The sequence below is a fragment of the Loigolactobacillus bifermentans DSM 20003 genome, assembly GCF_001434575.1.
GTDB lineage: Bacteria > Bacillota > Bacilli > Lactobacillales > Lactobacillaceae > Loigolactobacillus > Loigolactobacillus bifermentans.
Genome location: NZ_AZDA01000026.1, coordinates 1 through 46251, shown reverse-complemented (window position 1 = coordinate 46251; position 46251 = coordinate 1). Strand labels below are relative to the sequence as shown.

Below are 46251 nucleotides of genomic sequence, written 5' to 3'. Positions count from 1 at the left end.
CAGCCCGCAACGGAACAGCCCGCAACGGAACAGCCCGCAACGGAACAGCCCGCAACAGTGGCCAAAACCACGGCTTTGCCACAGGTGGATGAAAGTGGCTATCAAATGCCCCCACTTAGCCTGTTACCCGACCCATTAACCACCAATAGTAGTGAAATGGCGGCCTGGGTCCAACACCAACGCACCGTGTTAAATGAAACGTTAAACGCTTTTAACGTGAAGGCAGTGGTCAGTCGTTGGAGCATTGGCCCGGCCGTCACGCAATTTGAATTAACCTTATCGCGTGGTGTGAAGGTCAATAAGATCACCAATCTCAGTGATGATTTGAAATTGGCATTAGCGGCCAAGGATATTCGAATTGAAGCCCCAATTCCTGGTAAGTCAACGGTGGGGATTGAGATTCCTAATTTAAAATCTCGTCCTGTGATGTTATCGGAAGTGGTGCGTTCAGAAAAATTTGCGCAAAGTCAATCGCCACTGACGATTGCACTAGGGGTGGATTTATTTGGGCAGCCTATGGTCACCAATATTGCGAAAATGCCACATGGTTTAATTGCTGGCGCTACCGGTTCGGGTAAGAGTGTCTTCATCAACAGTTTGTTATTATCGATTTTATTTAAGGCCAAACCATCTGAAGTAAAATTATTGTTGATCGATCCAAAGGCGGTGGAATTAGCGCCGTATAATGAATTACCACATTTATTGTCACCGGTGATCTCTGATCCTAAAGCGGCTTCGGCGGCTTTAAAGTGGGCTGTTGAAGAAATGGAAGAACGGTATCAGAAGTTAGCAGCAGCGGGTGTGCGTAATTTAGAACAGTTTAACCGTAAGGCAGCAGACCATGGTGATTATGGGTTGAAATTACCGTACATCGTGATCATTATTGATGAATTAGCAGACTTAATGATGGTGGCGTCAACAGAAGTTCAAGATTACATTGTGCGGATCACACAAAAGGCACGGGCAGCGGGGATTCATTTGATTGTCGCCACCCAACGGCCAAGTGTGGATATTATTACCGGGACCATTAAAAATAATATTCCAACGCGAATTGCCTTTATGGTATCCAGTCAAATTGATTCGCGCACGATTATTGATCAAGGCGGTGCCGAACGGCTATTAGGTCGAGGGGATATGTTGTACCTGGGTAACGGTCAAAGTCAGCCAGTGCGGATCCAAGGCACTTACGCGGAACAAGAAATCGATGAGATCGTGGCATTTGTGAAGCAGCAATTGCCACCGCATTATTTGTTTGAACCAGATGGCCTTTTGCAACAGGCAACGGAGCAGGCGAACCAAGACGAATTATTCCCAGATGTGTTGCGTTATTTAGCAGCAGAAAAGCAAATTTCCACATCGAAATTGCAACGTGAATTTAAAATCGGCTACAATCGTGCAGCTAGCCTGATCGACGACCTTGAAACACGGAAGTTTATTTCGCCTGCCAGTGGTTCAAAACCGCGGGACGTTTACTTTACGCCGGACGATTTGATAGCTTTAGAAAACCGTTAAAATTTAAGCCTCGTAAAATAGGCGATTTATGCTACACTAACTTTTATAGGCGCCATTTGAAGTGCTTAATTCAGGAGAAGCAAGAAGGAGCAAATAACAGTGGATACAGAAACGACGTATTTTTTTGTTGGGATCAAAGGCTCAGGCATGAGCTCTTTAGCAATGATTTTACACGATGAAGGTTACAAAGTTGAAGGTTCTGACATTACGCAGTATACCTTTACACAACGTGACTTAGAAAAAGTTGGGATCAAGATTTATCCTTTTGCAGCTGAAAATATTCATGCTGGCTTAACCATTGTGGCTGGCAATGCATTTACAGCGGATCATCCCGAATTAAAAGCAGCCCGGGAACAAGGCTTGAAGGTGATTCATTATCCTGAATTATTGGGAGAAGTGATCAAACAACACACCAGCATTGGTGTAGCAGGGGCCCACGGCAAAACCAGTACCACAGGTTTACTGTCACATGTTTTAAGTGGCATTGCCTCAACCAGTTATTTGATCGGTGATGGCTCAGGGAAAGGCATCAAAAACTCACAATTCTTTGTTTTTGAAGCGGATGAATATCGGCGTCATTTCTTAGGCCAATCACCAGATTATATGATCATGACCAACATTGATTTTGATCATCCAGATTACTACACCGGCATTGATGATGTTTTTGATGCGTTCCAAACGGAAGCCAACCAAGTTCATAAAGGCATCTTTGCTTGGGGAGACGATCCTGAATTACGGAAACTGCAAGTCAACGTGCCAATTTATTATTATGGCACTGGCGATAAAGATGATTTCCAAGCAAAAAATATTTTACGGACGGTCAAGGGCTCTGAATTTGACGTTTATTATCAAACTGAAAAATTAGGGCATTTCCAAATCCCAATGTTTGGCGAACACAATATTTTAAACAGCTTAGCAGTGATTGCAGTCAGCTACATGGAAAAAATTCCAATGGCTGAAGTGGCCCAAGAATTATTGACTTTCCAAGGGGTCAAACGCCGTTTTGCAGAACGGAAAATGGCCGATATGACCATTATTGATGATTATGCGCATCATCCCTCTGAAATCAAGGCGACATTGGACGCTGCCCGGCAAAAATACCCGGATAAAAAGATCGTTGCCGTTTTCCAACCACATACGTTCTCACGAACCATTGCTTATTTAGATGATTTTGCCAAAAGTTTAAGCTTAGCCGATGTGGTTTATTTAACGGATATTTTCAGCTCCGCACGGGAAACATCTGGTAAGATCTCAAGTGCTGATTTAGGCGCTAAGATCAGTAAAGGCGGTACGGTTTTACAACAAGATAATATGTCACCTTTGTTAGACTACCATGATGCCGTTGTTGTTTTCATGGGTGCTGGGGATGTTCAAAAGTATGAACAAGCTTACGAACAATTATTAAGTGCGAGTACGCCTAAGAATAACTAGCAACCCAGTTGCTTTTTAGAACTGGATTCGCTAAAATAAAAGCCAATCTGAATGCGAAAGACTTTAATGGAGGTTTTTAAATGCAAGAACAACCAAAGCGAATTATTGTTAATGATGAACGTGGCCTCAGTCAATTTTTGACCCGTGTTTACGGCTTCATGACATTAGGCGTTGCGGTTTCCGCAATTGTTGCCTATCTTGTCCTGACGGTTTACCGGGCCAGCTTCTTTAACTTTGTGGCGACGCATAGCTGGATCACCTGGCTCCTCATGATCGTTGAATTAGGTTTGGTGATGGGGACGAGCTTTAAGGCCAGTCGTGGTGGCATAGTCTCGTTTTTACTATTTATGGCGTATGCGGTGATTAACGGGTTATTTTTCGCCTTGATTGCCGCGGTTTACACCGGTGCAAAAATCACCACAGCCTTTGTGGCAGCTGCGGCTACCTTTGCCGGAATGGCCCTTTACGGGACGTTTACGCGGCGTAATTTAAGCGGGATCGGTCAAATGGCTTTTGCCGCTTTGATCGGGTTGTTAGTCGCAACAATTGTGAATTTGTTTTTACAGAACCCAATGGTTGATTATGTTTTCTCATTTATTGGTGTTTTGATTTTTACCGGCTTAACGGCTTGGGATAGTCAACGCATTAAGCAAATGTATTTACAACATGGTCAACAAACAAGCACGTCTGGTTTAGCCGTGATGGGCGCGCTTCAACTTTATATGGATTTCATTAACTTGTTCTTATACTTCTTACGGATCTTTGGCGTAGGCGGTTCGGACAATAATTAAGGAAGTAGCAAGAGGTTGTGGAAACACGGCCTCTTTTCTTTATGAAATCGCCGTTGAAACGCCCCATTGTGCCGTTGTTTTTGCTACAATAAGGGACGGGCTTACTGGCGCAATGGTGCCAGTGCAACTGGATTCGAATATAAGCAAATTAAGGAGTCATTATGAATAAACATTTATTATTAGTTGATGGGAATAGTGTGGCCTTTCGGGCGTTTTTTGCCTTGCACAGCCAGTTAAATCGCTTTGTGAATCACGATGGGCTCCATACCAACGCCATTTATGCGTTTAATACTATGCTGGATGTGGTACTAGACCAATTTAAACCGACGCATGCGTTGGTTGCGTTTGATGCTGGTAAAACCACGTTCCGTACCGAAAAATTTGCAGATTACAAAGGCCAGCGTGATAAAACACCCACTGAATTGTCAGAACAATTGCCACACTTACGGGAATTATTAGTCGGTTATGGCATCAAATCATATGAACTCAAAAACTATGAAGCAGACGATATTATTGGGACCATGGCGCGCCAAGCGGAAGCAGCCGGTTTTAAAGTTGATATTGTCACCGGTGATCGTGATTTGACCCAATTGGCCACAGACCAAGTTACTGTGAATGTGACGGTGAAAGGGGTCAATACGCTAGAAGCTTACACCCCCGCTCACGTGTTTGAAAAGTATGAGTTGGAACCCAAGCAGATCATTGATATGAAAGGTTTGGCAGGGGATACTTCGGATAATTATCCTGGGGTGACCAAAGTCGGTGAAAAAACGGCGATCAAGTTGTTAAAGCAATTTGGAAGTGTTGAAGGGATTTATGATAACCTGGACAGCTTAAAAGCCAGCAAAATGAAGGAACATCTTCAAGCTGATCGGGAACAAGCCTTTTTAAGTAAATCGTTGGCCACCATTAATACCAATGCGCCAGTGGCGTTAACGTTGGATGCGTTAGTGTGCCAAGGCAAAGATGAAACCAAATTGTTGGATTTTTATGATGCCATGGATTTCCAATCGTTTAAAAGCAAGCTGAGCATTGTGAATTCAGCTGTTCAAGCACAACAGGCGGCATTGAAGTATGACGTTTTAACAGCCGACAATGTGGCTGCAATTGCAGCACAATTAACCAGTCCGGTGACCTTTTATTTAGAAATGTTAGCGGATAATTATCACACCGCTGAGAGCAATGGTTTTGTCATTGGCCATCAGGGGACTTGGTATGTGGCCACGGATACGGCACTGTTACAAACCCCTGCGTTGAAGCAGTTGTTAGCGGATAGTGCAATTGAAAAATACGTTTTTGATGTTAAACGGACTTACGTCGGGCTACAACGATTAGGGGTTTCGTTAGCAGGCACCACATTTGATCTGTTATTGGCGTCTTATTTAGTGGATACCAATGATAATAGTAACGACCTTGGTAAATTAGCCTTGCTGCACGGCTATCAAAATGTGGCCACAGACGAAGCGGTTTATGGCAAAGGTGCCAGCAAAGGCTTACCGGAAGATATAACGGTTTTTGAAAAGCATTTAGCAGCTAAGGCCCAAGCCATTTCTGATTTGCAACCGGTTTTAATGAAAAAACTACAGGATAATGATCAATTGGCGTTGTTTACAGAGATGGAATTACCGTTGGCCTTGGTGTTAGCGGATATGGAAATCGCAGGGGTCAAAATTGACATTGATAAATTAAATGAGTTGAAAGGTCAATTTCAACAGCGATTAGACACGATCATCCAAAAAATTTACGCTGAGGCAGGGAAAGAGTTTAACATTAACTCATCCCAACAACTCGGCAAAATTTTATTTGAAGATATGAAATTGCCGGTGATCAAGCGGACCAAAACAGGTTACTCCACCGCGGTTGGTGTGTTGGAAGCTTTAAAAGGTATTGCGCCAATTGCCAGTGATATTTTGGATTACCGTGGCCTGTCTAAGTTACAATCAACCTATATTACCGGACTGCTTAAGGTAGTTCATCCTGAGGATCAAAAAATCCATACCACTTATTTACAAACCTTGACGCAAACCGGGCGTTTATCTTCCATTGAGCCGAACTTGCAAAATATTCCTGTGCGGGATCAAGATGGTCGACAAATTCGGCAGGCCTTTATTCCACGGTCGGAAGATTGGGCCATTTTTGCAGCCGATTATTCACAAATTGAATTACGGGTGTTGGCGCATATTTCAGGGGATCAAAATTTGCAGGCTGCTTTTAAAGAAGGGCTGGATATTCATGCCAGCACGGCCATGCGGATCTTTGGCTTGGCGCAACCCGAAGATGTGACGCCAAACATGCGCCGTGAGGCCAAAGCGGTTAACTTTGGCATCGTTTATGGTATCAGTGATTACGGATTATCCCAAAATTTAGGCATTAGTCGGGCCCAGGCCAAAACGTATATTGAAAACTATTTCCGTGAATATCCGCAAGTTAAGGCTTATACGGAAGCCATTGTGAAAACCGCGCGTGAACAAGGTTACGTTGAAACACTTTTCCATCGGCGCCGTTATTTACCAGATATTCACGCGAAAAACTTTAATTTGCGCTCGTTTGCGGAGCGGACGGCAATGAACACCCCTATTCAAGGGAGTGCAGCGGATATTATTAAAGTGGCCATGTTACACATGCAACACGCATTAGCCGCTGAGAAATTGCAGGCCACAATGTTATTACAAGTACATGATGAATTGATTTTTGAGGCACCAAAAACTGAAATTCCGATTTTAGCGCAGTTGGTGCCAGAAGTGATGGACGCTGCGGTATCCTTGGCTGTGCCGATGAAAGTTGGCACAGGAAGTGGTGCCACATGGTATAACGTAAAAGATTAGGTGATCAAATGCCAGAATTACCAGAAGTTGAAACTGTACGTCAAGGCTTACGCGCTTTGATTTTAAATAAAACAATCGCAAATATTGATATTTTATGGCCTAAAATTATTGTTAATGACCAATTATTTTTTAAGCAAACCTTAACGGGCCAGACGTTTGAAGAAATTGATCGTCGTGGTAAATATTTGCTTTTCCGGCTTAGCAACCAACTGACCTTGGTCTCACATTTACGGATGGAAGGTAAGTATCGTATGGTGCCACAGGAACAGCCGTTAACCAAGCATACCCACGTGATTTTTAACTTTACAGATGGCACCGCGTTGCGGTATTTAGATGTGCGTAAATTTGGGCGCATGCAGCTGATTCCAACTGGGGCTGAAAATACTGTTTCAGGTCTTAAACAGCTGGGACCGGAACCCACAGCAGCTGATTTTAAGGTAGCCGCTTTTGCAGCCGCTTTGCAACGTCACCGTAAGGCTATTAAACCGGTATTATTGGAACAACATGTGGTGGCGGGTTTGGGGAATATTTATGTCGATGAAGTGTTGTGGCAAAGTCAGATTCATCCCTTACAGCCAGCTAATCAGCTGACCGACACGCAGATCAAAGCCCTCCATCAAGCGATTATTGCAGAAATGAAACGGGCCATTGCAGCAAAAGGAACGACGATTCGTAGCTATACGGATGCGTATGGTGCTAGCGGTGGCTTTCAGTTGGCACTTGCCGTTTATGGGCGTGAAGGCGAACCGTGCCAGCGTTGTGGGACGACGATTCTTAAAACCAAAGTCGGCCAGCGAGGCACGCATTTTTGCCCCCATTGCCAGTTGTTAACGACCAAGGGGGTTGCAAAATGACAACGGTATTAGGCTTAACCGGTGGGATTGCAACAGGTAAGTCCACCGTCAGTGCTTGGTTAAAGGCTTGGGGTTATCTGATCGTAGACGCCGATGTGATTGCGCGGCAAGTTGTTGCCAGCGGTACACCTGGATTAGCGCAAATTACCGCCGCTTTTTCCAAACAGGTCCTACAAGCGGATGGCAGTTTGGATCGCGGGGCGTTAGGACAACTTGTATTTCATGATGAGACCCAACGCCAGCGCTTGATGCAGATCACGGCGCCGTTAATTCACAAGGAAATTTTAGCCCAACGCCAAGCGGGCATTGATCGACAGGTACCACTGGTGGTGTTAGACATTCCACTGTTATTTGAAACGGATTATCAACAATATACCGATGTCACTTGGGTGGTGTCGGTTGATCGCGTGACGCAACAACAGCGTTTGATGCAACGGAATGGCTTAACGGCTGCTGCTGCAAATGCACGGATCGACAGCCAATGGTCGCTTGCACGTAAACGTCAGCTTGCTGATGTGGTGATCGACAATAATGGGTCGTTAGCTGAAACACAGGCTCAAGTACGGTCTGCGTTAGCACAGCTAGGCTTCGTACCAGAACAGGCTAAAAAGTGATTCAATGTTATAATAGAAATGAATTGAGGTGTTAAAAATGCATTGTCCACGTTGTCATCATAATGGCTCGCGGGTGGTAGATTCGCGGCCAACAGACGAAGGGCGCGTGATTCGTCGCCGTCGAGAATGTGAAAGCTGTGGGTTTCGTTTTACCACGTTTGAACGGGTTGAGCAAACACCATTATTAGTGATTAAGAAAAATGGAACGCGCGAAGAATTTAATCGTGAAAAAATTCTGAGAGGGCTGATCCGGTCTGCTGAAAAGCGACCTGTGACCATGGAACAAATGACCCAGATCGTCGATGAAGTCGAAAATAAAATTCGAGCGTTAGGTGAAAATGAAGTGGCTTCGCAAGTGATTGGGGAGTACGTCATGGAACGTTTAGCGGATGTTGATGAAATTGCTTATATTCGGTTTGCCAGTGTTTACCGACAATTTAAAGACATGAATGTTTTCTTAAAAGAATTAAACGAAATCGTTGAACGCGATAAGCATAAAGCAAAAGATTAATCTGAAGAGACAAGGGAGGCGGTACTGGTGCAAGAAGCCTTTTCTGAATTAAGCCCACGTGAGCCATTGATGGTGACCGCGGCTACGTTTTACTCTGATTTAGATCAGCAGGTATTAACTTACCTGTATCAGCCGTTATTAGGACCGGTGGCCTTTAGTTTGGTGACTTTTTTATGGACTGAGGCGCAACAAACTGAAAAGACGGCTCACCGACATGATTTGATTTTAACCACGCTAAATATTGATTTACCAACATTTTATCAGGCACGGTTAAAGTTGGAAGCATTGGGATTGGTTAAAACGTATTGGGCAAAAATGGCAGACCCGCGTTATTATGTCTATGAATTATATGCCCCACAGTCACCGACTCGTTTTTTTCAGGATGATCTCTTAAGTGTCTTATTGTACGAAACAGTAGGAGAACAGCGGTTTCAACAGTTGGTTGCGCAATTTAAACGCCAGCCCGTTACGAAGCCGGCCTTGGTCGATGTGAGCCATAACTTTCTAGACGTTTTTCACATTGACCCGCAACATGTGGCCACCACGCCAGCGGCGATTGCTGAAGCCAATGAAAGCTTTCAAATTAAAGCTGCACCTCAACCGCAAGTGACGGCCAATACACAGTTTGATTGGGCTTTTTTTAAGCAGCAATTACAACATCATTTTGTGACGCTTGGTCCAGTGACCCAACAACGGCAGTTAATTTTAACATTTCATCAGTTGTATGGTTTAAATGAAATGGAGTTGGCCCAATTAGTTGCAGATAGCGTCGATCTCGCCACGGATCAGTTTGATGTGGCGGCTTTTAAACGGTTGGTGTTAGCGCAATATCAAGGGCAAACTAAAATCACCACCCAACAAGTTGCTGAAGCACCAGCAGTGGCAACACCGAAGGCTGACTTTTCCAAGGCAGATCAACAACTGATCCAGGTCAGCCGGCAGTATGCGCCGTATGAATTTTTGCAACAGCTTAAGCAGCAACAAGGGACTTATGTGACGCAAGGTGAGCAGCGGTTGTTGGAGCGGCTGGTTGCACGACAATTGTTCCCCAATAGCGTGATCAACATTATGATCCACTACATGCTAAGCGTGCGACAAATGCCAACCTTGAACCAAAACTTTTTGGATACGCTGGCTAATAGTTGGGCCAAAGCAAAGATTGCCACACCAGAAGCGGCAATGGCGGAGGTGAAGGCCCATTATCAACCGAAGCCTGCGGTGACCAAGCGCCGTCGAAAAACAGCAGAACCGGTTCAAAAAGAAACGTTGCCAGACTGGGCTAAGGCTGATTATCAAGCGCAACCCGAAAAATTATCGCAGTCTGATGAACAAGCGTTACAAGCCAGCTTAGCCGGCTTGAAGAAATTACGAAAGGGGCAGGAATCCTAATGGAAGATCTCAGTCGCAATTTATCAGAAATTATGAATCGCCGTCATTTGAACCAGCGCTTTGATGATTTAATGACCCAGGTTCGGCAGGATCCTGAAGTCCAGCAGTTTCTACAAGCCCATCAGGCTGAACTGGCGCCAGATGCATTGACGCGTTCAGCAGCCAAGTTATATGAGTTTGTGCAAGAACGCCAAAAATTACAGCGTCATGAAACCACATTAGCGCCAGGTTATGAACCGCAGCTAATCGTGAATCAACATTATGTTGATGTGACGTATGTGCCAACTGAAAAATTAGTCGCACAACGTCAGGCAGCGGCGTTAAAAAATCGGGTTCAGGCCATTAGTATGCCGAAAAATATTCGTTCAGCTCGGTTGGATCAATTTTATCCTGAAAATCGCGTGACGGCTTTACGGCTTGCTGCTGACTTTGTGCAGGCATACGTGCAAAAGCCAAAGTCTTTCCACCAAGGCTTGTATTTATACGGTAGCTTTGGGGTGGGGAAAACCTATTTATTAGGGGCCATTGCCAATGAATTGGCAACCTACGGCTTTCAATCAACCTTGGTCCATTTTCCAAGCTTTACGGTGGAAATGAAAGGGGCCATTGGGGAAAATAATTTAACGGAAAAATTGGCGGCCATTAAACAAGCACCGATTTTGATGTTGGATGACATCGGCGCCGATTCGATTTCCAGTTGGTCACGGGATGATATTTTAGGCGTGATCTTGCAGTATCGCATGCAAGAAGAATTAGCCACTTTTTTCTCGTCTAACTTTTCAATGCAGCAGTTGGAACAAGAACATTTAACCGTGACCCGTGGGGCGTCAGAACCGCTTAAGGCCAAACGGATCATGGAGCGGATTCGCTTCTTAAGTCAAGAAGTGAAACTGGTCGGGCGCAATCGCCGTCAAGCACCTTGATCATTTGGAACAGTGAAACAACTTGAATAATCATGTGATTTGTGGTTTAATCAGTTTATCAACGAGAAAAGATACCGGTTCAAGTCGTGTCTGCTAGAGAAGGATGTTTGCTGAAAATTCCGAAGGACGGCTTGGATTGACCACTTTTTGAGATATGCAATGCAAAGTTGCATCGGTGGCAACGTTACAGCCGTGAATGAGGAATCGAATTTTGATTCAAATTTTGGGTGGAACCACGTTAATTCGTCCCTAAGGCTATTGTGCCTTAGGGACTTTTTTAATTTTAAGGAGGAATTTTGGTATGGCAGAGATCACTTTGACGTTCCCAGATGGGAAGCAACAAAACTTTCCAGCAACAGCCAGTGTGGCAGATGTTGCAAAATCAATTAGTACAAGTTTAGGGAAGAAAGCAATCGCCGGCAAGTTAGACGATCAACTGGTTGATTTAACTGCGCCTTTGGCAAAAAATGGGAAAATCACGATTATTACGGCAAAAGATCCAGAAGCCTTGCAAGTGCTTTGGAACACCGCAACCCTAACGTTAGGGGCTGCCTTACATGCATTATACCCAACTATGACGTTTGGGGAACATGCCTTGACGGAACACGGTTTCTACTATGATACTGACAACAGTGAAAAGCCGGTTTCAGAAGACGATTTAGATAAAATCAATGCGGCGATGGCGAAGTTTGTCAAAGAAGACGGTAAAATTACCCGCGAAGTGGTTAGCAAAGCCGACGCGTTAAAGACATTTGCTAATGAACCTTACAAAACAAGCTTGTTAAATGCTTGTCCTGATGATGACGTCGTTTTGTATCATTTAGGCGACTTTGTTGATTTTGGCGAAGCAGGCGTTTTACCAGATACCAAGTTATTGAAAGTTTCTAAATTATTATCTGTTGCCGGTGCTTATTGGCAAGGTAAGTCATCAAACCAAATGCTACAACGGGTTTATGGTACAGCTTTCTTCAACCAAAAAGAAATGGATGCTGACGACCAACGGCGGCAAGAAGCACATGACCGTGACCACCGTGTAATCGGGAATAAGTTGGACTTATTCTTCGTGGACCCTAAAGTTGGTGCTGGTCTGCCTTACTGGATGCCAAAAGGGGCGACCATTCGTCGGACCATCGAACGTTACATTATTGACAAGGAAGTTTCAAACGGTTATCAACACGTTTATACCCCTGTTTTAATGAACTTAGATGCCTATAAAACGTCTGGTCATTGGGATCATTACCGTGAAGATATGTTCCCACCAATGGATATGGGGGATGGCGAACAATTAGAATTACGGCCAATGAATTGCCCAAGTCATATCCAAATTTATAAGCATCACATTCGTTCATATCGTGAATTACCAGTTCGAATCGCTGAACTTGGGATGATGCACCGTTATGAAAAATCCGGCGCGTTATCTGGTTTACAACGTGTTCGCGAAATGACGTTAAATGATGGGCATACGTTTGTGACTTTAGATCAGATCCAAGACGAATTTAAGAAAATCTTGCAATTGATGATCTCCGTTTATGCTGACTTTAATATCAACGATTACTCATTCCGGTTAAGCTATCGTGATCCTAAGAATACTGAAAAGTACTTTAACGATGATGCCATGTGGAACCGTGCGCAAACGATGTTAAAAGGGGCCATGGATGATCTTGGCCTTGACTACGTTGAAGCGGAAGGGGAAGCGGCTTTCTACGGTCCTAAGTTAGATGTTCAAACGAAGACAGCTGGTGGCAATGAAGAAACGTTATCGACGATCCAATTAGACTTTATGTTACCAGAGCGCTTCAACTTAACTTATGTTGGCAGTGATGGTGAAGAACATCGTCCAGTGATGATTCATCGTGGTTTAGTTTCAACGATGGAACGTTTTGTGGCTTACTTAACTGAAATTTACAAAGGCGCTTTTCCAACTTGGTTGGCACCGGTTCAAGCTGTTATTATTCCAGTGAAGAACGAGTTACATGCGGACTACGCTTATGGTGTTCGGAATCGGATGTTGAAGGCTGGTTTGCGGGTTGAAGTCGACGAACGCAATGAAAAGATGGGCTATAAGATTCGTGAAGCCCAGACCCAAAAGATTCCGTATGCGTTGGTGATTGGGGATCAAGAATTAGAACAAGCTTCAATTTCTGTTCGTCATTATGGTGAAGATAAGGCCGTTAACATGGATACCAATATGTTTGTAGATGCTTTAGCTGCTGAAGTGAAGAATTACAGCCGCACCGGTAAAGTGAGCGGTACAGAAGAAAAAGTTCAGAAACAGCTTGACAAGAACTAGTTTGTCTTTTAAACTAGATAAAGTTGAGAATTAAAGCAGAAGCAGCCCGCTTCTCGCCTAAGTTGCACATCGCACTGGGCAGAATAGTGAACGGATATTAAAAGTGGGCGTGCTTTCAGCACGGCCACTTTTTTCTGCAATTTCTCGAAATTTTATGGAGGTGAATCACCATAGCTAGAGACATGATGGTCAACGAGGGGATTCGTGCTCGTGAGATGCGTTTGATCGCTCAAAATGGGGATCAGTTAGGCGTTAAGAGCAAACAAGATGCCCTGAAAATTGCTGAACAAGCCAACCTTGATGTGGTTTTAGTGGCACCTAACGCTAAACCCCCAGTTGCGCGGATTATGGATTATGGGAAGTACCGTTTCGAATTGCAAAAGAAGCAACGGGATGCTCGTAAGAAACAAAAAATTGTCAGCATCAAAGAAGTACGCTTAAGCCCAACCATCGATCAGAACGACTTCAATACTAAATTGAAGAACGCTCGGAAGTTCTTAGAAAAAGGTGACAAAGTCAAAGCTTCGATCCGCTTCCGGGGACGTGCAATTACGCATAAAGAAATTGGTCGTGACGTTTTACAGCGTTTAGCAAAAGAAACGGCTGACATTTCAACTGTAATTGCCCAACCTAAGATGGATGGTCGAAGCATGTCAATGATGCTTCAACCAAATGCAGAAAAGTAAACCTAGTTTACGGAATTGGAAGGGAAGATTTTATTATGCCAAAACAAAAAACACATCGCGCTTCCGCAAAGCGTTTTAAAAAGACCGGTAACGGCGGTTTATTGCGTCATCACGCATACACAAGCCACCGTTTCCACGGCAAAACTAAGAAGCAACGTCGTTTCTTAGCAAAACCAGGCATGGTATCCGCAAGCGACATGAAGCGGATCAAACAAATGCTTTCACAAATGAAGTAAGCATTTTAATCAGAAATTTTGACGAGCTTGTATCTTGAATACAAGGAACTTGAGGAGGAATTCAAATGCCACGTGTTAAAGGTGGAACAGTGACGCGCAAACGTCGTAAAAAGGTCTTAAAATTAGCTAAGGGTTATCGCGGTTCTAAACATTTACTGTTTAAGTCAGCCAATGCCCAAGTCATGAACTCATATCGTTATGCGTTCCGTGATCGTCGCCAAGTTAAACGTGATTTCCGTAAACTATGGATTGCACGGATCAACGCAGCTGCACGGATCAACGATATTAGCTACAGCAAATTAATGCACGGTTTGAAATTAGCTGAAATTGATATTAACCGTAAGATGTTAGCTGATCTTGCCGTTAATGATGCTGAAACATTCACGGCCTTAGTTGACCAAGCTAAAAAAGCATTAGCTTAATGCATGAGAAGTTGCGGCGTTTGCCGCAACTTTTTTTATTAGCGTCAATTCATTTGGAGAAGTTGGATGGGTGCAATTTAACCTGAAATCCCTTATAATGAATCGGATAAGTACCATCGCTTACAGCTGGATGCATGAGCAGCTATTGTTCGGCTAAGCTTTGTGAAGGTAAACCAAGCTTAATGTAGGAGTTGCCATGCTTCTTGCGGTGAGAACTGCCGCCACAAGAATGGACATGCTCCGGTAATCGAAGCTTTACGAGTGTAAAGCAACCATAATGTAGGAGTTGCCATGTTTCTTGCGGTGAGAACTGCTGCCACAAGAATGGTCATACTCCGGTAATCAAAGCTTTACGAGTGTAAAGCCATCTTAATGTAGGAGTTGCCATGTTTCCTGCGAGGGAGATTGCGCCCGCAGGAATGGTCATGCTCCGGTAATCAAGACTTTACGAGTGTAAAGCCACCTTAATGTAGGAGTTGCCATGTTTCCTGCGAGGGAGATTGCGCCCGCAGGAATGGTCATGCTCCGGTAATCAAGGCTTTACGAGTGTAAAGCCACCTTAATGTAGGAGTTGCAGATGCTGTTATATAAACCGACTTGGATGTTAAATTCAATTACACAGTTAACCCCCACGGATTTACAAGCCCAAGGTATCAAAGTTGTGCTAACGGATTTAGACAACACACTGATTGCTTGGAATCACCCGACAGGTACGCCTGAATTAAAAGCGTGGTTGCAAACCATGGCTGATGCACAAATTCAGGTGGTGGTGGTTTCAAATAACAATGCCCGGCGTATTCATCGTGCAGTGACGGCACTTGGGTTGCCTTTTATTGCGCGTGCGTTAAAGCCATTGCCATTTGGCTTAATGCGGGCTAAAAAGCAACTGGGTCTAGCAGATCATGAACTGGTAATGGTTGGGGATCAGCTATTAACCGACATGATTGCGGCAAACTGGGTGCATATTCGGCCTGTTTTAGTGAAACCGTTGGTTGAAACCGATGCTTGGAACACGCGGATCACACGTTTTTTTGAACGTTTTTTTAGAAATCATTTGAAACGTAAGTATCCTGACTTAAAATGGAGGAATTCCCTTAATGACTGAAACTGAACCTCAGTATTGTATTGGTTGTGGTGCCCAGATTCAAACCACTGATCCAAAGCAACCTGGTTATACCCCGGCTGCTGCGTTAAAGCAAGATACAGATGAAACTGAGTTGTATTGCCAACGTTGCTTCCGTTTACGGCATTATAATGAAATCTCAGATGTTAAATTAACAGATGATGATTTTTTGAAATTATTGACACAAATTGGTGATGCTGACGCGTTGATCGTTAATGTGGTGGATATTTTTGACTTTTCAGGAAGTTTAATTCCAGGGTTACACCGCTTTGTGGGTGATAATCCGGTTTTATTGGTGGGCAATAAAGTTGATGTTTTGCCAACCTCAGTGAAGCGTTCAAAAGTAAAGCAGTGGTTGCGACAACAGGCACATCAGGCTGGCTTGCGGCCAGTTGATGTTTGTTTGACCAGTGCGAAAAGTGGTTATGCGCTAGATGAATTGCTGGCGGCAATTGACCATTATCGTGATGGGAAAGACGTTTATGTGGTGGGCGTGACCAATGTTGGCAAGTCGACGTTGATCAACAAAATCATTAAACAAGCAAATGGGACCCAAGATTTAATTACCACGTCTCGTTTTCCAGGGACAACTTTGGATCAAATTCAGATTCCGTTAGCAGATGGGCAGCAATTAATTGATACACCAGGGATCATTCATCGGGAACAAATGGCTTATTACCTTGGCCCAAAGGATTTAAAATTAGTGACGCCGCAAAAACCAATTAAGCCTAAAACATTCCAACTCAACGCTGAACAAACGTTATTTTTGGCTGGCTTGGCCCGATTTGATTACGTGAGTGGCCCACGGCGTAGTTTTACAGTTTATTTAGATAATAATTTACTGGTTCACCGGACAAAATTAGCCAATGCAACGGATTTTTATGCCCGTCAGGCGGGGAAACTTTTACAGCCCCCTCGTGCCAAAGAATTGGCTGATTTTCCAGAACTGGTTCGTTTCCAATTTACATCGAAGCAAAAAAGTGACTTGGTTTTTGCAGGTTTAGGTTGGATCACCGTACCAGCAGGGGCAGTGATCTGCGGCTGGGCGCCTAAGGGTGTTGCCGTTAGTACACGACCTGCATTGATTTAAAAATAATTAAAAGAGGTGCTTCAATGCCATTAACAGGCAAACAAAAACGATTTTTACGGGCGCAAGCCAATCGGCTACGGCCAGAATTTCATGTTGGGAAAAACGGTGTCACAGCAACTTTTATTCAACAAGTTGATGATAGTTTAGCGCGGCATGAATTGATTAAAATTAATTTACTGCAAAACGCTGAGGTAACCATGGAACAAGTGGTATTAGCGCTTGAAGAAGCGTTGCCAGGTATCACCGTAGCGCAAAAAATTGGTCGGGTTATTTTACTCTACCGGCCAGCTGATAAAGAAAAGTATCAGCGGTTGTCACGCCGCATTGCAACATTATAAAGAGGTGGCAAAAGTGACAGAGGTAACGACACAACAACAGTCCGTGGTGACGGTTGAAGTAGATGAAGCGCCTTTAAATACCCGCAAACGACATCAAGTGGGGATTTTGGGCGGCACGTTTAATCCGCCGCATTTAGGGCATTTGATTATGGCAGAAACCGTAGGCACACAATTGGGCTTGGAAAAAGTTTACTTTATGCCTGACGCGCAACCACCGCATCAAACCCCTAAAACGGCCATTGACCCTGAAAAACGCGTGGAAATGGTACGGCGGGCGATTGCTGGCAATCCGTTATTTGACTTGGAACTAGCTGAAATTAAACGTGGTGGTAAAAGTTATACTTATGATACACTGTTAGATTTAAAGCAACGGCATCCTGATACAGATTATTATTTTATTATCGGCGCTGACATGGTGAATGACCTGCCAACTTGGCACGAAATTGATAAGCTTTTAAAGTTGGTTCAGTTTGTTGGCGTTAAACGGCCTAAAGTGGCCGTACACAGTCAATACCCAATTTTGTGGGTGGATGCCCCGGGCTTAGCCATTAGCTCATCTTTGATTCGTGAGCGGGTGCAAGCAGGTTGCTCTGTGCGCTACTTAGTACCAGATGCTGTACGCACCTATATTCAGGAAGAAGGGCTGTATCGCAATGACAAAAACGCTTGATTATCAACTGGGTCTGGTGCCTTATTCACGGACGACATTAGTCAATAAAATCAAGGCACAGTTAAGTGATCATCGGTTCCAACACGTGTTGCGAGTGGAACAAACAGCCATTGATTTGGCGGAACATTACGGTGCTGATGTGGAACGCGCCAGCATTGCTGGTTTGGTCCACGATTATGCCAAACAGCGGCCAGATGCTGAATATCGCCAGTTGATCCAACAAGAAAAGTTTGATCCAGACTTGTTGAATTATGGCAATGGCATTTGGCATGGTGTGGTCGGTGCTTATTTGATTGAAAAAGAATTACAAATCCATGATGCGGCCATTTTAAATGCCGTTCGGCGCCATACCATTGGGGCACCTGAAATGACGACCTTAGACCAAATTTTATTTGTAGCTGACTTTATTGAGCCTGGCCGTGATTTTCCAGGTGTTGAAGCGGCTCGTGAAGCGGCTGATGAGAGTTTAGCCGCCGGGGTACGCTATGAAGTTGCCAATACGTTGCAGTTCTTATTAGCGCGGCAACAAAAGATTTACCCGAAAACGATTGCAACCTATAATGCTTGGGTTGCAAAATAACCCTTAAAAATTTAAAGGAGGATTTCTGTGGATAGCCAAGAGATCTTAAAAATTGCGGTACAAGCCGCTGATGAAAAACGTGCTGAAGAAATTACAGCATTAGATGTTCGTGAAGTCAGTTTATTAGCTGATTATTTTGTCGTGTTACAAGCGGCCTCAAAGCGTCAAATGGATGCGATTTTAGATAACATTTTAGAAAAAGAAGAACTTGCAGGTGTGATTGCCAAGCACGTTGAAGGGAAAAACTCTGGTAAGTGGATCTTGATCGACTTAGGTGATGTGGTCGTTAACGTCTTTAACCCTGAAGAACGCGCTTATTATAATTTGGAGAAATTATGGTCAGATGCTAAAAATGTTCAAATCGCTGACTGGATCGACGCATGATTTATCAGACGTTTGCCGGGTTATATGATGAAATGATGGATTCGGCCTTGTATGATCAATGGCTGGATTTTGTCATGCAGCGGGTGACTGATAAACAAGCACCTTTGCTAGAGCTGGCCTGTGGGACGGGGGTATTGGCAGTTAAGTTATGCCAAGCGGGCTATCAGGTGACTGGTTTGGATTTGTCACCAGAAATGTTAACCTTGGCCAACAATCGGGCCCAAGCAGCGCAAGTGACATTGCCTTTAATTGAAGGCGATATGCTTGATTTAACTGAAATTGGTGCTTTTCAAACGGTAACGTGCTTAGATGATTCCTTATGTTATATGCCAGATCTGGCGCATTTAAAACAAGTTTTTCAGCAGGTTTATCAGTTATTGCCAGCACAAGGGCAATTTTTATTTGATATGCATTCAATTTACCAAATTGACGACTTTTTCCCAGGCTATATGTACAATTATCGTACAGCAGACCAAGCTTTTATGTGGACCAGCTACGTTGGCGACCAACCGCATAGCGTTGAACACGATTTAACATTTTTTGTTTGGGATGACGCGATTCAAGGCTATCAGGCCATTAATGAATTACATCACGAACGCACGTATCCACTTGCGGAGATTGTGGCAGCGTTAAAAGCGGTGGGCTTTCAAACGGTGACCACCAGTGCCGAATTTGGCACACAACCGATTCAGTCGGAAAGTGGCCGTTGGTTTTTTGAAGCCCAAAAGTAGGTGACGATTTGTTACAAGCAACCGGTATGATTGTCGAATATAATCCGTTTCATAACGGACATGCTTACCATGTGCAACAAGCCCGCCAGTTGACCCAAGCAGATGTGGTGGTTGCTGTGATGAGTGGTAATTTTGTGCAACGTGGCGCACCTGCTGTTTTGGACAAATGGCAGCGAACAGCACAAGCATTGGTCAATGGTGTGGATCTGGTGGTCGAACTGCCAACCACCCAAGCGGTCCAACCTGCTGATCGTTTTGCCAGTGCTGGGATTCAAATGTTGTCTGCTTTAGGATGTCAAGCCGTGGTATTCGGCACTGAGGATGCACAGCTTGATTATCAGCAAATCGGTGTTCAGCTGGCACAGTTACCAGAACATCACCAAGATTTTAAGGATTATCGACAAACTTACGCCACCCAATTAAATCAGTTTTATCAGCAGCAACTTGGCTTGTCATTAGACTATCCTAACCAGCTATTAGGGCTCAGTTATGCGCAGGCCAATGCTGAGTTGTCACGGCCCATGACCCTGGTTCCCGTACAGCGTCAAGGGGCACAGTACCACGACACACAACTGACCAAAGGATTGATTGGCAGTGCAACAGCCATTCGGCAGGCTTTACAGCAAGTACCGCCACAATGGCATCAGGTTCAACAAGTGGTGCCTAAGGTGACGTTTCAAACGTTGCAGCAAGGGCCACTGGTTAATTGGGCCAGGTTGTTTCCATTTTTGAAATATCGCATTTTACAAGCGGATTTAGGCGACTTACAGGCGATTTATCAAATGAACGAAGGCTTAGAATATCGCATGAAGCAGCAGATCCAAGCTGCGGTAACGTTTGAAGCATTTTTAAAAGCGTTAAAAACCAAACGGTATACCTATTCACGCTTACAACGGTTATGTTTGTATACAGTGTTAAATCTGAAAACAACTGCGATTCAGGCACAGCAACCTTACTTACACGTATTAGGATTTACCCCAGCAGGTCAGCATTATTTACATCAAATAAAGCAGCAAGTGCCATGGCCGTTGATTACAAAGATTGACCGTAAATTAGGCCAAGAATCAGGTTTAATGGGGACTGATGTGCGGACAGATTTGGTGTATCAAAATTTAACCGGTGAAAATCAAGTTTATGGCCGGTATCCGTTACGGCCTGTCAAGGAAATTTAGTTGACAAAGATTTTTTAGACAGTTATAATGGTTGACGTTGCATTAGGGTTGCAAGAGGAGGTCACTTCAATGAAATGGTCTTTACAGGAATTGGAAAAGTACCGTGAGTCACCCTTAAAACTGCAGGAGACACTTGATTTAACGGCAGTTTTAAAGGCCCGCGATCATACCATTTCTGATGTTTCCCCGGTCAAAGTGCAAGGATTGATCACACTTGACCAGGCATTAATTATTGCTCATCTTGATGTTCAAGTAACGTTAACACTGCCTTCGACCCGTTCATTAGTGCCAGTTGCCTTGCCACTAGCTTTCTCAGTTGATGAGATTTATACGCGGCAACTGACTGACTTAGATGAACACACAACGGCTGAAACAGTGATTTACTTAGAACAGGATGTTTTAGATTTAGATCAGGTCTTAACAGATAATATTTTGTTACAGATCCCGTCAAAGATTTTAACACCAGCTGAAGCTGCGAATGAGCAAGAGATGCCGCACGGAAATGATTGGCAAGTTATTTCTGAAGCCGACTATCAAGCACAACAAGCGGCAAAAGCAAATCAAGTTGATCCACGTTTTGCAAAGCTTAAGGGACTCCTTAAGTCTGATGATGATCAGAATTAAAGCAAAGCGCCAAGATATCTCATTTTTAAGGAGGTGGCTTCAATGGCTGTACCAGCAAGAAGAACATCAAAGACACGTAAGCGTCTACGTCGTGGACACATCAAATTAACAACACCTAATTTGAGCGCTTGCCCAAACTGCGGTGAATTACGTGCATCACATCATGTATGCCCAAGTTGTGGTTACTATGATGGCAAACAAGTTGTCAACACAGGTAAAAACTAGACCTGTTTAAAAAGCTTTAGCGGCCATGGCGCTAAAGCTTTTTTTACGAATGCGTTACCAGAGCCTTTCTTTTCAGAAAACTTTTTGATAGGATTAAGGTTGTTAAATACGAAGGGGGTTCTAAACCTAATGGAAAATGAAAAACCTCAAATTGGTGTCATCGGAATGGCCGTCATGGGCAAGAACTTGGCATTAAATATTGAAAGTCGTGGTTACACGGTTGCGATTTACAACCGAACTGCTTCTAAAACAGAAACAGTTGCAAAGGAACATGCTGACAAAAAGTTAGTTCCAAGTTATTCTATCGAAGATTTTGTTGCTTCTTTGGAAAAGCCACGGCGGATCATGTTAATGGTCAAAGCAGGGGCTGGTACAGATGCTGTCATTGATGAATTATTACCTTTATTGGATAAAGGGGATGTGTTGATCGATGGTGGGAATACCTTCTTCAAAGACACAATGCGTCGCAATGCAAAATTAGACGAATCAGGCATTAACTTTATTGGTACCGGGGTTTCCGGTGGTGAATTAGGCGCCTTACAAGGCCCTTCAATGATGCCTGGTGGTCAAAAAGAAGCATACGACTTAGTCGCACCTATTTTTGAACAAATGGCTGCTAAAGCACAAGATGGCAAGCCTTGTGTCACTTACATTGGCCCGAACGGTGCCGGTCATTATGTCAAAATGATCCATAACGGGATCGAATATGGTGATGAACAATTAATCGCTGAAAGCTATAACTTGTTACGTAACATGGTTGGCTTGTCAGTTGATGAAATTGCTGACATTTTTGCAGACTGGAACAAAGGCGAATTAGACAGCTACTTGATCGAAATCACAGCTGATATTTTAACGCGTAAAGATGATTTAGGTTCAAATGAACCAATTGTTGACAAGATTTTAGATCGGACTGCTAATAAAGGGACTGGGAAGTGGAGTTCAGCCAACGCCATTGACCTTGAGATCCCACAATCATTGATCACAGAATCTGTTTATGCACGTTATATTTCGATGATGAAAGACGAACGTGTTGCTGCTAGCAAGGTTTTACCAAAGCCAGCTGGTAACGTTGAATTTGACAAACAAGAAGTCGTTGAAAAGATTCGTAAAGCATTATACTTCAGTAAAATCATGAGCTATGCGCAAGGATTTGAACAAATGCGGATCGCGTCACAACATTATGATTGGACCTTAGATTTTGGGAAAATCGCTAGTATCTGGCGCGCAGGCTGTATCATCCGGGCACAATTCTTGCAAAACATTACCAATGCATTTGATAAGGATGCGAACTTGCAAAACTTGTTGTTAGATGATTATTTCACCGACATTACAGCACGTTATCAAGAAGCAGTCCGGGATGTTGTTGCGTTAGCCGTTAAATCTGGGATTGCCATTCCTGCTTTAACATCTGCGATTACGTATTTTGATTCTTACCGGGCAGCACAATTGCCAGCCAACTTGATCCAAGCACAACGGGATTACTTTGGCGCACATACTTATGAACGGACTGACCGTGACGGTAACTTCCATTTTTCATGGTATGAAGAACAATAATTTTTCGTTTAAAGTCTTTAGTCTTTTTGCTAAAGGCTTTTTTGTTAACTTAAAATTTGATGAAGTCGACAATCAAGATCGCCGATAATGGTTGTTAAGCGATAAATTGCCGTTAGATTAATGTTTATTGGTAGCTTTTTTGCAAAAATAATGTTAAAATATATTCTCGTATGAGTAAATGATGAACGCAATAAATGCGCTTTCTTAAACAAATCTAATCAAATTAATTCAAGGAGTTGGACGGGTGAATGAGTAAAATTCTAATCATTGAGGATGAAAAAAATCTCGCACGGTTCGTCGAACTGGAACTAAAGCACGAAGGCTATGAAACAGCAGTTCATTATAATGGTCGAACCGGTTTGGATGCGGCTTTGGCAAATGATTGGGATGCCATCCTACTCGATCTTATGTTACCAGAGTTAAACGGCTTGGAAGTTTGTCGGCGGGTACGTCAAGTGAAAAATACACCGATTATTATGATGACCGCACGGGATTCTGTCATCGACCGCGTTTCTGGTTTAGATCATGGGGCTGATGATTACATCGTTAAGCCATTTGCAATCGAAGAACTTTTAGCACGCTTACGCGCCTTATTACGACGGATCGATATTGAAGGCGAACAAAACAACGCAAAACAAACCACTGTTTCTTACCGTGATTTAACCATTGAAAAAGAAAATCGAGTGGTTAAACGTGGGAATGAAACCATTGATTTAACCAAGCGTGAATACGAATTATTATTAACGTTAATGGAAAACATTAACGTGGTATTAGGCCGAGACATTTTATTAAATAAGGTTTGGGGCTATGAAAGTGAAGTCGAAACCAATGTTGTCGACGTTTATATTCGTTATTTGCGAAATAAAATTGACCGCGAAGGGGAAGATAGTTATATTCAAACCGTTCGTGGAACTGGGTATGTGATGCGCTCGTGAAATCCGCTACCGTAGTTGACAATCTGGACCAACCAGTAAAGCGGGGTCGGCGCTTTCCATTAAAATGGAAGTGGGCGCTTGGCGCCGCTTTTGGTATATTTATTGTTTTTTCGATTTTTTCAATTTTGCTGTTTAATCGATTAACGGCGATCATGATGGATCAAGAAAAAACTAATTTACATGATACCATGACCCTGGTGGTTGAACGATTGGTCAATCAATCAAAACCCCTGACCTATGATACCGTGTTACCTTATTTACGACCTGATTTGGCCACTGATTCCGATCAAGTACCGAAGGTCGATCAAAATGCTAAGCAGAATATTTATACGGATTCGATTATTGTGAAGTTGGCCCGGGAAGATGTTTCGGTGAGTATTTATAACCCAAAGGGTCAACGGGTTTACGCGTCACGAAAAGTGCCAACGAAATTTAAACGGCTCAATCATGTTTCCGTGATGAAAGAGCAGATTGGACAAGCAGCCGGTTTTGTTGGCCGGCGTCCAATTCATTCCCGCACCACCGGTAAGATCATTGGCTATGTGCAGGTGACCACACAGCTGGGCACGTTAAAGCATGATCAGCACCAACTGTTGTTGGCCTTTTATGGCTTGGCAATTTTGGCCTTTGTGGTCAGCGGAATAGTGGGTTATGTTTTGGCCAGTTACTTTTTAAAGCCGATTCAATTAATGACGGATACCATTGATGTCATCAATGTTCAACCCCAAGCCGCCAAACGGATTCCAATGACACGCGGTAATGATGAATTTTCTGACTTAACGCAATTGTTTAATGACATGTTAGATCGGATGCAACGCTATATTGAGCAACAAGAGGAATTTGTGGAAGATGTTTCTCATGAATTGCGCACACCGGTGGCCATTATTGAAGGCCATTTAACCATGTTAAATCGCTGGGGGAAAGATGATCCAGAGATTTTAAACGAATCGATTGGTGCGTCGTTACAAGAAATTACGCGGATGAAGAGTCTGGTACAGGAAATGCTAGATTTATCGCGGGCGGAACAAGTTGAAGTTCATTATCCAAACGCCACCACAGATGTGAAGGCTGTGACCAATCAGGTCTTTAACAACTTTAAATTGATTCATCCTGAGTTTACCTTTACCTTGGATGATGATTTACGTGAAGCCACATTGGTCAAGATTTTCCATGATCATTTTGAACAGATCTTGATTATTTTAATGGATAATGCTGTGAAATACTCACAAAAACGTCAAGAGGTGCATTTATCGATTTCACGGAGCGAACGTAACGTTGAAATCGCCGTACAGGACTTTGGTGAGGGTATCTCGGAAGAAGACCTAAAACGCGTGTTTAACCGCTTCTATCGCGTGGATAAGGCCCGTAGCCGGGACAAGGGCGGCAATGGCTTAGGCCTGTCAATTGCCCAACGCTTAGTCGATAGCTACCATGGCAGTATTAGTGTTGATAGTGTGCTGGGCAATGGCACGAGTTTCAGAATGTTATTCCCGGTTTATCACCCTGAAGCAACTGAGGAAACAACGCCAACTGAGCAAACACCAACTGAATAATGATCAAACGTCTAACTGCGGTTAGGCGTTTTTTTGATGGCTTTTAAGCAAAAAAAATACCAACTCACTAGGAGTTGGCGTTAAACGGTTAACGGTGCTGTTTACCAGCATTCCGTGGTTGATGATTCTTTTTTGGTGCTGATTGAACAATTTTAGCCTTTGGTTCAGCTTTTTTAGGCGCTACTGGTGCGGCTGGTTTTGGGGTGACAACCTTAATGGGATGTTCCTTTAAATCAGCAGCAATTTCTGCTTTGATCTTAGGGACATAGTAGAAATTAGTGATCGCCGTTTGAATAATGGCTAAGATGCCGCCTGCTAAAAAGTAAAGTCCCAAACCGGCTGGTGAGACCAGTGAAATAAAGAAGGTCATCACAGGACTCATGAGCATCATGGTTTTCATTTGCTGCCGTTGTGATTCAGGGACGCCAACTAAGGATAAGTAACTTTGACCAACATAAGTTAACCCAGCAATCAAAGCGACGATAATGTTTGTTTGGCCTAGGTTAATGCCAAAGAAGGTACTGTGGAAAATCGCTTGGTTGTACTGGATCGCCATGTACAAAGCTGAGAAGATCGGCAATTGAATGATCAATGGTAAACAGCCGATCCCGCCAGTCATACTCACATTGTTATCCTTATATAACGCCATCATTTCTTGGCTGATCGCAGCCTTTTCTTCTTGTGAAGTCGCTGCTTTTTGACGTTTTTGAATATCATCCATCGCTGGCTTGATCGCAGCCATTTTGTGCTGTTGGCGCGTGGCGTTTTTAGACTGGGACAGCATCAGCGGCATTAAGATCAAACGCACGATCAAGGTGATGACCAAAATAGCCCAGCCATAACCATTGGTTTGCGCATTGCCAACGGTGTTGGCCATCCAAGTGATCAAATGCGACATCGGTTCCCCTAAATAGTGGTAAATCGGGCCGTAAATGAAACCCGTTGGTGGTTGCCGATGAATGCTTCGATTGCTACAAGCAGATAAAAACAAAGTTAAAATTGAGAAGAGTCCACCGTACATCAGTGGACGTTTAAAACGCATCATATTGTCGTTCCTTTCGGGAAAAGTCTTTCTGTAATACTATACTTGAAGGCGTCGTATTTTTCAATGCGACTTTAGTTGGGGGAGGGTCTGTTAAGGCCACAAAAAACAGCTTACAAGCAACTGTAAGCTGGTACAAAAGGGCTTACTTTAGTTCGTAATGCGAAAGTCCGTATAGTGCTTGGGTTGTAAGTCGACTAAATCAATGCGTGTCACTTTACCGTAAGGCGTCGGCGATTGTTTGATCTTGCCAATAAATTTGGCAATTTTAGCGCTAGCACCGCTGGCCTCAATGTAAACAGCACCGTTGAGTAGGTTGCGGACAATCCCATTGACGTCACATTGGTCAGCCGCAATTTTGGTGGCGTAGCGAAAGCCCACACCTTGGACGCGTCCAAAAACTGTTAATGCAACAGTTCGCATAAATTTTCCTCCAATCATCAGTTGATTTGTCAAAGTTGAGAGTGGATAATCTAATGATAGCACGATAAGATGAAACATGAGGTGATCGAACGTGGAAATTAATTCCCCCCAAAATAAATTAATCAAATCTTTGCGCAAATTGCAACGAAAACGCGAGCGCGAGCAACAACAACTTTATTTAATCGAAGGCGCCCACGTGGTACAAGAAGCATTGAAACAGGCCAAGCCCCAATATTTACTCGCAACACAGGCCTATGCAACCGCTGATTGGTTACAAGATTGGCAAGCTGATCTGATTTGGATCAGTGATGAAGTGGCCCATGCCCTGGCCGAAACAGTGACCAACCAAGGCATCTTTGCAGCCATGCCATTACCGGCTCAAGTACAGCCTGATACGCTTACTGGAAGTTGGTTGTTGCTGGATCGGGTACAAGATCCAGGCAACATTGGGACGATGGTGCGCACAGCAGACGCTGCAGGGTTAACCGGCGTCGTTTTAGGGACCGGCAGTGTGGATCAATTTAGTCCTAAGCTGATTCGGTCCATGCAAGGTAGTCAATTCCACATTCAGGTGTTCAGTGGTGCGCTTAGCGAATGGATCGCCAAGTTTAAGGCCATTGGCACACCGGTATACGGCAGTGAGTTAAACCCACAAGCCGTTAGTTTTCGGGAGATTCAACCCGCGCATAACTTTGCGTTGATTATGGGAAACGAAGGGCAAGGGATGTCAGACACGCTGTTACAACAGACTGATCAGAACTTATTCATTCCCATGCAAGGTGCGGCTGAGTCTTTAAATGTGGCGATTGCGGCCGGTGTATTGCTTTTTCAATTACAGGCGGTTGACAAAGATTAAAAATCTATAATGAATCAATCAAAAGGCTCGTTATTTTCCATTAAACGCGGTATGCTAATGACAATTAAACAATCACAATGAAAGACTTAAAAGAAAGGCAGCCTTTGAATGACGAAAACTTTGAATTGGCAAGCTGACACAGATTATGTGGCATTGGTAGACGATTTACTCGCAACTGATGACGTTCAACGTTTGGCAGATTATCCGCAACACCACTTCTCCAATCGGTTAGAACACTCCTTGCACGTCTCTTATCGGAGTTATTTAATTGCCAAGCAATTACATTTAGACACACGGGCGACTGCACGCGGTGGTTTGTTACACGACCTATTTTATTATGACTGGCGGGTCACGAAGTTTAATTTAGGAACGCACGCTTATGTCCATCCCCGCGTCGCGTTACGGAATGCTGAGAAACTTACAACACTGACTAAAAAAGAACAAGATATTATTATTAAACACATGTGGGGTGCGACATTAGCACCGCCACGGTACTTGGAAAGCTGGATCGTTTCACTGGTGGATGATTATTGTGCCATGGACGAATTCGTGATTCCAGAAACACGTAAAATGGGGCGTTCTATGAAAGCTCGCGTTGCCTTATTAATGGCAAAATAAAAAAGTTGTAGCTTTGTCTGCAACTTTTTTTATTTTGTTGTAAACTTGTGAAGTATCTTTAAAAATCTGAATGCTTGTTTTACTTACTTTTAGTATTTATAACTAGCCCTAAAAAGCCCGTGGCATGGGCTTTTTGTATGCCGTTTTTACGAAGTTTACACCTCGTTTACACCTAAATTCTCCACAGTACGATTGACGGCTTCAAATTGTTTGCTCATGACAGAGGCAACCCGTGCTTTACCTTCTAACGTTGGTTCCTTATAAGCATTAGTCATACGTAGATTCTTGTGGCCCATGTATTGGGATACAAGTTCACTGTCAATTGATGCCATGGCGGATTGAGTTGCAAAGGTGTGCCGCATCATGTGGGGATGTAAGGGCCAAACTCCAATTCGCTTACCACAACGATTATACATAACTGTCATGGTGTTGGGATGATATGGCTTGCCAGTACGCTCAGAGATAAAAATAAAATCTTTTTGGTGTGGGATAGCCTTATGCATTTTTTTGATGCGTAAGAATTCTTTTACTGCGATTTTCAACTGTTTGGCCGGTTCGCCATCTATATAGATTGTTCGATAAGAGGATTCGGTTTTAACGTTTGTGCCATCGGGCTTTGATGTTGTTCGTGCACGATGTACTTTAGCTAACAGCCCTGGGCCGCTTGGCGTTATATCGCCATAGCGAAGACCAATTACTTCGCCACGCCGCATCCCTAAGATAGGCAAGTAACACATGATGAAGCTCATAGTGGTGCTATGCTGCTTTAAATCGGTTAAGGCCCGTTCCAGTTCGTCCATTGTTAGATCACGTTTAACCCGTGGTTCATCTTTGTTGATTGCGATTTTTATTAATCGGTTGTGGTCGATAAGTTCATCAGCAATCGCACTTTTGACAAAGGCCTGGAAAACCTTGTTAAAGACTTTAACTGTGGCATTACACAAAGGCTTTGTCTTACCAGGGCGTAGTGGGTCTTCGCGGTCATAAAGTAAGTAGTTGATATAGGTCTGATACTCGGCACGATTGAGTGCTTTTATCTTTGTTTTTGCATAGTGAGGCAAAACAAGGTAATCAAAATAATATTGTGTTCCACGTTGTGTGTCGGCAGACCACTCATTAGCCTTTATTTTGCGCTCTCTGTACTGTTTATAGTATTCGCCTACAGTTATGTCAGAATTACCAGTCAAGGCCTTATCTGCCTCTTTAGACGCCTTATCGCGATAAGCCACAGCCTCGGCAATAGTCTTAAAACTATTTTTGGTAATCTGCTTATATTTCCCGTTGATCATCAACTTTTTAAAGCGCACGCGATAAAGCTTCTTACCCGCGCCCGTTTCGTATGAGTAGACACTTTCTTTTTTCGTTTTTGTATATGTGATTTTAGCCATGATATTTTTATCCTTTCAATTTTGAAACAGCCTGGCGGGGCGTGAAAGGTTCATGGGATTGCAGCAACACCTTCTTTCAGGTAAAATAGAGTGTAGAAAAGAGACCACCTCAGTGGTTGATTTCATGGGTGACGCAGCCAACTTCTTGGCGGGAGGGGATGCGTCTTTTTTATTTGAGATAAATCAAGTGGCATAAATGGACAATACTGTTGATTAAGTCTTGACCAAAAAGCCTAAAAAATAAAACAAATTCAACCGCAGTTTTAAATTGTAGCAAGAAGGCATAAAGTATCACCCAATGGTCGTACAACGTATGTATTAGTTCAATAGTTTTTTGACTAAAGCTAATAAATCCGGTGTAATCTTCGTAAGAATCTACTTCGTATGAGGCCAGTACATTCACATCTTGATCAGCTATTTTTTGGAAAATTTCATTATACTCAATTTCTGTTATTAAGGTTTCTGATCCAACAAATTCTGCGTAAGTGACTGGTCCTATAGTTTTCTTAGAATCGTTATTAGTAATGGGAACTTCTTCAACAGCTTTGTTAAAATAAAAGGGCCAAGAATGTGAAACAGAGTCCATTTGTTGAAGAGCTTCTTGAATTTGTTTAGCTATTCCATCGGATGTCATCATGGTTTCAGTTAACGATTTTAGTGATTTAGCGACTGATGCATTCGAAGAATCAACTAGCTTAACCAACTGTTTGTCGTTTACTAGGCTACCCTTTGCAAGGGATTGCATATCAGCAATCATTTTGGGAATGCCATCCATTTCGGATAGATATTTTTGTATGGCCTGCATATCTGGAATGGAGATCTTTCGCAGTTCTGCAAGTTCAGCGTCGATATTAATTATCGAACCATTCATATATGATGTCATTTATGCCTCCGTATTTTACAGGATGCCTATAAGGATTGCGATTATTATTATGAGTAATATTGGGATAGTGCAGCCCATAGTCATAGAATGGCCAGTTTTACTCATTGCTTCGCCACTTTTTACCAGGCCATCTGCAACGTTTTGAAGGCGGTCTAAGTTATCTTTCTCACCAGGATACTTGATGGGACCGTTATTACAATAACGACAGTAGCGTTCGCCTTTCAAAATATTATTGCAGTAGGGACATACAATTTTTCTACCTTGATGTCTTAGCTCAAGCCCCAAACTTGAACGGAGACTAGTGTTTTCACGACCTTTAACACTACTATCAAAGACGACCAGTTTCATTTTATAATCTTCAGCATCAGTCAAAACCTTTTCAACATGATCAATGATTCCAACATATTTTTTCTTGCCCCCAGTGATTACAACAGCGTATTCAGGACATTCACTTTTGTAGCTGGCCTCGTTGACATACTCAGTATTTTTTGACTCAATACGCCCAAGGTTGATTGTTTTATTAGCAAGGTTTGAAAAATAGCTTACTAATAATTCTGAACCTATTTGCTTGATTTCCACAGGTCGAAGCACTTCTGAAATTTCATGAAATGTTTCACCGTGATTGTACTTTTCAAGAATAGCCTGATCGTTTAGTCCGCTAAACTGAATAGGAAACTCATCAGCCGCGCGTAGTTTTGAAATTATGTCAGAAAAATCAGATTCAATAGGAGCTATAGAAACGTTATCTAACAGCTTTTTCATAGTACCCTCCAAATATGATAAAATATATTTGCAAAACCATATTTGGCTTGGCCCTCATTCCGTGGCAGCGGAGTGGGGCTTTTTAGTTAACGGATTTATTTTCCGTTAATTATTTCAAATCAAGTTCAATACCTGTGACTTCTGGGGAAACATCTGTATAGTCTGAAGTAGTACAGATACTTCCAAACTTAAGGGTTAACTTATTGATATCTTTTGCCGTTGCACCCTTAATTAAGCCATTTGCTTCAAATTCTGAGGAAGCACCGGAAGCAACAGTTGCGCCTGTACCAGCGTCCTGTAAGCCAGAGCCAGTATCAATTTGTTGTCCTTTATTGGTGACAATATTTTCAAGCCCATTAGTTTGCAATTCTTCAGAGCCCGCATTTTTAGCAGACCAATTTACTTGAACGACATAATAGGGGTTGTTAACGCCAGATGCATTGAAATATTCAGAAGCAATTTTCTTAGCATTATCATTTTTTGGTTTCATGCTATAAACTTTTACATTTTTTATTGTGACAGTTACGTCGCCTTGCTTAACTTCTTTATTAAAGGTGTTAACCTTTTCCAACGTTCCGTTTGCATCAAAGTCTTCAAAGTATTTCCATTGCCCAACTTTTTCAGGTGAGCCATTGGTAACCTCTTTGCTGGAAGAAGCTTTATTTTTTGATACAGCAGAAGAACTACTTGCACCGTCACCATTATCAACTTTCGAATTACCACATGCAGCCAGCGATAATCCCATGAGTAAAGTTGCACCAATCATTAATCCTTTTTTCATAATAAATACGTCCTCCAAGTATGGTAAAATATTTTTGTGAAGGTTTACATGCTTAGGTATTGGCTCTATCTCATTGCAGTGGGATGGGGCTATTTTTATTTGGTTTGATTAATAGGCATTAGATGATTTGCCGTTATCTGTAACAGTTCTATCTGTCATGATTAAAGGAACCTCATTGTCATTGCCCATCGTGGTTTCATATTTTTGTGTACCACTACCAGTTCCGTAGATGGTAACTTCATCATCTTCGAGAATCTTTCCATGTGATGGCATATCATCGTCATCAACGTATACCATTATGAGTGAGTCGGAATCATCGTTTTCCATAACAAGTAGGGTGGTGACGCTAGTGTCATTTTGAACCTGCATGACTTGACCACTAAATTGTACTTTTTTATTTTCGAAATCGTCAGGGTTACGAGCCAGTTGATCGTATGATGCAGATTGATAATTACTAGGATCATATTTTTTTGCTTCTTCAGCTTTGGCTTTACTTTCTGAAGCCTTACTCTCTGCTTTTTCTTGACTAACAGATTCGGAATCAGCTGCACTTTCAGATCGAGATTCTGCTAAGCTTTCTGACTTTTCTTTAGCCTTACTTTCAGAATCAGCTTCGCGTTGAGCTTTTGTTTTAGTGAAACTTACGCCTACTTTAGCGATAGAGCCATTGTAGTTAGAAACGATGGTCATGTGATCATCTATGAAAGGACCGGTGATCTGTACTTTGCCATCAACTGCTTTTTGTTTGTCCATTCGATTGGTACCATCTGAGTCTTTAATCGTTACAATGGCGTTAGTTTTAGTTTTGACGTTGATTTTGTAAGTGCTATTTTTGAGAGGCTTGATAACTGTATCATTCACTTTAACGAAATTTTGTGCCTCGCGACGTTCCTTACGATATTCCATAGACATACCCACGACTAGTGACACAGCACTAATACCAAAAAGGATAGCGCAAGCAATCCACCACGGTTTGCTATTTTTCTTTCGAACTTTAATAATAACTGCAATTATGACACAAGCTATAAGCACTAATGACCCTAAGAAAAAAGTCCATGATAATAAATACTCCCAATCCATAATACGTCCTCCAAATGTGATAAGATATTTTTGTAAACTTCACATATGGAGTCAGCCTCTTATTCGTTACCGGCGAATGAGGGGCTTTTTTATATGCCGAATGTTTCGTTAATACAATCTGTAACTTGATATTCTAAATTTATGGGAATACCAAAACATTCCATGAATTGCACTGGATTTATTTCATTGAAAATAAAATTGTCTTCATAATATTTTATGAGTAAATCAATTGCGGTAACGTTAGCACCGCATTCATATTTCGATTTATTACTGAAGCTACTGTAATACGATATTCCCTCGTCGCCGTTTAATAAATGGCTGATTTCATGAGCTATCTGAAAAGGTAGCTCTTTTTTGTTATGCCAATTTAAATTGATGATTACTTTTCGAGATTCGGAATCAGCAAGTGAAGGTGTATATGGGCTTAATTCACTTGTTAATTCATAGGCAATTTTATTTTCAAATGCTAAATTTAAAAGATAGGTTATAACATCATCCATCTACTTACCCCGCAGCAATCGTTTAATAATTTCCATGTCCTCTTCAGGAATGGGTCTGCCCTGATAAGTCATGATTACGTGCTTGTCCTCAATATCGACTTGTTTAGGATTGTCGTTCTCCTTATTACCCAAAAGATAATCGACCGTGACGTTCAATGTTTTAGCAACTGATTCAAGTTTAGATGAATCTGGCGTTCTATTTTTCCACCCATAAATTGTAGTTTCACCTAATCCGGATTTTTGAGCAAGTGATCGCAGACTCAATCCCTGTTTTTTTGCTAATTCATTTATGCGGTCAAATGTTGTCATAATAGGCATCTCCATAGATACTTAAAAAGAAATTGTATTTAATAGAATAAAATAGTTGATATTTAGTATTCAATGGAATACAATTATCTTTGTTAAGAAAAGTTATTAAGAAATAGAGCAAATAAAAATCACTTATAAATCAACTTGGCGGGCGATAGATAAGAAATTGTTTGCTTATTTAACTATGTAATAATTGTATACCATTGAATACAATTAAGCAATATTTTTCTTAATAAATATAAACAAGAAAGGAGACGAAATTATGTTTGTCCACACAGAAACAAATAACAAGGCCGAAGCCATTAAGGGCTGGTTAGCGAATCATAGATCTTTTGAAACACAAGGCAGTTTAGCCAAGCGTTTCGGCAAATCAGCAACATTCGTTAATTTATCACTCAATAAGCGAATGACTACCAAAGGTGCCGAAACGTTAGTCACAGAGATTTACGAATATCTCTATGAAAAGTACGGCTTATAGAAAGAGGAGGAACCATATATGAACAATCTTAAAGTGATAGGCCGTGAAAAAATCGGCCAAATTGAATTCACCGGTATTGAAGGCGGATTTGGTGAAGACAAAAAAGCGATGACAGCTAAGGATATTGCTCAAATCCATAGCAAGGATGTTCGATACATCAACAAACTGATTAATCAGAATCGTCGTCGATTTAAAGATGGTGTTGATGTAATTGATCTTCTAAGTTCTTCTGATGAACTTAGAGAATTTGCTGAGCAAAATGGATTAATCGGTAGTAACCGAACGGAACACGTCTATATCTTATCTGAACGTGGCTATTCCAAACTCTTAAAGATTCTTGAAGATGATAAAGCGTGGGAAGTTTATGACCAGTTGGTTGATAACTATTTCAATCAACGCCAGGCAATCCGTGAGAATCAGCCAGCATTAGTTGCAGGCAAGCGGCTTGAAATTATGGAAAAGAATGCAGCTACTCGTAAGGCCAATTTGCTTTACAAAATCGCTATGGCCACCGAATCTGAGACATCAAGCCAAACGCTACTAGCATCGGCCGCTAAAGAATTAACTGGTGAGATGACTATTCCAGTCATGAAGCAAAAAGAATATTCGGCTACTGAAATTGGCAGTAAGTTAGGTATTACCGCTAATAAGGTTGGCCGAATTGCTAATAGCTTAGGACTAAAAACTGAACAACCAGGTCAAAACGAATTTGGTCGTTGGTCAAATAGCAAGTCGCAGCACAGCGATAAGGAAGTACCTCAATGGCTTTACTTTGAAAAAGGCTACCAGGCGATTCAAAAGGCGGTGTCTTAGATGAGCAAAACAAGTTAGGAGGTGACCACATTGGCAACAGTAATTTTATGTGGATTGGTTTTACTGGTCAATCTATTAACGCTAGCTTTGCTTTTTAAAATGCGCAATGACTAGAGAGGAGGGATTCTGATGGAAGAACCTAGTATCACAGTCCGTGTAAGTGTTGATACTTCAGAACTTGATGAAGCAATCCAAAAATTACAACTGTTACTTGATTTACAAGAAAAAGCCAACTCATAAAAGTAAGCTGGCTTTCTCGAATGTTAGAGCTTATCCCAAGATGAATCTGGTTCTAGATCGATTTTTGTACTACAAGAAGGACAAATGTTTTCGCCGACTTTCGCCTTGAATGTAGTACCACAATTCGGACAAGTATAGTCATAAGAAGCATTTAGGGCTGTCTCTTTTACTTCTTTTTGGACCTTTTTCATGAAATCGTCCATACCCTTGTCGTTAAATTTGAATTTAGTCAATATCTTTCACCACCTTTAGTTGAGATAGCTCAAGTATATCAGAAAGGAAGCGATACCAATGGCAAAGCCGCGCTTAGTAATTGAGAAGCAACAGCCGCGCGAGGCACGTGTATCACGGTTAATCAGCATTGATGCTCAAAATTACCAGTACCTCATGGACATCAAAGCCGAGACGGGTCAGACCGTTACGGCAATCATCAATAAATTTATCGAATACGGCATTGAGAATGCTGAAATTGAGGACCACGGAAAGGAGGTGTGATCTATGGACGAAATCAAATTAGGCGCTAGCTCAATGCGTGTCCTGGCTGAAATCATCGCTAAGCCGCTGCTGAAGTCCGTTAAGGGCATTGTCCAGCAAGAGCTTAAGCAGCAGCAAACCAAAGTGGATGTGCTCAACAAGCGCGAGCTAGCCAAAGAGGTTTTCGGCCTTTCTGACCCTGGCGTTGTTGACCGGTACATGTACCTGCCGGGCTTTCCGATTATGCCGGGCGAAGGCAAGCCGCGTTTTAGTCGTCGGGCGGTCCTTAAATGGATCTCAGAAAATCAAATCTATCACAGTTAGTCTCTGGCGGGGCGTGAAAGGATGGATATTTATGGTAGCAACCATTTTACTATGGTCGTTTAAAGCAGGCCTGGTCATTATCGGCTGGGAACTTTTTAAAGAATTTGTCAGAGAGGTTAGAGAGGAATTCTTTAATAAGAAAGGAGGTGAAACGCATGACTAAAATCGGAACTTTTACCTTTATTAAAGCAATTCTAGACCAGCAACAGGAAGCTATTCGCCTTATCGACACCTGTACCGTTTTAGGTGCGGAGTCTGAGGGTGAAACGATTGAGTGTCAAACGGTTATTTTATGCGTACTGGCAAAAAGGCAAGTCGAAATTGAGTATAAAGAAACACTCGATATGCTCGAATTCCAACTTGAGAATCTTGAAAACTGGGCACGGGGCGGCTGGTGCAAAGATGAGATGGCCGGGCGTGCTAAAGCCTGGAAAGAGGCTATCAAGACCCTTAAAAACTTGAAAGGAGGTGAGGAAAATGACACTAGCAATTGATGGAGTTAAGTTGGCCCGCCAACTACTAACCGAACAAGAAGCTATCACGTCTGATCACAAGTCGATGTCGGCAAATCGGGAATATATCCGGCAGGGTAAAGCTGAGGCCTACACGCATATCATCAATTTAATTTTGAGTGAATCAAAACCGTTGAAAGGAGGTGAGACCGATGAAGACACTACTACCAACTGACCAAATCGAGCGCCGTATGATCTTACTTTTTAAACAACGCAACGCCTGGACTTTTGACCGTATCGCCCATAAACACACAGCTGATGTGCTACCAGCTATCAAGCATGTGGATAGCGAACTAAAGCGACTACGTTTGCTTTATGGACCACCAAAAAAGCCGCTAAGTGCCGGCACACCTAGCGACCAAAACAAAATCATTATTCACCAATATGGTACCACAGGAGTGCGGTTATGAGCAAAGCAACTAAAGAGGGCATGGACTTTTTAGTCGCCCTAGAAATGCACTATGGGATGTCTTTAGCCGAAAAAGGCGGTGTCAGTGAGGTTGAGCTGTACCGACTGCGAAAAACATTATATCCCGACATGGCTATCAAAGCTAAAACCCATGAGACGGACAAGCAGCGGAAACGGCGCAAGCGCACAGTGCTAGTCGATGAAGAGGTCTTAGAAATCTATAAGACGCACAACCTAACCGACACCGCCGTAATCCTGCATACGTCAACGCCTCGAATCAGTACGATTTTGAAAAAGCATGGTGTGCTACGCACCAGAAGGAACAGCTATCGCGCTGTCATCTTACCGAACCTCAGCTTGATCAAGCAGCTAGCCAGTAAAGGCTATTCGCTGAACAAAATCGGCGCTGAGCTGAATGTACACCCTGCATCACTGATTTTTGCAAGGGACAATCATGTTGAAGTCCGGCAGGCGCTGGCTGAGGGTATGCGGGCATGGGAACGCAATAAAAAGCTATTACGAGAAAAGACGTTAAAGGAGCGTGTCCGGGATGTCTAGCTACTATCTACGCCGCTACCACACAGGCCTGAGCCAATGGGTCTACTTGTATGGCAATGTGGAATACAACCAGTAGTGACCGAAGACGACATTGACCGGCTACTCGCGGCGGACAAAGCTACAAATCGAAAGGAGTCAGCAAATGACTAACGCAATTCAACCGTTGGAAGTACCCGAATTTTCAGTCGAGTACACACCAACTAAAATAGAAATTCATGATTATGAAAACCTAGAACGGGCCGTACAAGCCTATTCACATCGATATTCTGACATTGTGGTAACCGATGACACTGAAAGCGAAGCTAAGGACATTCGGGCTAAGCTCAATAAATTATCCAATGCCTTAGATGACCGGCGCAAAGAAATCAAAAAGCAGTATAACGAGCCATATGACGCGTTTGCTAACGACATTAAAGCACTGCAAGCAACCCTAGCCGAAAGTATCAACCCACTTGATACGGCTTTAAAAGAGCTAACTGTGCACCAACGTGAGCGGCGACAAAAGCATGTTGAAGAATTGATTATCGAGATGGCGCCAAATTATGAAGTGTCGCCTGATGACATTGAGATTGACTCGAAATGGCTAAACAAATCCACTTCAAAAAAGGCGGTCACTGAAGGTGTGGCTGCTGCTATGAAATTGATCAAAGCGAAGCGCGACAAATTGGACACAGATATTTTGACCATTGAAAAATATGCGAAGGTCCAAAAAGTCGAACCGGCTGGTTGGGTTGACCAACTGAAACAAGGCCAAGATGTTGAGTATCTTATGAAGGCCATTGACAACGAGGTCGAACAACAAACGGCCCGTAAACGTGAACAAGAGGCAAAAGCTGCTGAAGAAGCGCTACACCAAGAATCAAAAGGCAATGCCATTGTGGACACCAACACCGGTGAGGTGGTTTCTAAGTCGGTGACACTGAAAATTGTGGCTACGATTCCACAAATGAACTTACTAAAAAGTTTTATGGATAGTAATGGTATTAAGTATATGAGAGTTGGCGCATAGTATGCCGCTTAGATCGTATCAACATCAGACATTAACCAACGTCTACCAATCCATTGCTAAAGGTCATCATGCCATTGTTATACAGCAACCACCTCGCACAGGTAAAACGGTCATAATGGCCGAAATTGCAAAGCGAGCGACAGCTAAGCACAATCGAGTTTTGACAATTGTCCATCGGCAAGAGTTAACTAAGCAAACTCAAAAAACGTTTGTGAGCTGGGGCGTTGATATGGATTACTGCCGGGTAGGTATGGTGCAAACCATGACACGCCACGTTAAAGACTTAAAAAATCCGCAAGTCATTATTATTGATGAGGCGCACCACGCGATTGCAGCAAGCTATAAGCGGATTGTTACGGCCTATCCGAAAGCGATAGTACTGATGTTTACAGCTACACCTTACCGATTAAGCGGGCAAGGCATGGCCGAAGTGGCGGACGATTTAATCCCTGGCTTACAAGTTAGTGATCTGATTGAAATGGGATTTTTAGCCCATATGGAATATTTTGCGCCACCGGATATTAATACTAAACTGTTGAAACGACAACGGGGCGAGTATACTGACGCATCAATTGACAATGCCTTGAGCAAGCGAGTTTTTGGAAATGCAGTAGATCAATATAAATTGCATGCTGATGGTCTGAAGGCAATTGCTTATTGTCACTCAGTACAGTCCGCTAAACGATTAGCAGCTGAATTTAACAAGTCTGGCATATCCGCTTTAGAAGTTGATGGTACAACACCAAAAGATGAAAGAAGCAGGGCCGTACAGCGTTTTAAAAACGGTGATATTACAGTTTTAACAAACGTTGAGTTATTCACTGAGGGCCTTGATTTGCCTAATGTTGATTGTGTAATTCAACTGAGGCCAACACAATCGTTAAGCCTATACTTACAGTTTTCGATGCGGGCCATGAATCCACGTAAGGGTAAGACGGCCATCATTTTAGACCATGTTGAGAACTGGAAACGTTTTGGGTTACCAACTGATGATCGAGAATGGACGCTTGACCAGGAAGGAACCAATAAGCAACGGGCAAAAGGCAAAATTAAGGCGCCTGCTATCAAAACTTGCAAAGTCTGTTTTGGGACTTTCTACACCAATACTGTAAAAGATGGTAAGTGTCCTTTATGCGGTGCAGATTTACCAAAAGAAGCACCGGAGGAACCAAAACAAGTGGAAGGCGATTTAGTCAAAATCGGTCAAAAAAGTGTTTCAGAACGCCGATTAGATCGTGTCCACCGGCTTCAAAATCAAAGTATGATGTCGGAACTCAGTGGAAAATCATTTCATGATTTAAGAACAATGAATGAACTTCAAATTTACGCCAAACTCAGGCATTACAAGCCAGGGTGGGCTTACTATCAAGCAAAAGAAAGGGGAATCATCTAGTGGGATTATTACCAGATAATAAGCGTAAACCACCAATGGACACACCACGAACATTTTTTATCTGGGGTGCAACCATGAGTGGTAAGTCATATCTGGCTGAGCATTTTCCTAATCCATTTTTTATTAATACAGATGACAATGCCGAAAAAGCAGGCTTCCCAAATTATCAATTGAAAAACATTCAAAAAGCTGATGGCAGTTTAAAACTGTCAGTCATTGATGAATTGGATCAATTAATTTTAGAGTTAAGCACTGCTAATAAAGGCTTTCAGACTGTTGTCATTGATGTTATTGACGATGTGGTGGCATTAATTGAGCAAGCTATATTGCTTGAAAATGATGTTAAAGCACTGTCTGAAATGGGTTATGGCAAAGGCTACGCATTACATGAGCAAGTTTTAAGAAGCCTTGTATTAGACCTTAAAGCCTTGCCGCTCAATGTTGTGTACGTGAGCCGTATCAGTGAAAAAAGTGATAATGCAGGCGTTGTTACTGAGATACCAAGTCTAAAAACCAAGTGGTACAACATGGTAAATGGCAATTGTGACCTAGTTATTCAGACACGCCGAATTGGACACAGATATTCTCGCGTTGCAACAGACAAACGAAAGCAATATGAACGGGACCAGATAAAGGACCCTAATATTTTAAGAATTTTAGAAAATGTACCTGGCGTTTTTCCACGTCAAAAAACAACCGATAAAGGGGATAAATAATTATGAGTTTACGAGATCGCGCTAAAAAAGTAATGGGTAGTTTTGATGCAACAAAAGAATCATCAAATGGTTATGAAAACATTCCGGCAGGCGATTACAACATGGTATTAGAAGCGGCTGAAGACACGGTTTATAAAAGCGGTTATGAAGCCTTTCGCGTAAAGATGAGCGTTATGGATGGCAAATATGCCGGGCGGACAGATTCGACCAATTTAAATCCGGATGCTGACAATGATTATGTTGCTGACACAGCCGTAAAAACAATTGCACGCCTTGCAAATGCTGTTGGCTTAGAACTAACCGACGATGATTGGGAAGCCTTAGACACGTTGCAAGAGGCGTTTATGGATAGCCGTGGCAAAGTTATTTTATGCCACATTACTGAGAGCAAAAATAAAAAAGACCCAAGCAACCCATATCGTAATTATGATTTTGAACCATCAGAACAGCCAGAAGAAATTGATATTCAGGATGATGACATGCCGTTTTAGTCAGGTAAACAACAGCGTTAGTCGCTCGAATGGGGTGAGAAGCCCATTAGAAAGGAGGACAGAACGTGCAAAATATCGTAAATTATGCACTCGCATACGCCAAAAAAGGATTTTCTGTTTTACCAATTAGCGCCGGTGAAAAACGTCCTCTCGTTTTGTTTGCGGATCGGCCACCTATGACTGAAAGCCAGATTAAAAAGATATGGAAAAGGCATCCTAATGCGCGTTTAGCTTTAAGAACGATTGAATTTTTTGTGGTTGATATTGATGAGCATCAAGACGGCGATGACGGTTTCAAATCAATTGAAACTTTCAACCAAAAAAATCCAGGGTGCATCGTTGATACACTATGCCAAACCACTGGGCACGGCGGTAAGCAACTGTTTTATGAAAAACCAGCTGGGATTGATATGACACAAGTTATTGGTTGGCTGCCAGGTGTGGACATTAAAGCTAATCCTAATAACTATGTCCTGGTCGCACCATCAACTGGGTACACTTGGCAAAACAAAATGCCAATGGTTAAAGCACCTGAGGCATTAATCAATAGCATTTGCAAAAAGCAAAGTACCAAATACAGTCCAGTTGATCCGCAAGCGTTGACAGAAATGAATTGGAATCAAAAAGTAGGTCAACACTCGAGAACCGCAAAACTATTTGAGCAGATTGTTAATGGCCTCGGTGAAACCGGTGGCCGTAATATGGCCTTGGCGGCGTTTGTAGGCGGATTGCTTTATCGCAATATAGATGTCCAAGTCGTTAAGAAACTGGCTGAAATCGCTAATAATAACACGGCTAAAGCACTTGATACGCGAGAGTTTGACCGAACATTTGACAGCATGGTCAAAAAAGAATTAAGGCGGCGTGCCAATGGTAAATGATAACTTAATGCGTGAGTTAGCGGAACAGCAAGAAGCCGACCGCAAAAAAATCATTGCTATGACCCCGCCTTTTAAAAAAGGCCAAGGTGACAAGCCAAAAACAACAAGCGTGGTAAATGTTCAGCTAGCTATTGAGTATGATCCACTGTTGAAAGGCGCATTTGCTTATAACGAATTTACTTGGGAAGTCGAGGTAGTACGTGATATACCCCAGCTTCACATCAAAAAAGGGCAAATGCTAGATGCTTATACATCATTGATTTTGTCGGAATTGGAAACAGTTTGGGATGTATCCTTCAGTGACAGGGCGTTAGAGCATGGTGTAATAGCGCTTAGCAGAAATTATGGTTACAATCCAGTACAAAACTACTTAAACAAAGCTGAAAAGCAGTGGGATAAGCAAGAGCGTTTGGAAACTTTTATGCCGATTTATTTAGGCGTTGAACACTCGGAAATTACCACATTGATCACTAAACTATGGCTAGTCGGGCTATGTACTAAGGCGTTTGAACCTGATGCAAAATTTGACTATGTACTGGATTTAGTAGGCGGCCAAGGAGCTGGGAAAACCACTTTGCTAGAAAAATTAGGTGGCGACTGGTATACAGATCAATTTCTGGATTATTCGGACAAAGACAGTTATAGCAACATGTTAAGAGCGATTATCATCAATGATGATGAAATGACTGCTACCGCCAACGCAAGTTTTGAAGAATTAAAGAAATTTATTTCAGCTAGAAAGCTGGCTTTTCGTCCAGCATACGGTCACACCACTATCCGTCGAGATAAGTCGTTTGTTATTGCTAGAACTACCAATGAACTAACCTACCTCAAAGATCGCACGGGTGAGCGGCGCTTTCTACCACTGTTAGTGAATAAGCACCAGCAGCAGAAACATCCAGTTGAATATTTAGACGATGATTATATTTTGCAGTTATACGGTGAAGCGATGCATCTTTATAAGGCAGGCTTTACTTTTGATTTAACTCAAGAGCAAGAGGACATGCTTAATGAGCATCGTAGCCAATTTATGTATGTGGACGCAACAGAAGAATCAATAGAGCATGTGTTAGCGACATGGTCAGCTGACTTTATTACTTCTAAACAGATCGGCGATAATATTGGAGCTGGCGAGCTTGTCAAAAACAAAACTACCGCTAAAAAGATTAAGTATGTGATGGATAATCAAGAGGATTGGCGGCCTGGGTTCAAAAAAGTAGGAAAAACATCACAAAGAGGCTGGCGTAGAAGGTTACAGTAACTACAAAGATTTACAGCTGGTTTACACTTAAGTGTAAACCCTCAATCCCTTGGGAGAGTAAGGCTACTTCTTCTTTAACCCTAAAGTTTACATTTATTTAATATAAAAGACTAAATATATATAGTATATATTATAGTATTGGGTTTACTGCAAACCGTAAATTTTCCGTTCGATCCCTTGGGAGAGTAAGGACACAGCGTATTTTTTTGCTGTAAACCAGTTGTGTCTACTGCAAACCATTAAAGGAGAACAATATGAAAGTTAAATTAATTGCCAATAATCGTTGGGGCTTTGGCGATGAGGTCAATACATTCATTAAAAAAAACTCAATCAGGCCAGAAGATCTGATTGACATGAAAGTTGAATACGTAGGTGGTCGCGTCATGGCGCTTATTATTTATCGTGATTAATATGACAGCAGAACACATTATTCAAAATCAAATTAGAGTGGCCGTATCACAATACGGTTGCACCATTTTCCGGGCCAATGTCGGCAAAGTAAAAATGGAGAACGGCGGGTGGTTTGATACTGGATTACCCAAAGGCTTTCCTGACTTATGCGGGTTTCGACACAGTGACGGAAAAATGTTTTTTATCGAAGTCAAAAATGCCAAAGGGCGTCTTCGCGATGATCAAAAGCAATTTGCCACATTCATTCAAAAATATCCAGTTTTATATGGGGTGGCAAGGTCAGTGGAAGAAGCCTTAAAAATTGTGGAAGGAGCATCATAATGGACACTCGCTCATGGACCTGCCCATATTGCGGGGCAAAAAACACATTAGATCCGTTTATCAAATTGGTAGATGAAGACCGATTCACAGAACCATGTTTTGAATGCGACATGGTAGCTGTAATCAGCGTTACAGCAATGATTAAACTAAACGCGGATGTGTTAGAAGATGATTGAAACCAAGCAAAACATTTTTGAGGAAGTGCTTAATGGCTATTACCACGCTAGTGAATTACTTGGTGAGGCCACAGACACGCCGGCATTAACGCCACGTGATAAACGCGACTATCTCAAACGCTATACCGCAGCTATTATCAAGATGCCATTAACGGCTAATCAAAACAGATTTCTGCGCTATTTAATTAACATTCTTGAGGATCATAACCAGAGTATTCTAAGCACACTCGTGTGGTGTGGTAACCACGTTAATGTCATGCCAGTGGACGTTAAGCTAGCGTATAGAGCTTTAAGTGATGCCGAAAAGAATCAAGTTATTTACGAATTGGCACTGCCATTTTAGGAGGTGAATCGATGACATTAGACGAAGCAACGCTTAAAGAAGTTACTAAGTTAGCTGCTAAAGCTGGCGCGGAAGCCGCGAGGGAACAGCGGCATAAAGAATTCTTGCACGAAAACACTTGGCGTTTAAAAAACACCAGACTACTGCTTAAAAATTATGACGTGTTAAAAGACCACTCAATTGACATTAAGACCGACATTGATATGTATCTTAAAGATGTCTTCGGTGAGGACGATTTAAAACTGCGTAGCATTACGGGCTACAAGGCCAGATCAGAGAAGATGATGGAATACACCGACTTAATGCTGGAAGCCTATAAGAAGTGCGCTGACAAAGGTGGTGAAGAAGGCCGCCGGCAATATTTTGTTTTAGAACACACCTTTATTACTGCGAGAAAATGGACTGCTCGAGAACTGGCCAATTACTTTAGTACATCGGATCGGACGATTAGGCGCGATCTAAAAAAGTCTATCGAAAATTTTTCAACGTTTTTATTCGGAATCGTCAGCATTGAAGAAATGGTCAAATGATGTGTCCAAAAGTTGGCAACACAATGTCCTAATTGGTGTTATATAATAGTAATGTGATAGTAGACATACTTTTACCTTTAGTCATATTGATGACTCCTTTCAGAAAATTATTTTATTCAGCGGGGCATAATATCTTATTGATGTTATGTCTCTTTTGATGTTTACTTAAGATGAATAATATAATTGTTAGGGGTTTTGCTTAATGAGCAATGATAAAACACAACCAAAAAATGTTAATTTTGATTTTTTTCAGGTCTGGAAAATTGGTGCTGATAAAAAAGAAGTTCCATTCGATTTTGACGATTGGTGTGAAAATCTTCCTGCTTCGGAAATCAAAGGTGAAAGTAATTTAGACAAGCGGAATATTAGATATAGTGGGGACATCATTAGATGTGATAATATTTTTACTGAAAGTCCGCACAAAAATCCTGTAACAATATTACACTTCACGAAGTTAAGAGACAGTTCCAGGCCCGCAGTAGCTACTCTTTCTACACCAGAGTTAACAGATGTTTCCTTAAAGGCTAATGAATACATTGCTGAAGATGTATCTGCATTATTCGATTCATCTAATTATTGTTTGATGTTGCAAAAAAATATTTTTTGCTTGTCAGTTTCGTCATTAGCAGACTATGTCAATTACTTTTGGAATATTGGTAAAGACGAAAAAGACTACGAACTGATTCAGTTTCGTCCCATTTTAAGAAAAGATGCTTTTAAAGTTGGTCTAAATGCAAAAAAGATAAATAAGCCTGAATTATTCACCATAAGTTCTCCAAGTACAGTGTCACCCCGGTATCATGGGC

Annotated in this window: 57 protein-coding genes; 48 read left to right on the top strand and 9 right to left on the bottom strand. The window is 42.3% G+C overall.

Going from position 1 to position 46251, the window contains the following annotated elements; genetic code table 11:
• The 26 genes from FC07_RS04845 to FC07_RS04725 all read left to right on the top strand — a co-directional run.
• Window positions 1-1512 (top strand): DNA translocase FtsK (locus FC07_RS04845; protein WP_157050113.1); only part of this gene is annotated, 1512 nt, incomplete at its 5' end.
• A 99-nt stretch (window positions 1513-1611) separates the two neighbouring features.
• A complete protein-coding gene (gene murC, locus FC07_RS04840) occupies window positions 1612-2943 on the top strand; it encodes a UDP-N-acetylmuramate--L-alanine ligase (protein WP_057903997.1) in 1332 nt (443 codons plus the stop codon).
• A gap of 80 nt (window positions 2944-3023) precedes the next feature.
• A complete protein-coding gene (locus tag FC07_RS04835) occupies window positions 3024-3734 on the top strand; it encodes a Bax inhibitor-1/YccA family protein (RefSeq protein WP_057903996.1) in 711 nt (236 codons plus the stop codon).
• A 161-nt stretch (window positions 3735-3895) separates the two neighbouring features.
• Window positions 3896-6559: a DNA polymerase I gene (gene polA, locus FC07_RS04830; protein ID WP_057903995.1), complete on the top strand. Its 2664-nt coding sequence runs from the start codon at window positions 3896-3898 to the stop codon at window positions 6557-6559.
• A gap of 8 nt (window positions 6560-6567) precedes the next feature.
• Window positions 6568-7413 carry a DNA-formamidopyrimidine glycosylase gene (gene mutM, locus FC07_RS04825; protein ID WP_057903994.1) on the top strand — a complete coding sequence of 282 codons (846 nt, stop codon included), beginning with the start codon at window positions 6568-6570 and terminating at the stop codon, window positions 7411-7413.
• Complete coding sequence (gene coaE / locus FC07_RS04820) at window positions 7410-8027, top strand: dephospho-CoA kinase (RefSeq protein WP_057903993.1); 618 nt, start codon at window positions 7410-7412, stop codon at window positions 8025-8027. The genes mutM and coaE overlap by 4 nt, the downstream gene beginning before the upstream one ends.
• Window positions 8028-8064: 37 nt before the next feature.
• Window positions 8065-8538, top strand: coding sequence for a transcriptional regulator NrdR (nrdR, locus tag FC07_RS04815; protein ID WP_057903992.1), 474 nt, complete (start codon window positions 8065-8067; stop codon window positions 8536-8538).
• 27 nt (window positions 8539-8565) lie between these two features.
• Window positions 8566-9927, top strand: coding sequence for a replication initiation and membrane attachment family protein (locus tag FC07_RS04810; protein ID WP_057903991.1), 1362 nt, complete (start codon window positions 8566-8568; stop codon window positions 9925-9927).
• On the top strand, window positions 9927-10850 hold the full coding sequence (dnaI, locus tag FC07_RS04805; RefSeq protein ID WP_057903990.1) for a primosomal protein DnaI: 924 nt from the start codon (window positions 9927-9929) through the stop codon (window positions 10848-10850). The genes FC07_RS04810 and dnaI overlap by 1 nt, the downstream gene beginning before the upstream one ends.
• A 301-nt stretch (window positions 10851-11151) precedes the next feature.
• Complete coding sequence (gene thrS, locus FC07_RS04800) at window positions 11152-13140, top strand: threonine--tRNA ligase (protein ID WP_057903989.1); 1989 nt, start codon at window positions 11152-11154, stop codon at window positions 13138-13140.
• A 164-nt stretch (window positions 13141-13304) separates the two neighbouring features.
• Window positions 13305-13826, top strand: coding sequence for a translation initiation factor IF-3 (gene infC, locus FC07_RS04795; RefSeq protein ID WP_191981081.1), 522 nt, complete (start codon window positions 13305-13307; stop codon window positions 13824-13826).
• Window positions 13827-13861: 35 nt separating this feature from the next.
• Window positions 13862-14062 (top strand): 50S ribosomal protein L35, encoded by a 201-nt coding sequence (gene rpmI, locus FC07_RS04790; protein WP_010011013.1) that lies wholly within the window; start codon window positions 13862-13864, stop codon window positions 14060-14062.
• A gap of 65 nt (window positions 14063-14127) precedes the next feature.
• A complete protein-coding gene (rplT, locus tag FC07_RS04785) occupies window positions 14128-14484 on the top strand; it encodes a 50S ribosomal protein L20 (protein ID WP_057903987.1) in 357 nt (118 codons plus the stop codon).
• A 577-nt stretch (window positions 14485-15061) separates the two neighbouring features.
• Window positions 15062-15589, top strand: coding sequence for a YqeG family HAD IIIA-type phosphatase (locus FC07_RS04780; RefSeq protein ID WP_057903986.1), 528 nt, complete (start codon window positions 15062-15064; stop codon window positions 15587-15589).
• Window positions 15582-16697, top strand: coding sequence for a ribosome biogenesis GTPase YqeH (gene yqeH, locus FC07_RS04775; RefSeq protein ID WP_057903985.1), 1116 nt, complete (start codon window positions 15582-15584; stop codon window positions 16695-16697). The genes FC07_RS04780 and yqeH overlap by 8 nt, the downstream gene beginning before the upstream one ends.
• Window positions 16698-16720: 23 nt before the next feature.
• Complete coding sequence (locus tag FC07_RS04770) at window positions 16721-17035, top strand: YhbY family RNA-binding protein (RefSeq protein WP_057903984.1); 315 nt, start codon at window positions 16721-16723, stop codon at window positions 17033-17035.
• Between the two features lie 43 nt (window positions 17036-17078).
• Window positions 17079-17705, top strand: coding sequence for a nicotinate-nucleotide adenylyltransferase (locus FC07_RS04765; RefSeq protein ID WP_420814209.1), 627 nt, complete (start codon window positions 17079-17081; stop codon window positions 17703-17705).
• A complete protein-coding gene (gene yqeK, locus FC07_RS04760; RefSeq protein WP_057903983.1) occupies window positions 17689-18285 on the top strand; it encodes a bis(5'-nucleosyl)-tetraphosphatase (symmetrical) YqeK in 597 nt (198 codons plus the stop codon). Before FC07_RS04765 ends, yqeK begins: the two co-directional genes overlap by 17 nt.
• A 27-nt stretch (window positions 18286-18312) precedes the next feature.
• Window positions 18313-18669 carry a ribosome silencing factor gene (gene rsfS / locus FC07_RS04755; protein ID WP_057903982.1) on the top strand — a complete coding sequence of 119 codons (357 nt, stop codon included), beginning with the start codon at window positions 18313-18315 and terminating at the stop codon, window positions 18667-18669.
• Window positions 18666-19400, top strand: coding sequence for a class I SAM-dependent DNA methyltransferase (locus tag FC07_RS04750; RefSeq protein WP_057903981.1), 735 nt, complete (start codon window positions 18666-18668; stop codon window positions 19398-19400). Before rsfS ends, FC07_RS04750 begins: the two co-directional genes overlap by 4 nt.
• 8 nt (window positions 19401-19408) lie before the next feature.
• On the top strand, window positions 19409-20572 hold the full coding sequence (locus FC07_RS04745; RefSeq protein ID WP_235807458.1) for a nucleotidyltransferase: 1164 nt from the start codon (window positions 19409-19411) through the stop codon (window positions 20570-20572).
• Window positions 20573-20641: 69 nt separating this feature from the next.
• A complete protein-coding gene (locus FC07_RS04740; RefSeq protein WP_057903980.1) occupies window positions 20642-21196 on the top strand; it encodes a YceD family protein in 555 nt (184 codons plus the stop codon).
• A 42-nt stretch (window positions 21197-21238) separates the two neighbouring features.
• Window positions 21239-21421 carry a 50S ribosomal protein L32 gene (gene rpmF, locus FC07_RS15575; protein ID WP_083483203.1) on the top strand — a complete coding sequence of 61 codons (183 nt, stop codon included), beginning with the start codon at window positions 21239-21241 and terminating at the stop codon, window positions 21419-21421.
• A 129-nt stretch (window positions 21422-21550) separates the two neighbouring features.
• Window positions 21551-22975, top strand: a complete 1425-nt coding sequence (gene gndA / locus FC07_RS04735; RefSeq protein ID WP_057903979.1) for an NADP-dependent phosphogluconate dehydrogenase — start codon at window positions 21551-21553, stop codon at window positions 22973-22975.
• A 248-nt stretch (window positions 22976-23223) separates the two neighbouring features.
• Complete coding sequence (locus FC07_RS04730) at window positions 23224-23910, top strand: response regulator transcription factor (protein WP_057903978.1); 687 nt, start codon at window positions 23224-23226, stop codon at window positions 23908-23910.
• Window positions 23911-24065: 155 nt separating this feature from the next.
• Window positions 24066-25463, top strand: a complete 1398-nt coding sequence (locus FC07_RS04725; RefSeq protein WP_235807457.1) for a sensor histidine kinase — start codon at window positions 24066-24068, stop codon at window positions 25461-25463.
• An 88-nt stretch (window positions 25464-25551) separates the two neighbouring features.
• Here FC07_RS04725 and yidC read toward each other — a convergent pair whose 3' ends face one another.
• Together yidC and FC07_RS04715 are read right to left on the bottom strand one after the other, a co-directional pair.
• Window positions 25552-26505: a membrane protein insertase YidC gene (gene yidC, locus FC07_RS04720; protein WP_235807456.1), complete on the bottom strand. Its 954-nt coding sequence runs from the start codon at window positions 26503-26505 to the stop codon at window positions 25552-25554.
• Window positions 26506-26655: 150 nt separating this feature from the next.
• The gene (locus FC07_RS04715; protein WP_057903976.1) at window positions 26656-26928 is read right to left on the bottom strand and encodes an acylphosphatase; all 273 of its coding nucleotides are present in this window, start codon (window positions 26926-26928) and stop codon (window positions 26656-26658) included.
• A gap of 91 nt (window positions 26929-27019) precedes the next feature.
• Between FC07_RS04715 and FC07_RS04710 the strand changes: the two genes are divergently transcribed.
• A complete protein-coding gene (locus tag FC07_RS04710; protein WP_057903975.1) occupies window positions 27020-27784 on the top strand; it encodes a TrmH family RNA methyltransferase in 765 nt (254 codons plus the stop codon).
• 108 nt (window positions 27785-27892) lie between these two features.
• Entirely contained in the window at window positions 27893-28402 is a 510-nt protein-coding gene (locus FC07_RS04705) for an HD domain-containing protein (RefSeq protein WP_057903974.1), read from the top strand.
• Window positions 28403-28557: 155 nt separating this feature from the next.
• Here the strand turns inward: FC07_RS04705 and FC07_RS04700 are convergent, their stop codons facing one another.
• From FC07_RS04700 to FC07_RS04670, 7 genes are all read right to left on the bottom strand, one after another.
• Window positions 28558-29790, bottom strand: a complete 1233-nt coding sequence (locus FC07_RS04700) for a tyrosine-type recombinase/integrase (RefSeq protein ID WP_057903973.1) — start codon at window positions 29788-29790, stop codon at window positions 28558-28560.
• A 169-nt stretch (window positions 29791-29959) separates the two neighbouring features.
• Window positions 29960-30673, bottom strand: a complete 714-nt coding sequence (locus FC07_RS04695; protein WP_057903972.1) for a hypothetical protein — start codon at window positions 30671-30673, stop codon at window positions 29960-29962.
• 15 nt (window positions 30674-30688) lie between these two features.
• Window positions 30689-31435 carry a hypothetical protein gene (locus FC07_RS04690; protein WP_057903971.1) on the bottom strand — a complete coding sequence of 249 codons (747 nt, stop codon included), beginning with the start codon at window positions 31433-31435 and terminating at the stop codon, window positions 30689-30691.
• 109 nt (window positions 31436-31544) lie between these two features.
• Complete coding sequence (locus FC07_RS04685) at window positions 31545-32216, bottom strand: hypothetical protein (protein ID WP_057903970.1); 672 nt, start codon at window positions 32214-32216, stop codon at window positions 31545-31547.
• 108 nt (window positions 32217-32324) lie between these two features.
• Window positions 32325-33296: a hypothetical protein gene (locus tag FC07_RS04680; RefSeq protein WP_057903969.1), complete on the bottom strand. Its 972-nt coding sequence runs from the start codon at window positions 33294-33296 to the stop codon at window positions 32325-32327.
• Window positions 33297-33385: 89 nt separating this feature from the next.
• Window positions 33386-33796, bottom strand: a complete 411-nt coding sequence (locus tag FC07_RS04675) for an ImmA/IrrE family metallo-endopeptidase (RefSeq protein ID WP_057903968.1) — start codon at window positions 33794-33796, stop codon at window positions 33386-33388.
• Window positions 33797-34105: a helix-turn-helix domain-containing protein gene (locus tag FC07_RS04670; RefSeq protein ID WP_057903967.1), complete on the bottom strand. Its 309-nt coding sequence runs from the start codon at window positions 34103-34105 to the stop codon at window positions 33797-33799.
• A gap of 262 nt (window positions 34106-34367) precedes the next feature.
• Between FC07_RS04670 and FC07_RS04665 the strand changes: the two genes are divergently transcribed.
• From FC07_RS04665 to FC07_RS04575, 20 genes are all read left to right on the top strand, one after another.
• Window positions 34368-34583 carry a hypothetical protein gene (locus FC07_RS04665; RefSeq protein ID WP_057903966.1) on the top strand — a complete coding sequence of 72 codons (216 nt, stop codon included), beginning with the start codon at window positions 34368-34370 and terminating at the stop codon, window positions 34581-34583.
• 18 nt (window positions 34584-34601) lie between these two features.
• The gene (locus FC07_RS04660) at window positions 34602-35396 is read left to right on the top strand and encodes an ORF6N domain-containing protein (protein WP_057903965.1); all 795 of its coding nucleotides are present in this window, start codon (window positions 34602-34604) and stop codon (window positions 35394-35396) included.
• A 531-nt stretch (window positions 35397-35927) separates the two neighbouring features.
• Window positions 35928-36131, top strand: a complete 204-nt coding sequence (locus FC07_RS04650; RefSeq protein ID WP_057903963.1) for a hypothetical protein — start codon at window positions 35928-35930, stop codon at window positions 36129-36131.
• Between the two features lie 3 nt (window positions 36132-36134).
• Window positions 36135-36434: a hypothetical protein gene (locus FC07_RS04645; protein WP_057903962.1), complete on the top strand. Its 300-nt coding sequence runs from the start codon at window positions 36135-36137 to the stop codon at window positions 36432-36434.
• Window positions 36435-36465: 31 nt separating this feature from the next.
• Entirely contained in the window at window positions 36466-36597 is a 132-nt protein-coding gene (locus FC07_RS16270; protein WP_268872041.1) for a hypothetical protein, read from the top strand.
• Window positions 36590-36928, top strand: coding sequence for a hypothetical protein (locus FC07_RS04640; RefSeq protein ID WP_057903961.1), 339 nt, complete (start codon window positions 36590-36592; stop codon window positions 36926-36928). Before FC07_RS16270 ends, FC07_RS04640 begins: the two co-directional genes overlap by 8 nt.
• On the top strand, window positions 36912-37121 hold the full coding sequence (locus tag FC07_RS04635) for a hypothetical protein (RefSeq protein ID WP_057903960.1): 210 nt from the start codon (window positions 36912-36914) through the stop codon (window positions 37119-37121). The genes FC07_RS04640 and FC07_RS04635 overlap by 17 nt, the downstream gene beginning before the upstream one ends.
• Window positions 37099-37356 (top strand): hypothetical protein, encoded by a 258-nt coding sequence (locus FC07_RS04630; RefSeq protein WP_057903959.1) that lies wholly within the window; start codon window positions 37099-37101, stop codon window positions 37354-37356. The genes FC07_RS04635 and FC07_RS04630 overlap by 23 nt, the downstream gene beginning before the upstream one ends.
• The gene (locus FC07_RS04625; RefSeq protein ID WP_057903958.1) at window positions 37353-37913 is read left to right on the top strand and encodes a hypothetical protein; all 561 of its coding nucleotides are present in this window, start codon (window positions 37353-37355) and stop codon (window positions 37911-37913) included. The genes FC07_RS04630 and FC07_RS04625 overlap by 4 nt, the downstream gene beginning before the upstream one ends.
• 142 nt (window positions 37914-38055) lie before the next feature.
• The gene (locus tag FC07_RS04620) at window positions 38056-38922 is read left to right on the top strand and encodes a DUF1351 domain-containing protein (protein WP_057903957.1); all 867 of its coding nucleotides are present in this window, start codon (window positions 38056-38058) and stop codon (window positions 38920-38922) included.
• 1 nt (window position 38923) lies between these two features.
• On the top strand, window positions 38924-40315 hold the full coding sequence (locus tag FC07_RS04615) for a DEAD/DEAH box helicase (RefSeq protein ID WP_057903956.1): 1392 nt from the start codon (window positions 38924-38926) through the stop codon (window positions 40313-40315).
• Window positions 40315-41031, top strand: coding sequence for an AAA family ATPase (locus tag FC07_RS04610; RefSeq protein WP_057903955.1), 717 nt, complete (start codon window positions 40315-40317; stop codon window positions 41029-41031). Before FC07_RS04615 ends, FC07_RS04610 begins: the two co-directional genes overlap by 1 nt.
• Before the next feature lie 2 nt (window positions 41032-41033).
• Window positions 41034-41522 (top strand): DUF669 domain-containing protein, encoded by a 489-nt coding sequence (locus FC07_RS04605; protein WP_057903954.1) that lies wholly within the window; start codon window positions 41034-41036, stop codon window positions 41520-41522.
• 65 nt (window positions 41523-41587) lie between these two features.
• Window positions 41588-42403, top strand: a complete 816-nt coding sequence (locus FC07_RS04600) for a bifunctional DNA primase/polymerase (protein WP_057903953.1) — start codon at window positions 41588-41590, stop codon at window positions 42401-42403.
• Complete coding sequence (locus FC07_RS04595; RefSeq protein WP_057903952.1) at window positions 42393-43664, top strand: virulence-associated E family protein; 1272 nt, start codon at window positions 42393-42395, stop codon at window positions 43662-43664. Before FC07_RS04600 ends, FC07_RS04595 begins: the two co-directional genes overlap by 11 nt.
• A gap of 254 nt (window positions 43665-43918) precedes the next feature.
• Window positions 43919-44074: a hypothetical protein gene (locus tag FC07_RS15825; RefSeq protein ID WP_155797741.1), complete on the top strand. Its 156-nt coding sequence runs from the start codon at window positions 43919-43921 to the stop codon at window positions 44072-44074.
• Between the two features lies 1 nt (window position 44075).
• On the top strand, window positions 44076-44396 hold the full coding sequence (locus FC07_RS04590) for a VRR-NUC domain-containing protein (RefSeq protein WP_057903998.1): 321 nt from the start codon (window positions 44076-44078) through the stop codon (window positions 44394-44396).
• Window positions 44397-44564: 168 nt separating this feature from the next.
• Window positions 44565-44915, top strand: coding sequence for a hypothetical protein (locus FC07_RS04585; RefSeq protein ID WP_057903951.1), 351 nt, complete (start codon window positions 44565-44567; stop codon window positions 44913-44915).
• 11 nt (window positions 44916-44926) lie between these two features.
• Window positions 44927-45445, top strand: a complete 519-nt coding sequence (locus FC07_RS04580) for a DeoR family transcriptional regulator (RefSeq protein WP_057903950.1) — start codon at window positions 44927-44929, stop codon at window positions 45443-45445.
• A gap of 202 nt (window positions 45446-45647) precedes the next feature.
• Window positions 45648-46251: DUF6731 family protein (locus FC07_RS04575; RefSeq protein ID WP_338047570.1), on the top strand; the 604-nt coding region annotated here is incomplete at its 3' end.

Excerpts from the sequence above, each read along its gene's own strand:
- FC07_RS04835 (WP_057903996.1), top strand. The coding sequence starts at position 3,024 with ATGCAAGAACAACCAAAGCGAATTATTGTTAATGATGAACGTGGCCTC.
- polA (WP_057903995.1), top strand. The coding sequence starts at position 3,896 with ATGAATAAACATTTATTATTAGTTGATGGGAATAGTGTGGCCTTTCGG.
- mutM (WP_057903994.1), top strand. The coding sequence starts at position 6,568 with ATGCCAGAATTACCAGAAGTTGAAACTGTACGTCAAGGCTTACGCGCT.
- coaE (WP_057903993.1), top strand. The coding sequence starts at position 7,410 with ATGACAACGGTATTAGGCTTAACCGGTGGGATTGCAACAGGTAAGTCC.
- nrdR (WP_057903992.1), top strand. The coding sequence starts at position 8,065 with ATGCATTGTCCACGTTGTCATCATAATGGCTCGCGGGTGGTAGATTCG.
- dnaI (WP_057903990.1), top strand. The coding sequence starts at position 9,927 with ATGGAAGATCTCAGTCGCAATTTATCAGAAATTATGAATCGCCGTCAT.
- thrS (WP_057903989.1), top strand. The coding sequence starts at position 11,152 with ATGGCAGAGATCACTTTGACGTTCCCAGATGGGAAGCAACAAAACTTT.
- rpmI (WP_010011013.1), top strand. The coding sequence starts at position 13,862 with ATGCCAAAACAAAAAACACATCGCGCTTCCGCAAAGCGTTTTAAAAAG.
- rplT (WP_057903987.1), top strand. The coding sequence starts at position 14,128 with ATGCCACGTGTTAAAGGTGGAACAGTGACGCGCAAACGTCGTAAAAAG.
- FC07_RS04780 (WP_057903986.1), top strand. The coding sequence starts at position 15,062 with ATGCTGTTATATAAACCGACTTGGATGTTAAATTCAATTACACAGTTA.
- yqeH (WP_057903985.1), top strand. The coding sequence starts at position 15,582 with ATGACTGAAACTGAACCTCAGTATTGTATTGGTTGTGGTGCCCAGATT.
- FC07_RS04770 (WP_057903984.1), top strand. The coding sequence starts at position 16,721 with ATGCCATTAACAGGCAAACAAAAACGATTTTTACGGGCGCAAGCCAAT.
- yqeK (WP_057903983.1), top strand. The coding sequence starts at position 17,689 with ATGACAAAAACGCTTGATTATCAACTGGGTCTGGTGCCTTATTCACGG.
- FC07_RS04750 (WP_057903981.1), top strand. The coding sequence starts at position 18,666 with ATGATTTATCAGACGTTTGCCGGGTTATATGATGAAATGATGGATTCG.
- FC07_RS04740 (WP_057903980.1), top strand. The coding sequence starts at position 20,642 with ATGAAATGGTCTTTACAGGAATTGGAAAAGTACCGTGAGTCACCCTTA.
- rpmF (WP_083483203.1), top strand. The coding sequence starts at position 21,239 with ATGGCTGTACCAGCAAGAAGAACATCAAAGACACGTAAGCGTCTACGT.
- gndA (WP_057903979.1), top strand. The coding sequence starts at position 21,551 with ATGGAAAATGAAAAACCTCAAATTGGTGTCATCGGAATGGCCGTCATG.
- FC07_RS04730 (WP_057903978.1), top strand. The coding sequence starts at position 23,224 with ATGAGTAAAATTCTAATCATTGAGGATGAAAAAAATCTCGCACGGTTC.
- FC07_RS04725 (WP_235807457.1), top strand. The coding sequence starts at position 24,066 with ATGGATCAAGAAAAAACTAATTTACATGATACCATGACCCTGGTGGTT.
- yidC (WP_235807456.1), bottom strand. The coding sequence starts at position 26,505 with ATGCGTTTTAAACGTCCACTGATGTACGGTGGACTCTTCTCAATTTTA.
- FC07_RS04715 (WP_057903976.1), bottom strand. The coding sequence starts at position 26,928 with ATGCGAACTGTTGCATTAACAGTTTTTGGACGCGTCCAAGGTGTGGGC.
- FC07_RS04705 (WP_057903974.1), top strand. The coding sequence starts at position 27,893 with ATGACGAAAACTTTGAATTGGCAAGCTGACACAGATTATGTGGCATTG.
- FC07_RS04700 (WP_057903973.1), bottom strand. The coding sequence starts at position 29,790 with ATGGCTAAAATCACATATACAAAAACGAAAAAAGAAAGTGTCTACTCA.
- FC07_RS04695 (WP_057903972.1), bottom strand. The coding sequence starts at position 30,673 with ATGACATCATATATGAATGGTTCGATAATTAATATCGACGCTGAACTT.
- FC07_RS04690 (WP_057903971.1), bottom strand. The coding sequence starts at position 31,435 with ATGAAAAAGCTGTTAGATAACGTTTCTATAGCTCCTATTGAATCTGAT.
- FC07_RS04685 (WP_057903970.1), bottom strand. The coding sequence starts at position 32,216 with ATGAAAAAAGGATTAATGATTGGTGCAACTTTACTCATGGGATTATCG.
- FC07_RS04680 (WP_057903969.1), bottom strand. The coding sequence starts at position 33,296 with ATGGATTGGGAGTATTTATTATCATGGACTTTTTTCTTAGGGTCATTA.
- FC07_RS04675 (WP_057903968.1), bottom strand. The coding sequence starts at position 33,796 with ATGGATGATGTTATAACCTATCTTTTAAATTTAGCATTTGAAAATAAA.
- FC07_RS04670 (WP_057903967.1), bottom strand. The coding sequence starts at position 34,105 with ATGACAACATTTGACCGCATAAATGAATTAGCAAAAAAACAGGGATTG.
- FC07_RS04665 (WP_057903966.1), top strand. The coding sequence starts at position 34,368 with ATGTTTGTCCACACAGAAACAAATAACAAGGCCGAAGCCATTAAGGGC.
- FC07_RS04660 (WP_057903965.1), top strand. The coding sequence starts at position 34,602 with ATGAACAATCTTAAAGTGATAGGCCGTGAAAAAATCGGCCAAATTGAA.
- FC07_RS04650 (WP_057903963.1), top strand. The coding sequence starts at position 35,928 with ATGGCAAAGCCGCGCTTAGTAATTGAGAAGCAACAGCCGCGCGAGGCA.
- FC07_RS04645 (WP_057903962.1), top strand. The coding sequence starts at position 36,135 with ATGGACGAAATCAAATTAGGCGCTAGCTCAATGCGTGTCCTGGCTGAA.
- FC07_RS16270 (WP_268872041.1), top strand. The coding sequence starts at position 36,466 with ATGGTAGCAACCATTTTACTATGGTCGTTTAAAGCAGGCCTGGTCATT.
- FC07_RS04640 (WP_057903961.1), top strand. The coding sequence starts at position 36,590 with ATGACTAAAATCGGAACTTTTACCTTTATTAAAGCAATTCTAGACCAG.
- FC07_RS04635 (WP_057903960.1), top strand. The coding sequence starts at position 36,912 with ATGACACTAGCAATTGATGGAGTTAAGTTGGCCCGCCAACTACTAACC.
- FC07_RS04630 (WP_057903959.1), top strand. The coding sequence starts at position 37,099 with ATGAAGACACTACTACCAACTGACCAAATCGAGCGCCGTATGATCTTA.
- FC07_RS04625 (WP_057903958.1), top strand. The coding sequence starts at position 37,353 with ATGAGCAAAGCAACTAAAGAGGGCATGGACTTTTTAGTCGCCCTAGAA.
- FC07_RS04620 (WP_057903957.1), top strand. The coding sequence starts at position 38,056 with ATGACTAACGCAATTCAACCGTTGGAAGTACCCGAATTTTCAGTCGAG.
- FC07_RS04615 (WP_057903956.1), top strand. The coding sequence starts at position 38,924 with ATGCCGCTTAGATCGTATCAACATCAGACATTAACCAACGTCTACCAA.
- FC07_RS04605 (WP_057903954.1), top strand. The coding sequence starts at position 41,034 with ATGAGTTTACGAGATCGCGCTAAAAAAGTAATGGGTAGTTTTGATGCA.
- FC07_RS04595 (WP_057903952.1), top strand. The coding sequence starts at position 42,393 with ATGGTAAATGATAACTTAATGCGTGAGTTAGCGGAACAGCAAGAAGCC.
- FC07_RS15825 (WP_155797741.1), top strand. The coding sequence starts at position 43,919 with ATGAAAGTTAAATTAATTGCCAATAATCGTTGGGGCTTTGGCGATGAG.
- FC07_RS04590 (WP_057903998.1), top strand. The coding sequence starts at position 44,076 with ATGACAGCAGAACACATTATTCAAAATCAAATTAGAGTGGCCGTATCA.
- FC07_RS04585 (WP_057903951.1), top strand. The coding sequence starts at position 44,565 with ATGATTGAAACCAAGCAAAACATTTTTGAGGAAGTGCTTAATGGCTAT.
- FC07_RS04580 (WP_057903950.1), top strand. The coding sequence starts at position 44,927 with ATGACATTAGACGAAGCAACGCTTAAAGAAGTTACTAAGTTAGCTGCT.